Raw genomic sequence first — 56,156 nt, 5'->3', positions numbered from 1 at the left:
CCACCGGTCTCATCGGTCACCGTCACCTTGTCACCGTCGACCTTCAGGGTCAGCTCACAGCCGCCCACGGTCTTCACCTTGTGCATGCCGCCATCGGCCTTCACCATTGCCATCACATCGGCAGCCATCGCCTTGGCGCCAACCACATGGCAGGTCAGGATCTTGACCAGCTTGTCCTTGTTCTCAGGCTTCAGCAACGTGTCGACCGTGCCAGCAGGAAGTGCAGCAAAGGCTTCATTGGTAGGAGCAAACACGGTGAACGGGCCAGCGCCCTTCAGCGTATCAACCAGGCCTGCAGCGGCCACAGCGGCCACGAGCGTGGTGTGATCCTTCGAGTTCATCGCGTTCTCAACGATGTTCTTGGTGGGGAACATTTCCGAGCCCCCCACCATCGGGTTGGCAGCGAAAGCAGCTGCGGACATGAAAGTGGCGGCTGCGAGGCCGAGAATGATCTTACGCATGTTTGAGGTTCCTCACCTTGATCGTGCTTGATTGCCGATGCTGCTGAAAGAACGGATCGCAGATTAAAACAGATCAATGTTTCGCGATCACAAGAAGGTGATGATTCTCGTCACGCACCCGTCACATGAAAATGGCCCGGATACCTACCGTAAGGCATCCGGGCCACCCGCGTCAGGAGAAACGCTGTAGAACTTTACTTCGGCAGCAGAACCTTATCGACGACGTGGATCACGCCGTTGGACTGAATCACGTCAGCGATGGTCACATTGGCAACGCCGCCGGTTTCATCGGTCACGGTGACCTTCTTGCCATCAACCTTCAGGGTCAGCTCGCAGCCGCCCACGGTCTTCACCTTGTGCTGGCCGCCATCAGCTTTCACCATCGACATCACGTCCTTGGCCAAAGCCTTGGCACCGATCACGTGGCAGGTGAGGATCTTGGTGAGCTGCGCCTTGTTTTCCGGCTTCAGCAGGGTTTCCACCGTGCCAGCAGGAAGCGCGGCAAAGGCTTCATTGGTGGGCGCGAACACGGTGAACGGGCCCTTGCTCTGCAGCGTGTCAACCAGGCCAGCGGCCTTCACGGCAGCAACCAGCGTGGTGTGGTCCTTGGATTTGAGCGCATTCTGGATAATGTTCTTTTTTGGATACATCGCAGCACCACCGACCATCGGGTTGGCAGCGAGAGCGGCAGTTGAAATCAGGCCAAGTATGACCGTGGCAGCAAGAAGCTTGCGCATGTTGAACGTCCTCAGGATTTTTTGGATCAGGCCTTATTGCGTGATCTTGCCAATACAACGGGCAGCAACGTTTGGCGGATCACCGAGGCTGATCACGAGACCGTGAACGCCGAACAGCCCATGACTTGGCCGGTCTCTACACTCTGCAAAATTGCGATAAATTGTCCGGGATCTCCCGATGCTTGGCCAGCAGTGAAAACCTTCGCTGTACCGTCCCACTCACCGAGCACATCCAACTTGCGAGCTACATTATGATAGGTCACAGTTGCGCCGGCATTTTCGCCGCGCCCGATTTTCACGGCCACCTCCGGCGTCAATGTCAGAAGCCCAACCTGGGCCTTGCCCGCCCCCGGCCCCACGCTGATGCTGATTTCATTGCCATTCTGCCGCAGCGACACCGGCACAAGTGCTGCCTTCTTGCGCGCGCTGGCAATGGCGGCATCAACCGCGCCGCGGTTGGATCCCACGGCATGTTCCATGCCATTGATCACCATTTGCGGCGTATAGACTTCGCCATCGCCGCGCTGCTTTGCATATGTTTCCTGCCGCCTGGACCATTCTGCTTTGCCCAGCGTGTCTTTCCAGCCCAGATAATCCCAGTAATCGACATTCATCGAGACAACGAAAACACCGGGCTCTTTCATCAGTTGCGCGGCCAGCTTGTCGGCCGGCGGACAATCGGAACAGCCCTGGCTGGTGAACAGTTCAACCAGCACCGGGCTTTGCGCAGCACGGGCCATCGAAGAAAACAGCGGCCCGGCGGCAACGCCACCGAGCCCGAGTTGAAGTGCCTTACGGCGTGAATAGATCTTTTCCATGCCGGTATAATCGCGCGCAGGCTGAACACATGCCAATCACTTGTGAGTGAGTCTGGCGTGTGCGCGGACGGCGATAATCTCTAAAATTTAATCAGCGTCTTGAAGCCGCCGTAATACATGCGCTTGCCGTCGAAGGGCGAATTCTTCCAATCAAAGCCCGCCATGAATGGGTCCTTCATGATCGCCTTCCAGGCCTTGTTGCGATGCGCCTTGGATTCAAACACGAGGTAAGCCGCAGCCACCATCTCATCCTTCTTCAGCTTCACGCTTTGCGGAAATGAAGTGACCTTGCCAGGCTTCACGTCATCCTGGATCACTTCGTGATATTCCAGCGCACCAGCGCGCTTCCACGCCTCGGCACTTTTCTTCACCAGCTTCTTGTAAGCACCGAGCTTGCTGCTCGTGACCGGCAAAACCATCAGATCAATATAAGCCATGTAAGCCTCCCTTGTTGGAAGGCTTAGCTTACGCTCATAAAGCTGTGGCGCAATGATTGGTGGAGATCAGGCCACTTTGGCGATGTTCCGGATCACAAATGGCAGAATGCCGCCATTCTTGAAGTAGTCGATCTCGTCCAGCGTATCGATGCGGCAGATCACCTCCACCGAAGTCTTGGTGCCATCTGCGCGGGTGATATCGACCGTCAGCATGGCGCGGGGTTTCAAGCCTTCGGCAAGACCGTTGATGGTGATCTGCTCATTGCCGACCAGATTCAGGCTCTGCCAGGAGTCGCCGTCCTTGAACTGCAGCGGCACAACGCCCATGCCCACCAGGTTTGAGCGATGGATGCGCTCGAAGCTCTGCGCGATCACGGCGCGCACGCCCAGCAGATTGGTGCCTTTGGCTGCCCAGTCACGTGATGAACCGTTGCCATATTCCACGCCCGCAAAAACGACCAGCGGCACGCCTTCCTTCTGGTACTTCATCGCAGCATCATAAATCGGCATTTCAGTGCCATCGGGCTGGTGCAGCGTGACGCCACCTTCCTTGACATTGCCCTGGCTGCCTTCGCGCACCATGAAATTCTTGATGCGGATATTGGCAAAGGTGCCGCGCATCATCACCTCGTGGTTGCCGCGGCGGGTGCCGTACTGATTGAAGTCCAGCGGAGCCACGCCATTCTCGATCAGATATTTGCCGGCGGGTGAAGCTGCCTTGATCGAGCCTGCCGGCGAAATGTGGTCGGTGGTGATCTTGTCACCAAAGAGCCCCAGCACGCGCGCACCCGTCACATTCGACACGGGCTTCGGCGTGGCCTGCATGCCCTGGAAGTAAGGCGGGTTCTGCACATAGGTGCTCTTGTTGTCCCAGTTGTAGGTATCACCCTTGGCGACAGGAACAGCGCGCCAGTTCTTGTCGCCCTTGAACACGTCGGCATAGCGCGTCTTGAACATTTTCGCGGTGATGTTCTTACGCACGAAAGTCTCGATTTCCTTGTTGGACGGCCAGATGTCTTTCAGGAAAACCGGCTTGCCCTTCTTGTCCACACCGAGAGGTTCTTTCGTCAGATCGATCTGCGTCGAGCCGGCAATCGCATAAGCGACCACCAGCGGCGGCGAAGCGAGGTAAGCGGCCTGCACGTCAGGCGACACGCGGCCTTCGAAATTGCGGTTACCGGAGATGACGGCCGAAGCGACGATACCATTGTCGTTGATGGCTTTCGAAATCGAAGGATCGAGCGGGCCGGAATTGCCAATGCAGGTCGTGCAACCATAGCCGACGAGATAGAAGCCGATCTTGTCCAGCTCCTTCTGCAAGCCCGCCTTGGCCATGTATTCCGACACGACCTGTGAGCCCGGCGCAAATGAAGTCTTCACCCAGGGCTTGGCCTGCAGGCCGAGTGCTGCAGCCTTCTTGGCCAGCAGGCCAGCGCCGATCAGCACGTTGGGGTTCGACGTATTGGTGCAGGAGGTGATCGCAGCGATGACCACGTCACCATGGCCAATGTCGAAATTCTTGCCGTCCACATTCACGCGCTTGGCAATTTCACCAGGCTTGGAATAACCGGCCTTGTCCTTCGGTGCTTCCAGCGCGGACTGGAAACCGGACTTGACGGTATCAAGTGGCGCAAACTTTTCCGGACGATTGGGTCCAGCCATGGCCGAAGGCACGGTGCTCACGTCAAGCTCAAGCGTATCAGTGAAAACAGGCTCGGCCTTGTTCGAACCGAACATGCCCTGCGCCTTGCAATACTTTTCAACGAGCGCGATGCGCTCCTTGGCACGGCCCGAGAATTTGAGATAATCCACAGTCACGCCATCGACGGGGAAGAAGCCACAAGTGGCACCATATTCAGGCGCCATGTTGGCAATGGTGGCGCGGTCGGCCAGCGTCAGGCCCTTCATGCCCTCGCCGTAGAACTCAACGAACTTGCCCACCACGCCCTTCTTGCGCAGCATCTGGGTGACCAGCAGCACGAGATCGGTGGCGGTCACGCCTTCGCGCAGCTTGCCCTTCAACCTGAAGCCGATCACTTCCGGCAGCAGCATGCTCTGCGGCTGGCCCAGCATCGCGGCTTCGGCCTCAATGCCGCCCACGCCCCAACCCAGAACGCCAAGGCCGTTCACCATCGTAGTATGAGAGTCAGTGCCCACCAGCGTATCGGGATAAGCCACTTCAACCTTGGTCGCTTTCTTGCCCTTCATCACGGTTTCAGTGCGCGTCCAAACCGTCTGCGACAGATATTCAAGATTGACTTGATGGCAGATGCCAGTGCCCGGCGGCACCACGCGGAAGTTCTCAAATGCGCCCTGCCCCCATTTCAGGAACTTGTAGCGCTCCATGTTCTGCTCATACTCGCGCTTCACATTGGAGGCGAAGGCCTGCTTGTTGCCGAAATAATCGACGACCACTGAATGGTCGATCACCAGGTCCACCGGCACCAGCGGATTGATCTTCTGCACGTCGCCCTTCAGCATCTTCATGCCATCGCGCATGGCGGCGAGATCGACCACGGCGGGAACGCCGGTGAAATCCTGCATCAGCACGCGCGCTGGGCGGAAGCCCACTTCGGCTGCACCTTTGCCCTTGTTGGAGAGCCAGGCCACGAAGGCCTCGATGTCGGTCTTGGTCACCGAGCGCCCGTCTTCATTGCGCAACAGGTTTTCGAGCAGCACTTTCATCGAAAATGGCAGGGCTGAAATGCCCTTCAGTCCATTTTTCTCCGCATCCTTCAGGCTGTAATAGACATAGCTTTTCTTTCCCACCTTGAGCGTTTTGCGGGACTTGAAAGAATCGAAGGACATGCGAAGGGCCTCATATGTGTGGGAGTATCAAAGCTATAAGCCTTATTGCGCCGCAAAACAATGCGGCAGGAGCGCCCGAACGGCTCTCGGTGTGCCTGTTTGGTGCGAAATTCCCGTTGGATTCAGGCTCGCACAAGCCCCCGCTCGCGCGATAGGCAATTTTAAATACCGTAGCAATAAAGTCGGCATTCACAAGATCCGGCGCTGAACACACCTTCCAGAAACTATTGTTTGCCAGGCGGAACATTCTGGCACTTGAACGCCTTACCCTTCTACTGGGCGCGCTGTCTCTCCGATGAAACTGACAGCATGACCCAGATCAATGCAACAATTTGCAAAGCGCGCATGATTTGTCCCTGAAGAGGCAAGCCAAGCATTGGCGTGCCATTCTGGAGGAATCGAAAAATGATCACCCTTAACGCTATCTGTATCGCAGCGCTCGTCGCCATTGCTCCGGCAATTGCCAGCGCGGGGACCACCATCAATGTCAAGCTCAACGACAAGGGCGATGGCATGGACATGAGCAAGATGATGGGCTTGGGAATGGGTATGCACGGCGACATGAAAGCCGCGCCCATGAGCATCACCGTCAGCAACAAGTTTGCGGTGGGTGGCAAGGTCACCTTCAATGTGTCCAACACGTCGAAGTCGATGATCCACGAGATGATCGTTGCTCCGATCAAGGACGAGAACACGGCGCTACCCTATATTGATGCAGAAAATCGTGTCGATGAAGACAAGGCGGGTGACTTGGGCGAAGTCTCCGAACTTGATCCGGGTAAAACTGGATCGCTCACCCTGGACATGAAGCCCGGCAAATACATTCTGTATTGCAACGTGCCTGCCCATTACGCGATGGGCATGTGGGCCGTTCTCGAAGTGAAGTAACACGCGAAAGCGTGTGAAGCAGCCTTCAGGGTGCACTTTACCCGATCACTGCCTACGAACTGCGCTGACCGGGGCCTACTTCAGCTCAATCTCGATAAAAGCATATTCCCCATCATTGGCGTTGATCACATCGTGTTCAACGCCCTTGGGCCTGTAATAAGGCGCACCGGATTTCATCTCGGCGTGGCTCGTTCCCGTAGGCGTTTCCAGCCGCACCTTGCCATCCATCAGCGGCACGACAACATAATCATGCCCGTGAATGTGCCAGCCGGTATTCTCACCCGGCTGAAAGCGCCACTCAGTCACAATCACCCGTTCATTCTCCACATGCACAATGGCCTTGGCCGTACCGGGCTTGTGGTCGCCACTCATTTCAAATGGCCTTCTTCATAGACGATCATTTCCTTGATCAGCAGACGCCATAGCTTCTCCGCTACATCCGGCAGGAAGCCCGCGCGCTCGGCCTCGCCACGCACCCGCACGATCACTTCTTCCACCCGTTCAGGGATCGAGGCCGGAAGCCCATATTGCTTCTTCACCTCAAGCACCTGGTTCACCAGGCCCAGCCGTTTGGCATACAGCGCCACCAAGGCCCCATCCACACCATCAATCGCGTGGCGAAGATCACCCAGTTCGGGCGGCGGGGAGGATTTGCTCTGCGCTGTCATGCTCTTCAGGTCCTTTGGCATTTCCATATGCCTTTATACGCTGCCCGGTCCAGTGTCATCGCCTTCATCCTGAAAAGGCTTCAACAACTCCTGCGCGTCCCGCAGGCCGCTTTGCGGCACGATGATCTTGTAGCCGCCGGTGGCAAAGGCGATATGTCCATTGGTGTTGTTGAAATGCCGGTCCTGCAGCTGCGCGTCGATGCCGTAAGCCTGCAGCATCGCGATAATTACTTCCGCGCGCGACAGGCTGTAGGTCTGGTAGGCAAGCACATATTCCTCGCCCGTACTCAAACCTAGACCCGGCGCTCGACCATCATCTTCTTGATCTCGGCAATCGCCTTGGCCGGAGAAAGCCCCTTGGGGCACGCCTTGGCGCAGTTCATGATCGTGTGGCAACGATAAAGCCGGAATGGGTCTTCCAAATTGTCCAGCCGTTCGCCCGCCGCTTCGTCGCGGCTGTCGATCAGCCAGCGATAGGCCTGCAGCAGAACGGCAGGGCCAAGGTAGCGATCACCATTCCACCAATAGCTCGGGCACGAGGTGGAACAGCAGGCGCAGAGAATGCATTCATAAAGCCCGTCCAGCAGTGCGCGCTCTTCCTTGCTCTGCTTCCATTCGGCTTGCGGCGTGGGTGTAGAAGTTTTCAACCAGGGTTCAACCGACCGATGCTGCGCATAAAAACGAGTCAAGTCAGGCACCAGGTCTTTCACCACCGGCATATGCGGCAGCGGATAGATCCGCACATCACCCTTCACGTCATCGCAGGATTTCAGGCAGGCCAAAGTATTGGTGCCATCAATATTCATGGCACACGAGCCGCAAATGCCCTCGCGGCACGAACGCCTGAAAGTCAGCGTGGCATCCTGCTCATTCTTGATCTTGATGAGCGCATCGAGCACCATCGGCCCGCATTCATCCATGTTGATATGATAGGTATCAACCTGCGGGTTCTTCCCGTCATCCGGATTCCACCGATAAATTTTGAAGGCACGGATATTCGAACCCTTCGGCATGGCATGAACCTTGCCGGGCTGGATCTTGGAATTGCTTGGGAGCGTGAATGCGACCATCTTAGTAAACCCGTGCCTTCGGCTTGATGTAATCTACATCCTTGCTCATCGTGTAGTCATGCACCGGGCGGTAACCCAGCGTGACCTTCTTCTTGGCCCCATCAGTCCAGGCCAGTGTGTGTTTCATCCAGTTCTTGTCGTCGCGCTTGGGGAAATCCTCCCGCGCGTGAGCGCCGCGGCTTTCCTGGCGGGCCAGTGCGCCTTCCACCGTGGCGGCCGCCTGGATGATGAGGTTGTCGAATTCCAGTGTTTCGATGAGATCGGAATTCCAGATCAGCGAACGGTCGGTCACGGCGATGTCTTCCGCGCCCTTCCACACTTCGGCGATGCGCTTCTTGCCGGCTTCCAGCGTCTCACCCGTGCGGAACACGGCCGCATCTTCCTGCATGGCGCGCTGCATCTGGTTGCGAAGCTGTGCCGTGGGCGTGCCGCCCTTGGCATTGCGGAACTTGTCGAGCCGCGCAATCGATTGATCGCCCGCACCTGCAGGCAAGGCTTCATGCGAGGAACCCGCCTTGGTGATTTCAGCGCAACGAAGACCCGCCGCGCGGCCAAACACCACGAGATCGATGAGCGAGTTGGAACCCAAGCGGTTCGCCCCATGTACTGAGACGCAAGCGGCTTCGCCCACGGCGAACAGGCCGGGCACGGTCTTTTCCGGGTTCTTCTTGTCACCGGCCAAAGCCTCGCCGTGATAATTCGTCGGCACGCCGCCCATATTGTAATGCACGGTCGGCAGGATCGGGATCGGTTCCTTGGTCACATCCACGCCAGCGAAAATCTTCGCCGATTCAGAAATGCCCGGCAGCCGCTCATGCAGCACTGCAGGGTCCAAATGTTCGAGATGCAGATGGATGTGATCCTTCTGCGGGCCAACGCCCCGGCCTTCGCGGATTTCCACCGTCATCGAACGCGACACCACATCGCGCGACGCAAGATCCTTGGCAGACGGCGCATAGCGTTCCATGAACCGCTCGCCGGCTGAATTGGTGAGATAGCCGCCCTCGCCGCGCGCACCTTCGGTGATCAGGCAGCCCGCGCCATAAATGCCGGTGGGGTGGAACTGCACGAACTCCATGTCCTGCAGCGGCAGGCCGGCGCGCAGCACCATCGCATTGCCATCGCCGGTGCATGTATGGGCAGAGGTGGCGGAGAAATAGGCGCGGCCATAACCGCCGGTGGCCAGGATCACCTGATGCGCACGGAAACGGTGGATCGTGCCGTCATCCATGCACAAAGCCATCACGCCACGGCAGGCGCCGTTTTCCATAATCAAATCGAGCGCGAAATATTCAATGTAGAAATCCGTGTCGTAGCGCAGGCTCTGTCCATACAGCGTATGCAACATGGCATGGCCGGTGCGGTCAGCGGCGGCGCAGGTGCGCTGCACCGGCGGGCCTTCGCCCATATTCATCATGTGGCCGCCAAACGGGCGCTGGTAGATCTTGCCGTCTTCGGTGCGCGAAAACGGCATGCCAAAATGTTCAAGCTCGTACACAGCAGTCGGCGCATTGCGCACCAGATACTCAATGGCATCCTGGTCGCCCAGCCAGTCAGCACCCTTCACCGTGTCATACATGTGCCACTGCCAGCTGTCGGGGCCCATATTGCCCAGCGAAGCCGCAATGCCGCCCTGTGCCGCCACTGTGTGCGAGCGCGTGGGGAAAACCTTGCTGATGCAGGCCGTCTTCAAGCCCGCTTGCGAGGCAGCCAGTGCGGCCCGCAAGCCGGAGCCGCCAGCGCCGACAACGACGACATCGAATGTATGGTCAGTGATCGGATAGGCGGTCATCAGTTACCCAGAAACATTTTGAGAATGGCAAGAAGCCCTAGGCCCATCAGGCCGAAGGCATAGAGATTGTTCGCAATGAGCGAGCCGAACTTGGTGAAGTGCCCATGCACATAATCTTCGATGATCATCTGCAGGCCAAGCTTCATGTGCCAGCAGGTGGAAACAATGAGTGCACCGAAACCAAAAGCCACCAGCGGATTCTTGAACGAGGCAACAATCGCCGCACGGTCAGCACCGATATGGTCGGCCACATACCAGACGAAGAAAACCACCAGCGGCAGGTTGATCACTGCGGTCAATCTCTGTTGCCAGAAATGCCCCGTGCCTTCATGCGCAGCACCAAGGCCTCGCACCTTGCCGAGTTCAGAACGCATGCTCATCCGCGCACTCCGTAACCAATGACCCAGATCAGCAATGTGATCACGATCGAACCGATCACATTGGCGCGCACCAGCCATTCAACATGATTGAGCGCAAAGCCGCGCCCCGTGTCCCACACGAAATGGCGCAGGCCACCCAGCGCATGATGGATCAGCGCCCAGGTGAAACCGAACAGCACCAGCCGCCCGAACCAGTTATAAAAAAAGCCTTCAATAAGAGCAAAGCAACCATCGGACATGGAGGCCGCCAAAAGCCAGCCGACGAGCACCAGCATACCAAACGCCAGAGCCGTGCCGGTGATGCGGTGGAAGATCGACATCGCGGTCGAAAGCATCGGGCGGTAAATCTGGAGATGCGGGGAGAGGGGCCGGGCGCGGCCCGAGGTCGGTGGTGGCATGGCCTTGTTCGTATCCATACTGTCTTATTAGCGGGTGCAGCATTGGCTTGAAAGCGCAACATGTGCCGCACCCCTCCCCGCACATCAGCCATGCACAAGTTTCCGTTTGATGACAGTACAATAGCCGAGTGCATTTATCGGAAAATTCCGCCTTGATCCGGCCCGCTTGCGCTGCTCAAAACCGGGCCTCGCTGCAAAAGGGGAAAACAACGCGTTGAGAAAGAGACTCAATCCCGCAACGCTGATCATCGCACTGGTCGCCCTCCTGATGCTGGCGCTGATGCTGTCTCGCCTCGGCATCATCACCCTGCCCCCGCGCTACGATCCGCTGGTGGCGCCGGATTTGCGCGAAAAGCCCTACTGGCTCACTGATACAAAACTGAAGCTGCTCGACATTGACGGCGCATCCTGCTCCGGCGCCCTGAGCAAGGCGGGTCTGGAGGCCGTATTGCTGCCGCCCAGCAATCCCACCAAGGCCTGCCACCTGGAAGACACTGTGATAATGAGCCGGCTTTCCACCGCCAGGCTTCACCCGGAACAGACCCGCTGCAACATCGAAGCGCGGCTTTATATGTGGGAGCGTCATGTGGTGCAGCCGGCCGCGCGCCGTTATTTCGGCAAGCCGGTCACCAACATCACCCATTTTGGTTCTTACAATTGCCGCAACATTGCTGGCTCAAGCCATCTGAGCCAGCATGCCACCGCCAATGCGTTTGATATTTCAGGCTTAGTGTTGTCCGGTGGCAAGGCCATCACCGTGAAGCGCAACTGGAATGGCAATTCTCAAGAGGCGCGATTCCTGCACGAGATCCATAGCGGACTATGCCAATATTTCAACATGGTGCTGAGCCCGGATTATAACAGTGATCACGAAGATCACTTCCATGTCGATATGGGCTTCTGGCGCGGGTGTCATTGAAGCGTTTTGACTTTCCTCAGAAAGTCAAAATCGCGCAAGCGTCGAGCGCTCTCAGATCACGATAACCTTCGTGCCCACCTTGGTGTCACCGAAGAGTTCGATCACTTCCGCATTCAGCATGCGGATGCAGCCCGACGATGCGGCATGGCCGATTGATTCCGGATGGATGGTGCCGTGGATGCGGAAACCAGTGTCGCCCTTGTCGGTGTAGAGATACATGGCGCGCGGCCCCAGCGGATTATAGGCCACGCCACCCGGCATGCCGTGCTTCCACTTGGCATATTTCGGCGTGCGGCGGATCATTTCCGGCGGCGGTGTCCAGCGCGGGTTCACGGCCTTGGCGCCCACCCGTGCCGTGCCAGCCCAGGAGAATCCTTCCTTGCCCACGGCCACCAGATAACGCATCGCCTTGCCGTCACCCAGAATGCGGTACAGCGCGCGTTCCTGGGTGCGGATGATCAGCGTGCCGGGCACTTCCGGCGTGACATAGTTCACAATCTCCGCACCCTTATAGGCAGGCACGACATCCTGTGTCGTTGCCACACTGGCAACCTGAACACGCTTGCCATGCTTTTTGATCGAAGCGTGCTTGCGGGCCTTGGCCGGCGCGGGTTTGTAAACCACCTCCGGCTGCTCGCGCCCCTTCAGAAAATCAAAGAAATTGCCGGAAGCCCCAGCAGGCACAGCCAACAGGCTCAACGCCGTGGCCCCAGCCAGAACGGTCAAAAACCCCTTGCGACTCTTCATCTTTGATCTCCCCAAGGTTGTGCAAAAAGCACGGAACTTCAGGCTAAATCAAGCCAAAATTGGCAAAGCGCTAGTCCAGAACGATGAAATGGTCCGCAATCTCGTTGGGATTGGCTTTTGACGGAGGAAAATGCTGGGCCAGTAGCCCGCCGCAGCGTTCCACCGCCAGGACCAATGCTTCGGCGGTCTTCTTCTCGCGCAGGAGCGGCAGCATTTCATCGACGATTTTCTGCCAGTCCTTCTGCGTCAGTTTCGCGGCGATCTCCCGGTCGCCGATCACTTCCACATAGCGTTCCAGCAGCGAGACAAAAATCAGCACACCGGTGCGCCCGCGCGTGGCGCTCATGTTGCGCGCCAGGAACTGCGCTGTGGCATTGCGATGCGCATATTTATGCATCAGCTTTTTCGGCGTCACCGTGTAGCGCAGCACCGGCAGGCTCAGCAGCAAAGCAACCACGATGAAGATGCCCAGCTGGAACAGGAAAAACTGATGCACCGAAATCGCTGACCACGGCGTGAGGCGCTCCAACAGGGGAATGGCCAGTGGCGAGGCCAGCGCGAGTGCGGTAGCAATGTGGATCGGCACATGCACATAGTCATCGCTCTGCCGCGCCGCGACCACCACGATTTCGCCCGATGTATGCTTCTCCGCCGCGGTGATCGCCTCAGAAACCTTGAGGTGCTCACTCGCCGACAGATCATGTCCCAGAAATCTCAAACCACGGATCATGGCTACCAGCTCCCCGAGGAGCCGCCGCCGCCCGAGCTGCCGCCGCCACCTGAAAATCCGCCGCCCCCGCCGCTGCTGAAGCCACCGCCGCCACTGCTCCACGAGCCGCCACCGCTCGACGTGGTAATATTGATGCCGCGCCCGCCGCGCATAGCGTTGTAGATGATGATGCCCACAAACAGAAAAACGATGATGAAGAAGAAAAGGTTGTCGATATCAGTTTCGCTTAGCGTCTGGTTCTGCGCGGCCTGCTGAACCTGCTCGCCTTGGCCCGACACCACTTTCTCAATGTCGTCCACGCCCGAATAAAGCCCGCTGAAATAATCCCCCGCCTTGAAGCGCGGCACCATCGTGTGATTGATGATGACGGATGACATGGCGTCAGTGAGATCGCCTTCCAGTCCATAGCCCACTTCGATCCGCACCTTGCGCTCGGTGACAGAGAGCAGAATGAGCACGCCATCATTCTTCTCTTTGGAGCCCAGTTGCCAATTGCGGAACAGGGTGTTGGCATAGGGCGCAATGTCGTTGCCCTCCAGCGAGCTGATGATCGCCACCGCCATCTGGTGCCCGGTATTGGTTTCAAAATCGCGCAGGCGATTGGTGAGGATCGTGTTCTGGTCTGAAGTGAGAATGCCCGCCTGATCCACTACGCGGCCGGTGAGGGCCGGATAGTTGGTGGCCGCGAACGCAAACGCCGCCATGGCAAAAGCCATGACGGCAAAGAGCGCAGCCCTCAAGCCGTGCATGTGTTTAGCCGCCTGTGCTGGACTTGGTCTTGTCGGTGCCGAAATCAACTTTCGGCGGTGCCTCGGAACCTGCGGTCGCAGAGAATGTTGCGGCCGGCTTGTACTGGCCGCCATAATACTGGCTGGCCCAGATGCTGCCAGGGAATGTGACGAGCTCGGTATTATAGGTCTGCACCGCGTCGATATAATCCTTGCGGGCCACGGCAATGCGGTTTTCCGTCCCTTCCAGCTGGCTCTGCAGCGCCAGGAAGTTCGCGTTGGATTTCAGATCCGGATAGTTTTCAGTGATCGACAGCAGCTTGCCCAGCGCTTGGGAAAGCTGGCCTTGCGCGGCCTGGTATTTGGCAAACTCTTCGGGGTTGTTGATGATATCGGGCGACAGCTGGATTGACGTGGCTTTGGCGCGCGCCTCGACAACAGCGGTCAGCACATCCTTTTCTTGCGCGGCATAGCCCTTCACCGTTTCCACCAGATTGGGCACCAGATCAGCACGGCGTTGATATTGGTTTTCCACCTCGCCCCACCGGCCCTTCATCGCCTGGTCATAGGTCGGAATATTGTTGATGCCGCAACCGGCCAGAAACACCGCCATCAAAGCCACGGCAGCCAAATTCAAAATGCGCATAACGGGTGTCTCCCTTTTGACCGGCGCAATATGATGATGCCGTGTCACAAAATCAAGAAGCCGTGTTAGGCTGGCAAACAGGAGAATGAAATGGCAAAAATCCGGGTGGGCATTGGCGGCTGGAATTTTGAAGAATGGCGCGGCACGTTTTATCCCAAAGGACTCAGCCAGAAGCTGGAGCTGAAATATGCCTCCGAGCATGTCACGTCGATCGAGATCAACTCGACCTATTACGGCTCGCAAAAGCCCGACACATTCCAGAAATGGCATGACGAGACGCCGGATGATTTCGTTTTCTCGGTAAAAGCCCCGCGTTTTGCAACCAACCGCAAGATTTTGGCGGAAGCTGCACCTTCCATCGAGAAGTTTTTCGAAAGCGGCGTGGCCAAGCTCGGAAAGAAGCTGGGCCCGATCAATTACCAATTTTCCGAATACAAGAAATTCGAGCCGGATGATTTCGCCAAGTTCTTGGGCCTGCTGCCCAAGTCGGTCGACGGCGTCACCCTGCGCCACGCATTGGAAGTGCGCAACGCCGCCTTCGCCGACAAGGATTTCATCGCGATGGCCAAAGACCACAACATGGCCATCGTCACCTCCATCGATTCAGATTTCCCGCAGATCAATGATGTGACGGCAGACTTCGTCTATGTCCGCATCATGGGCACCAAGGAGAAGGAACCGCTCGGCTACTCAAAGCCCATGCTGAGGAAATGGGCCACCCGCGCCACCGACTGGCACGAAGGCAAAATCCCCGAAGGCTACGAAAACCTAGCCGCCAAACCCGACGGCAAAAAGCGTGACGTGTTCTTCTATGTGATCAGCGGCGACAAGGTCAGAAACCCGCAAGCCGCGATGGAGATCATCAAGCAGCTCTGATCCTCAAGCAAAGCCCGGGAAGAAATCGGTTCTGATTTTGGAGCGGCTGACGCCCAGTTCCGCAAGGATCTTCTGGAAACTGAGAACCATCTTGCGCGGACCGGAAATATAAAACACCCGCTCCATGTAGTCGGGCATTTCGCGCGCAATCAGGGCCGCATCGATAAAGCCGCGGTGGAATGGCCCGTGGGATGCAGAACTGTCCGCAACGGCATAGACGGTCTTGAAGTTCAGCATATCCGTGGCGGCGTCGAACAATTCCGAATAAGAAATCTCGTCGGCCGAATTGTTCCCATAGAACAGTGTGACATCCCGCTTGTCCTGTTCTTCGAGCATATGCCCAACCATAGACCGGAACGGCGTAATGCCGATCCCGCCTGCAATGAAAGCGAGTTTTTCCTCAGTATCCGGAAGCACAAATTCTCCCGCCAGTTGCGCGCCATAGACCACCTGCCCGGGCCGCATGTTCAGCATGGCCTGCTTGTAGGCCGATGGCTGCGGATAGAATTTGACACCCAGCCGCACCACTCGTTCCCCGGGTGAAGAGGCAATGGTGAAAGTGCGGCGGTTGCCACGGCTGTCCGCCTTGGCCACATTCATGGTCCAGTCGATATATTGCCCAGGCCTGTGGCGCAGCGGCCTGTCGGACTGAAATACATAGTCATAGCAACCTGCGGCAGTCCTCTCGATCCGCTGCAGCACAAGCCGGTAACGGTGCTTGGAATTGGTCGCCCAGGCCAACACATTGCCCACCATCAGGGCCAATTCGGGCGAGAAATAAAAATCGCCAATATGCAGGGGTGGCGCCGATAGCACGCCGACAAGCGCCCCGAATGCGAGTGCCGGCCATTTACCGGTCGGTGCCGTCAGCGGCTCGGTCAGCATGGCAAATCCGAGGAACAGCAGCGGCGACGAGAGGAATGTCTCGTTCAACAGCATCGAATATTGGCTGGGATCCGAAGTCATTGCGATCACCAGCAACTGCGCAACCATATAGGCTGCAAACATGCCAAAACGCTGCAGCTTTCTCAGGATCAGCAGGCCGCCCAGAAGCACGGCAGGCAGCAGATAGACCGAACCACCGACCCACCAGGTGGCGGGGCTGTCAATGACATAGGCCGAAAACACCACGCCCACCGCCACCGGATTGAAGATGTGCTTGCGGTTGAGTGCCAAAAGGAATTTCGAGGCAATGCCTACCGCTGATGCGCCAGCCAGCCCGGCCATGCCCGCCCAGTCTTGGCTTCCCACGGGGGCCATGATGACGGCAATGATGAGGGCAGTGATCCAGATTGACTCGGCATTGGCCGGAATCCTGAGCAGTGCTGCAAGCGCCTTGTTGGTCACCCAACTGCTGATGCAGATGATGGCCAGTGAAAATGTGAGCTGCGCCGGATCGTGAGGGCTCAAACCGCCAAGACCAAGGCCAAAATCAAGGGCCAGCAACACGCCCACATAATAAACCACCAGCCTGTACATGGTGGTGTGGTTCAGGAAATCATCGATGAAACGGAACATGGGGAAACTCATGAAATCACATATGTGTCGAAAGCGCTTGTCTGTATGGCGCCGCCGGATGCGTCAATCTGATAAGCCTCCACACCGGGAAGCCCTTCAATGAAATAGATGCCGTCTTTGCCCATGGCGAAGGCAGCGGTGGCGAAGCGATCGGCTTCGAGAATATCGCGGCCGACAACTGTGATGCTCACAATGTCGCTCAGTTTCGCGGCGGGCGCATGCGGGTTCCAGATGTGGTGGCCCCTCACATAGCTGCCCGATGTGGCCACGCCTGCGCCCCGGGGCGCAAGAATCTTGATGATTTGCCCGGACTGAAAGGGGCTGCTGATCCCCACGCGCCATGGCTCACCGTCACCATTGACCCCTTGGGACTGGATGTCGCCGCCCGCATTGATGCAATAATGCATGACTCCCATGGCATCGAAGAGCTGTGCTGCCTTTTTGATCGCCCAGCCTTTGACGATACCCGTTGGGTCACAACCACCCGAAGGCCGTGCTGCATCGAAATAGCCGTGGCTTTCCTGGCGCGTCCGTTCCGCCAAATCGAGAACGTCACGCAAGTCCGCGCTCAACGCACTGGCGCTGGTCTTTCCGGCATTGAACCGGCTAATCTCGCTGTCCGCCTTGTACAGCGAAAACCGCTGATCCACGTCACCGAACCAGTCGAAAATCCTGTCAATGTCGCCTTGTCCTCCGTCAACGGTAGAAACCGCTACGGGCATGCCCATCACAATGCGCGTGTCTTCATTCATTGCGAAGCTTGCCGGAGCGCATCCGCCACCGAACTGGCATAGGCACGGCTTGTCAGGGTTGCACCCGATACGGCATTGACACGCCCGCTTTGCGCCTGGATCACTTCCTGCCGCAAATACGGCAGTGCCTGTTTATTGATGGCAACGCTCGTCCTGCGGTGGTCGGGAGATTGCAGGGCCGTGGCGTTCACGATGCGCCCACCATTGATCACAAGCTCAACCTGCACCGGCCCATAATACGCGTCATAGGCAGCGCCATCGAAGGTGCCGTCCTTCACGGCGAGTTGCGCGGCCTTCGACTGGCTTCCAAAAAGAGCGGCGATGCTTCCCGCCAAAACGGCAATTTGCTTCACAAGTTTCATTGTTCATCCTGTTCTGATGCACGGGGATATGGCGGCACTCGTGGCCGTTTCTGTGGCGCACAAATTACCGATTGGAAATGTCCCGGCATGTCTTGGGCACACCACACTCGCAAATCTGCGGCGGAGCAATTGAACTGAGGTTTAGTTGAACCAAAGTTTAGGGCCGCGGCGGCTCATCAACCGAAGAGTTAAGAATCTTAACGTCCGCTGCCTCACCAAGCCACTCATGGCTGGAACTGCCGAGCAGCAGGTTTAGATTGATGCGGATGGCTTTTTCACATTGACTCGCGTCAGCAGCATCGCCGCAATCACCGGCAGGTAACACGCCGCCATTACGTAAGGCAGAACCCAATTGCCGGCATGGTCAATGGCAAAGCCGGCAACTGGCGGGCCCACCACGCCACCCACGCCCCATAGGATCGAAACCACCGCAGCAGCAGTGATCAGTTCCGCGCCCTTGAACGTGTCGCCCAGCATGGCAAAACTGTTGAGATAAGTGCCAAACGCCCCTGCCCGCAAAACCGGGATCAGCGGCCAGATGGCCAGCGTGCTGATCAGCGAAGCCTGAAGCAATGAACCCACAATCGCCACCACTACGCACAGCCAGATCGTGCCACGGCGTGACCAGTGATCGGCCAGCCAGCCGATCGGATAGAAGAACACCAGCCCCGCCGCGATGCCGAAGCTGAGCAGCAGCGCCGCCTGATCCAGCGAGCGGCCATTGGCAATCGCATAGAGCGTAAAGAAGCTCAGCATGATTGATTCAAAAATCGTGGTGGCCCCCACGCAGATGAAGATGAGTGGTGCTTTCAATGCCGTTGCAATGAAGCCGGATGAGGCCTCGGCATGCACTTCCTTTTCCACCTTGAGGGTGGACATGAAGCCCAATCCGATCAGCAGTGGTACCATGCCGGCAAGCCACGGCCACGGGCCGGCAAAGCCGGTGAGCGGAATGAGCAGCGGCCCCACACCGAAGCTCAGCGTCATGATGCTGATGTAAAGCCCCATCACCCGGGCCCGCGTGCGGTCATCGGCCGCCGCCTGTATCCAGGTTTCGCTGATGGTAAACATCACTGAAATCGCGAGGCCCATGACAAAGCGGATCACGAACCATTCCCATTTCGGCGCGGTAAAGGCAAAGCAGGCCAACGTGGCGATCATGGTGATCAGGGCCGTCAACACCAGCTTGTGCGTCGAGAAATGCCGCGACAAAAGCGGCAGGATCAGCCCCATCAGAACGGGTCCGCTCTGGCCCACAGTGGTGTTGAAGCCGATCAGTGTCTTGCTGTCGCCCTGCGCGTCCATCACCAGCGGGATCAGCTGGATCGACATGCCGAGCGTGATATTGCAGCAGGCCAGCGCCACGATGGCGCCGAAGATCAGCGAATTATTGCGCGTCAAACGATCCGCCACTCATGTTCGATGGTGGTGCCGGATTTTTCAAACATGATAGATGCAGAGCAATATTTTTCGGACGACAAGTTGATGGCGCGCTCCACCGCGGCAGGCTTCAGGTTCTCGCCTTTCAGCGTGTAGATGATCTTTACCTTGGTGAAAACCTTGGGGTCTTCTGAGGCGCGTTCGCCCTCCAGCTCCACTTCGCAGCCCGTCACTTTCTCACGCGCCTTTTCGAGGATCATCACCACGTCAAACGCCGTGCAGCCGCCCAGGCCCATCAGCAGCATTTCCATCGGACGAATGCCCAGATTGCGCCCGCCATGTTCTGGCGCGCCATCCAGCACAACGGCATGGCCGGAACCTGATTCGGCCACGAATGTGCGTTGGTTCATCCAGGTGATTTTGGCCTTCATGCGCTGTTCCTCAAAGTGATGCTGCTGGATAGCAAGCCTGGGCCTGCCTGTTCAATCGGCAGATTCCTCATGGCTGGCCTGTGCGGCCTCGTCCGAAGTGTCTTCAGACGGCATTTCCTTGCGCCGCCGCAAATTGGCTTTCAGAGCGGCAGCCTGGCGCTTTTTGCGGTGAAGTGCGCGTTGGGTTTCAGCCGTTTGGCCCATCCGAAAGAACCATTTTTGAAAGGGTTGCCTATTATGGCCAGCTGTGGCATGTGTCCGCCGCGAATTCAAGCATTCGCAAGCATTGCTGCCGTAGCTCAGTGGTAGAGCACTCCCTTGGTAAGGGAGAGGTCGTGGGTTCGATTCCCCCTGGCAGCACCATTCCTCCCTCTGGCATTTGACTAATCGCGGCAAATCACCCCAATGTGCGGGCTGATGCCGGTTGTACACATTGCACCATTCTCCCCGGCCTCACGCATCAGCGTGCAGGCTGGGCTTGTGACCGCCATGGGTCATGGCACCGCAACACCGGCCAAGGCCGGAAGCGGCAAGCCTTACCTCAAGACAACAACAGGTCAGATGCTGGGCCTCTCCGTCACTCATCTGCGCGCGGCCAAGCCACCCCTATCACTGATGGCGGTCTGCCAGCGGGCTGACTTTGCCATTGATGCCGAGGTCTGGCCGGAAGCGCCGGGCGACACCAGCTTTCTCTCTGGCATCATGGCCCGCGAAGACAAGCCCTTCGTCGAAACCCTGAAGCTAAATTTCAAGGACGCAGGCGTGGTGCTTTGGGCTGTCAAGGAAGCCGCCTTGAAAGCCTCCGGCGAAGTGATGATAGATCCGCGCCATCTCGCCATCACACTAGGCCAGCACGGGCGCATCAAGGCCGCGCCGAGTGCCGAAGCCATGGCACCTTTTCCGGCCGCCGAAGTGCAGCTTTTCCGTCTGGACATGCAGAAAGAAAAGCGCACAGCGCTGCTCTCACTTGCCTATGTTGCGCTGTCTTCCGCCAGTCATGACACCGCTCCTGCATCGTTTGAATTCTCTGGTGCAGAAGGCAAAATCGCGCCACTGACATTACGTTAAGTTAAGCAAAATAGCGCGGCGAAGCCATTTCTCGCACACAATCTCGACATCTTGCGCTGGCACTCCAGCCCCATCGAATTTGGGGACTGCACATCATGGCCAAGAACACAAAACCCGCTGCACCGCGTGCTGCGAAGACACCGAAACTCGCCTTCCAGCTGAAGGGCCCCAGCCATCCGGAATTCCTGAAGGAAGAAGTGCTGGCCGATATTTTCCGCCACACCGCAAAGGCTCGTCCCAAGGCCATCGCCATCACCTCCGGCGACAGGCATTTCACTTACGCCGAAGTCGATATGCTCTCCGACCAGATCGCCGCCGAGCTGATGCACCGGGGTGCCTTACCGGGCAAAGTGGTCGGCCTCTATTTCACCCGCGGCGTGAACCTGCTGATTGCGCAAATCGCCATCACCAAGACCGGCGCCACCTGGTTGCCCTTCGACAGCGAAACCCCGAAAGACCGCATGGCCACCTGTCTGGCCGATTGCGATGCCATCGCCCTGCTCGTCGATGAAGACGTAGAAGACCGCGTCGAGGGCCTGGGCCATCCCGTCTGGTCGGTCAGCGACGCAGCCTTCAACCAAAAGCTCGACAAGCCGCTTGCCCGCGCCAAGGGCCACACGCCAGATCACCATGCCTATCTGATCTATACATCTGGCTCCACCGGCACGCCCAAGGGCATCGCCATCACCCACCGCAATATCTGCCACTATCTGCGTGCCTGCAATTCGATCTTCGGCATCAACGCCAAGGATGTGATGTTCCAGGGCTGCTCGGCGGCGTTCGATCTTTCGATGGAAGAAATCTGGGTGCCCTATCTCGCCGGCGCATCGCTGTGGGTGGCCACGCCGCAAATCCTGGCCGACACTGAAAACCTGCCGCGCCGCATGCGCGAAGCCGGCGTAACCGCCATCGACACCGTGCCGACTTTGCTTTCAATGTTTGCCGAAGATGTGGAATCCCTGCGCGTCATCATCGTCGGCGGCGAAGCCTGCCCGCCGTCACTGGTCGAGCGTTTCGCCGACAAGAAAGGCCGCAAGCTCTTCAACTCCTACGGCCCCACCGAAACCACGGTCGTCGCCACCATTGCCGAATTGCGTAAAGGCGATCCCGTGACCATCGGCACCCCGATTGCCAATTACACCGCCTATGTGGTGGACGATAATCTCCAGCCCGTGGCCCCCGGCCAGCAGGGCGAGCTTCTGATCGGCGGCCCCGGCGTGGCCAGTGGCTATCTAGGCCGCAAAGAACTGACCGCACAAAAATTCATCGCCAATCCCTTCGATGCCAAAGCTGAAGACAAGATTTTGTACCGCTCCGGCGATGCCGTGGCGATTGATGCCAAAGGCCGCATTTTGTTCCAGGGCCGCATCGACGACCAGGTGAAGATCCGGGGCTTCCGCGTCGAGCTGGGCGAGATTGAAACCGCCATCCTGCAGGAAGATCAAGCCGCTGAGCATGTGGCCGTCGTCCTGCGCAAGGATCATGGGCTCGATCGCCTCGTCGCCTTCATCGCCCCACGCAAGGGTGCCAGCCCCAACTTGAACGCCCTGCGCGAAACCCTGCGCAAGCGCTTGCCGCCCTATATGGTGCCGGCCGCCTTTGAAATCATCGCCGAAGTACCGCGCCTCACCTCTGGCAAGGTGGACCGCAAGTCACTGCGGGCCATGCCGCTCGCCATCAGCATGGCCGATGAAAGCCAGTCGGACATTGGTGAGAACCCGGTCGAAGACATGCTGATTGAATGCGCGCAGGCCATTTTCCCCGGCCAGCCCATCACCCGCCATGCCGACTTCTTCACTGATCTGGGCGGGCACTCATTGCTCGCCGCGCAATTCATTTCGAAAGTGCGCCTCGACAAGTTCGGCGAAGCCATCACCTTGCAGGACATGTATAACAGCCGCACGGTGGCCAACATCGCAAAGGCGCTGATTGAACGCGGCGCACTCGAAAACGCCAGCGCCAGCGAGCAAATCCTGCTACCCGCACGCCCAACATTCAGCCGCCGTTTCTGGTGCGGTTTGGCGCAAGGCGTTACCCTGCCCTTCTTGCTCATGTTGCAGGCCGCACCCTGGCTGGCTATCTTCATCACCTATTCGGTTATCAGTCCCGATGAGGCGACCTTTGCCCAGGATGTTTGGCAGGTGTTTGTGTCCTTCATGCTGGTCACGCTCTTTGACTACATGATCGTGCCGGTGCTCAAGTTCCTGATTCTGCCCAAGACCAAGCCAGGCGTCTATCCACTGTGGGGATTCTATTATTACCGTGTCTGGCTGGTGCAGCGTCTGTTGCCCATCGTGCATCTGAAGTGGATGCAGGGCACGCCGATCATCCGTTTCTATTTGCGCCTTCTCGGTGCCAAGGTGGGCAAGGACGCCCTGATCGATAATATCCAGGCTGGTGCCATCGATCTTGTGACGATCGGCGATCACGCCTCCTTGGGCGGCAAGCTCATCGTCAACAATACGCGTGCCGTGGGCGACAAGTTCATCATTGGCACGGTTGAAATCGGCAATGATGTTCTCATTGGTTCATCTTGCGTCATCGAGAATGACGTGGTGATCGGAGCGGGAGCGCAGATCGGTGATCTCACATCGGTGGGCGCTGGTTCGCATATCCCCGCGTGGGAATCGTGGACCGGTTCGCCTGCGCAGAAGATCGCAGATGTCGATCCCTTGAGCCTGCCTCCGCCTGCAGATGCCCCGCGCTGGGTGCGCAACTGGCAAACGGCGTTCTACGCCCTGTTGCTGGTTATATTGCCGCCGCTCAGCATTGTTCCCATCGTCCCGACCTTCCGCATGATCGAAGCGCTGGATGCCTGGTCATCCGATTGGCTCGCGCCCATCCTGGGGGTGTCCGAAGTCAATTCGGATTGGTTCTATTTCCTGCTCGCCTTGCCAGCGTCCTTCGCCATGGTGATCCTCTCGTGCATTCTGATCGTCGCGATCCGCTGGACGGTGTTGCCCAGCCTGAAAGCCGGCCGCTATTCGGTGTTCAGCAATGTCTATATCCGCAAATGGATCGTGGCGCTGACCATCGAAGTGATGCTCGACAGCGTCTATACGATCTTCGCGACCATCTATATGCGCACCTGGTATCGCCTGCTCGGCACCAAGATCGGTCCTGGCACGGAAGTGTCCACCAATCTGGGCGGCCGTTATGACCTGGTTGAGCTCGGCTCTGGCAATTTTATTGCCGACGACGTTCAACTCGGCGGTGAAGATCTGCACCGTAACTGGATGACACTTGGCACCATCAAGACCGGTGACAAGGTCTTCATCGGCAACGAAGCCGTGATACCCATGAACTATATCGTGGAATCCGGGGCGCTGATTGGGGTCAAGTCCCGTCCGCCGGAAGGTGGCGGAGTGGGCGCGTCCGAAATCTGGTTCGGGTCACCCGCCATCAAGCTGCCAGTGCGGCAGACATTCGCCGGCACCGACGCAACAACCTTCAAGCCCAAATGGTACATGCTGGTCGGGCGCGCCTTGTTTGAAGCCTTCAATATTGCGATCCCCACCGCCATGTTCATCACGCTTGTGACCTACGGTATGGAACTGGTTTCGGACGAGTTGCTCGAAGGTTCCTGGACAGACGCCATTTTCATGTGCTTTGTCGTGATGCTCGGTATCGATGCGGCTCAGATTGCGCTGGCTGTCGTGGTGAAATGGCTGTTGATGGGACGCTATCGCCCTACCATCAAGCCGATGTGGTCTTGGTGGGCGATGCGCACCGAAGCCGTTTCCGTCATGTTCTGGGGCATGGCCGGCAAGTCCATCCTTGATGAAATGCGCGGCACGCCATTCCTGCCCATGCTGCTGCGCCTGTTCGGCACCAAGATCGGCAAGGGTGTGTATATGGACACTGACGACATCACTGAATTCGACTGCGTAACCATCGGCGACTATACCTGCCTGAACATGGGCGCCAGCCTGCAGACGCACCTGTATGAGGACCGTCTGATGAAGGTGGGCCGCATCAAGGTCGGCAATGACGTGACTGTGGGTGCGGGTTCCATTGTGCTTTACGACACGCGCATTGGCGACAATGCGCAGATCGGCCCTCTGACGCTGGTGATGAAGGGCGAAGCCTTGCCCGCGCGTTCGTCCTGGGTGGGCTCACCAGCACAACCGATGAAGCGCAGCAAAGCGAAACCTGTTTCGCTTGAAGTCGCGGCCGCTGCTGCCGCGTGATTTCCGAGCAAGCCATTCCACCCACAACCAGGGATAACAAAACTAAACCTTAGATTGACGTTTAGTCGAAATAAAGAGCGAATTCCGCAACATCGGATTGAACTGCTAACCCGCTTGTAATAATAGGGCGTGGGCAGTCATGGCGAAAACATCTCCGAAATCATCGGCTAATTCCGATCAGGTCGCCAGACTTGAACGCGAAAACGCACAATTGCGGGCTGCCCTTCAGTTGCGGCTCGACCGAGGCAATGGCGCCGATCCGGCTTTCGTTGCAGCATTGCCGGAAGAGTCGCGGTCCCGGTTGGCATTGCGGGACTGGCCGCAATTTGCCTATTCCGGCGAAGACCCGCAACTCGCTTTCAACGCCACCCCCGATACACGTTACGCCCATATTCATCCGGCCTTCGACACGGTGCTGCACATTTTCGCGCAAGACTGGAAGGGCATTCGCGCTGCCGCAGGCTCTCTGCCTGGCCAGAAGCTGGCGGTCACCATGGCCAATGATCTGAGCCGATCAGAACTGGCACAAATACTGGGCTACATTTCACATAAGCGCATTTCGCGCATCATCGTGCACGGCTTCTCTTCCTCCACGGTGCAACTGATCGAACATCTGGCGAAATCGGGCCTCTCCGGCCAGACCTACGTGGTCTATCACGGCAACGTAGCCCAATGGTCGAGCCCGAATGAGCGGAGCTTCTCGCTCGCTGCCATCTCGGTAGCCGAGAGAAAACTCGTCCACAAAATTCATTTCATGCGGCGCGACTATCCGCTGGGCAACGGCAGGTCACATGTGCCCATGCTGCTCAACTCCACGCCAAATAATACCGGAATCGTCAAGACCGCACGCAGATCGGAAAGCGTGTTGCTGCCGGGCACCGAAAGCTGGCGGAAGAACATTCACGCGAATGCCATGGGTGCCGCCATGAGCAGCAAGGTCAAGTCGGTACTGCATTATTGCGACGATGTTGTCCTGCCGCAAGAACTTGCCAAAAAGCTGAAGCATGCCCGTTTCTCCGACCGGCGCGGCACCATGCAGCTGATGGCAAACGTAGATTGCACGCTCAACGTCTCGCTGGTCGAATGCCATCCCATGGTAGCGCTGGAAAGCGAAGGGTTGGGCACACCATGCCTGCGCGGCCCCCTGCATCTCGATCACGGCGAAGACCACCCTTATGTGAAGCTGGTTGAAGTGAAAGACCCGATCAGCCCCTTCGAAATCAGAGATGCCCTGAACCGTGTCCTTTCCGTCGGCCACGCCGAACTGCAGGACATGCTGGGTGACTATACCCGCATGATGAACGCCAAATCGATCAGCCGGTACGTGGAATTTCTTGATCTATGAATTCTGATGGTCTGATCGTTCTCGTCACCACCGAGCTTTTCCCCTTCACACATGGCGGCATCGGCCGCGTAATGTACAACATCCTCAAGACCATGAAGCCCGCTGATGCTTCGCGCACCGTCGTGCTGCTCACTCACGGCCAGATCGACCAGCATGGTTTCGCAGCGCAATTCCCCGGCGTGCGCTTGATGGTACTTGAGAGCCATGACTTCACGACTGCTCCCAAGGGCTTGGCTTGGGCCACGCACCGGGGCGACTGGTTTGCGCACTCAGTCCGCGTCCTGATCATGTTGCAAAGCCTGGCGCGCGTCGAACAGATCGCCTTCGTGGAGTTTCCCGACTGGAGCGGCCTGGGCCACGCCACCATCCAACACAAGCGGCTGAGCGGCTTCCTCCAGAATGCAACGCTGGCCGTGCGCTTGCACTCGTCCGAAGCCATGCTTGACCTGCATGAATCCCGCTTGCTCCAGGCGTCTGATCTTGCACGCTATGACCTCGAACGCCTGGCTTTGCAGGATTGCGACATGGTGATCGGGCATCTTGCTCCGGTAGCTGAGTACACCCGCCGCCTCCTGGGGCTTGATCCCGCCGAGTGGAAAAAACGGCTCTTGATCTCACGGCCACCCATCACCTTGAATGGCGCTAAGCCGGCGACAAAATCTGCGCTTCCTGGCTTGACGGCCAATCTCGTCTTTTCGAGCTACCTGCGTGAATTCAAAAGGCCGGAAGTCTTCGTGCGCGGCACCGGGCAATTTCTGGCGCGTAACAAGGAATTCAAAGGCAAAGTTCATTTGGCCTGCCGCTATGATGACTCGGCCTATGCCCGCGCTGTGCTCGGTGTGATGCCGGATGGGATGGAAAGCCGTTATGTCAGGCACAAAAAGCTGAGTACGGCGGCACGCGATGCCATCATCACCGACAGCATCACCATCTTCGCCAGTTGTTTTGAATCCTATTGCATGGCGGCCTATGAGGCCACGGCAATCGGCGCAATCGTTGTGTTGAATGAGGCCAATCCGGGATTTGGACCAGGCACTCCCTGGGTCGACGGGGTGAACTGCATCAAGTTTGACGGCAGCCCCACGGGCCTGGCCGAAGCGTTGGAACGCTGCATGGCGTTGCGCCAACCCCTCGAGGCGGTTGATCTCGATCACGGCCCCATGCCCTGGCTGGCCGCAGTGCCTGGCGGGAAAAAGCCCAGCCCCAAGGCCTCAAAATCCGAAACCGCTGTCGTCATCGTCAACCAGGATGAAGGCGCGTTGCTCATTGAAACCCTCGCAAGCGCGATGGAAGCCGGGCCCGCCTTCAAGGAAATCATCATCGTCGATGATGGCTCCACCGATGCGGAATCCACACTTTCTCTGGCGGGCATCGAGGCCGCCAAGATCAAGGGCCTCAGCATCCTGCGCAATGCAGTGCATTGCGGTTATCCGGCGGCTTTCAATCTTGGTCTCAAATCAGTGACGGCAGACAAGGTGCTGTTGCTGCGCAGTGGTAACATTGTTTTCGCTGACTATGTTCGCGCCGCTGCCCACTGCCTCGAAATGCACCGAGAGATTGACATCGTTGGCGGCCAGCAATTGATTTACGCTGACGGAGACAAACTGCGCGATGGCATCGGTGAGCTCTCACCCAAGCTCGGCGCGGCCATTGTTTCTGGCACCAGCGGCAACACCATCGGTTGTTTCGGCATGATGGCGCGCACAGATTTGGCAAAGCGCGTCGGCTTCCGGCACGAGGCGGGCTATCTCTGCGACTGGGCTTTCCTCCAGGATGCCTTGCGCGCCGGTGCGCGCATGGTAAGCTCGCCTGCCCTGTCAGTCGGCAAACGCGCCCAGGCCGAGCGCGACTTCGGAACTCCCATCGATGAATATTCCAGACTGCAACATCTGGTGATCGCCTCAGCCCGGAACCAGATGCCCACGGCCCCGGTCATGCAACTGGCCCTGGCCGTGTTCCGCCATTCCAGCCCTGAGGCTCTGGTCCACATGCCACCATGGTACCGCCGCATGATGGAAAACAACTACGAGCCAGAAGTGAAATTCATGGCGGAATTCTTCGGAACCACCAATCTGGGCCGCTTGATCAGATCTAATCGAAAAGTCAGTGATTTCTTGGAACGCACGGTCAAATCGCTGTCTAGGTTTGGGCGGCGGGCATGAACGAGGCGGATCCTCTGTGGGTCCGATGAAACGAAGCCCGGAAAACGATTTGACCAAGCCATGAACAATCCCGCAATTGTATCGGAAGACCATATGGTAAGGCTTCGGTTCTGAACAGCAGCAGGATGTGATCCAGGGATTTTTCAGTCGCAATTGGACGGCGATGCAAAACGCCACGGCACGGTGCCGGCGTGGCTTTGAACGTTGGCTGAACGAGCATTTCTCCGTCACCGTCTGCAATCTGGAATCCGGGCAGAGACGCACCATCCCGTCTCCGCGCTATTCATACCTGGCCGATCCATTCGTATGGACAAAAGATGGAAGAACCTGGCTGTTCGTTGAGGAATATCAGTACGCGCGCGATCAAGGTCGTTTGGCTGTGATGGAGCTTGCAGCGCCGGCTTCTGTCCGGCCTGAATGCCGCCGATAGTATTGTTTTCAAAAAAGACAAACTGTGGTGGCTGCTCACATCAGTAAAGGCCGGCCAGTGGCAGCGCAGTCTGGCACTCTATAGCATGGCCGACTTCCTGAAATCCGAACCCGTGCCCCATCCAGTGAACGCCAACACTCTCTACGCCGATGCCAAGGCCGGAACCGGGCGCAACGCCGGCGGGATCTGGCAGGCAGCGGATGGCGCCCTGCTGCGCCTGCTGCAGTCCACAACGCGCCACTATGGCGAGGCCAGCACCTGGCACCGCATCCAAACACTGGACAAGGCCAAATTCGCAGAAGTCCCCGATGATGGCCCAGCCACGCTCAAAGCCCACCCTGAGATTCTGGCCGGCCATCATTACAGCGTCAGTGGAAAAATCCTGGCCTTTGACCGCCGCACCCGCTTGCCCTGGCAGCCAAGGCTTGCAGAATTTCTCAGGCGGCTCTCCGGGCGACCGGCACCGGACGCCTCTTGACGCGCTTGCGCCGCCGCTGCACCGGCCTGGCCTGTTCCCAGCCCACACGGGCATAACCCGCTCTCAAAATCAGCACGCCAAACACCGAGAAGGCCGCCAGCAGGATGCCCACATAGAGGCGCGCATCGAGATGCAGCCCGTCACTGATCAACTCGCCATAGGCGTTCAGTTGGTGAAAGCCGGCCAGAAAAAACAGCAAGGCCAGAGCCCAGATCAGCCGCGAGTGCCGCAGTGCCAGCAATATCCCAAAACCCACAGCCGCGATGGAGAAAATGACGGGCGCGATGATCATGCCCAGCTTCCAGGAAAGCTCCGCCTTCATTTCACTGGCCCGCGTCCCGGCAGGAGGCTCGTCAGCCTGCACCACAAGTTCCGGAATGGTGAATTCCTGTTCGTCGGCACCGATCGGCCGCAGGCCCGTTTCAAGATCAAGCAGGTCAAATTGCAATTGGTCAAAGGTTGAATTGACCATGATGTTGGTATCGGCATCCGGCACCCGCGTCGTCTTCACCCCGTTTTCCACCATCAGGAAGGCCTTGCTGCCGCCCACTTGCAGCTGGGCTTTTTGGGCGGAGATCACGCTCCACTTGTCGCCGTCCTCACCGTAGATGAAGACGTTGTTGAATGTGTGGGGCTCTTTGGCAAAGCTCTCCACCCACACAGTGCTATTGCCGATCGGGCTGAACTTGCCGGGCTGCAGCAATTCCAGACTGGCCGCCAGTTTGATATTGCCGCGCGTCATCCGGAAGTCATACCGGCTCCAGGGCTCAAGCCAGCCCAACAAGACAGTGGCGATGGCGCTCATGACCAAGGCCAGGATAATAGGTGTGATGAGAAAACCGCGGGGCGAAATGCCGATTTGCACCATCGCCACCAATTCGCCCTGCTGCTCCATTCGGCGCACTGTCTCGAACACGCCGAAGAAAATCGCGAAGGCCAGAATATGCCCGATATAATGCGGCATGAAATAGACGACCAGCATGATCGCCTGCCCCCATGGCGCGCGGCCTTCAACCACCAGGTTGAAAACAATCAGCAGGCGCGCCATCAGCAGAATGAAAACGCCGGTCACCAGAAAGCCTGTGGCCAATACGCTCACGCGGCCTGCAAAATAGGTGGCCATGGTCCAGTTGGCACCACGCCCGCTGATCTTCCTGCGGCGCCTAGCCATGCGGAGCCAATTCAAATAGCCAGCGCCCGCTGAAATATCTCAGCATCACACTGTTATTGCGTTTTTCATTGCCGCCCGGCCCCCGGTTGATGCGGCCCAGGCTGTTGCCACTATAGAAGGGGCGCAGCGCCTTCGCCTGGTAATTGCTACGGCGGGCGCGCACCGACGGGCGTGCTCTCATCAGCAGGTTGGTGAGGATGGTGGTATGTTTGTCAGTCAGATCATCCGGCACGATCCAGCCGCTCAGCTCCAAACCCGTATCCTGCATCGCGCGCGAAGGCGTGGAGGTCAGGGAAATGATGACGCCTGATTTGCTGCCATTTGCCGCCCACCGTCGGTCAAGCCCCTGCAGGCTGGTGCGCGAGAGCCACCACTCGTCCAGCAGATCCGAAACCAGCGTCTCTCCCTCTAAGAAATGCAGCTGCGCCCCAATCAACACCAGGGCCAAGGCAACCGAGAAACTGATCAGCATGCGGGTCCACAGTGCCGGTCAAACCGTATCCAGCACTCCCCCATTGCCCGTCGTCCCATCTTGCCTTGCGCCTCACACCATGCGAGTGACCCCGCTATGACTATGCCACATTGGTCCGAATTGAAAAACCCTCATTGCTTCATTGCGTTGAGTTTTGGGGCAGGCCTTGCACCCTTCTCGCCGGGCACGGCCGGTGCAATCATCGCCCTGCCGATAGCATGGGCCCTGTGGCATGCAGGCCTGAGCGTAATCGGATGCCTGATCGTTGTGTTCCTGCTCTTCTTGCTTGGCGTGGCCTGCTGCAGCAAGGCGGAGGAACGCCTGGGCCAAGCCGATCACCCCAATGTCGTCTGGGATGAAACCGTGGCCATGCTATTCATTCTGTGTTTTCTGCCGCCGGACTGGTCACGCTGGCTGGTGGCGCTCGTAGCCTTCCGCTTTTTTGACATCCTGAAACCCTGGCCCATTCGCCTTGCTGATACCTGGTTCCGGCACGGCTGGGCCATTATGATAGATGATGTTTTTGCGGCTGTTCCGGCGCTTGCATTGGCGCTGCTTTGGCCTTGGTAGCCACATCAAAAGTCGACAGCATATTGCGCGCGCGCGAAAAGCGCTGCAACGCCGTGGCGTGACAGAGACCAGCAAGAATCCACAGACATAAGCTCATCATTTGGCCCTCGGTTTTGCCAAATGCAAAGGCTAGCCAGGGCAGCACCAAAAGCATCACGATCACGAAAATCAGCCGCTCCTGCCGCTCGAAGAAATCCGGCCAGTCTTCGTTGGAAATGGACATTTCAATTGCAGTGCGCGCCTTTGCATAGCTGGTGATCAGCGCTCCGGTGCAAGCCAGGAAGGCCGGCAGATAAGCACCGCTGACAAAACCCAGAACAACGAACAAGATCACTTCCTGATAACGATCAATCATCGCATCAAGGTAGCCACCATAATGCGAGGCCTCGCCGCGCAGCCGCGCCACCGCGCCATCCAGAGAATCCGCTGCGAAGGAAACCAGCAAACAAAGTCCGAACAACGGCGTGGAGCCGTGCCAGAGGAAGGCTGCGCAGCTGGCCACCACGAGGCCAAGCCCGGAGTAAGTCACTTGGTTGGCTGTCAGAACCCGGGCCACAGGCCGCGCCAGCACATTCCAAATCGTGTCGAGTTTGCTTTTGTAGAGTCCGTCAATCATGCAGCATCTGGCTGGCGTAAGTCCTCAACCATGGCGCCAGACGGCGATAAGCGGCTTCGAACAGTTTAAATCGTTTCGCATAGTAAGCAGATTTTGCGGGGTCCGCAATGAAACGCCGCTCGCCTTTGCTGGACAAGGCCTTTGCAGCTTCGAAGGCAGATGCCTGCCAGCCCAGGCTTTCCGCCGCCATCAGCGCAGCACCGCGCATGCCCGCAAAGCGCGGATTGGGTGCGCGCAGCAGGTCTTGGCCCAGGCAATCAGCGATGATCTGGCACAAGCCATCATTCAGCGCCGCGCCTCCGACAACCGTCAGTGCAGCACCCTTGACCACGCCCCTCTGCTTTTTGACCGAGTTCATCGCCCAGCGCAGATTGAGGGCAATGCCCTCTGCCACCGAAGCCATCATGTCATCTGAATCATGCTCGAGCGAAAGCCCCAGAAAGGCTGCGCGAAGGCGATTGTCATCCACCGGCACGCGCTCACCCGCCAGCCAGGGCAAGAACATCGGCATCGAAGCACGCGGGCTGAACCCCAGCGCATCCGCCTTCCTGCCCCGAACTTTGGAAAACCAGTCGAGGCATGCGCCCGCGCATTCCTGTGTGGCAATGAGCAAGGGGCGGTTGTTCACCGCACCGGCAATGGTGGCATAGGAGGCAGCCACGTTGAACCGGCGGCCCGGGAAAAATCCGCCGATCCAGGCGCTTGTGCCAAGTGAAATATGCAGCATACCGTCATCGACGGCTCCGCTGCCCAGTGCTGCGGCAAACACATCACCGGAACCCGCGACCACCGGAAGCCCAACGTTGAGACCGAGCGCGCGCGCCGCAATTTCCGTGAGCTCGCCCGCAATCGCGGAGCCCGGCACAATATCGGGCAGCATCTGGCGCGGCACGCCATAGAGCTTGAGCAGTTGTGGCGACCATTCGGCCCCACCCCTGCGTGAATCCATCATCCAGGTGAGATTGGCGCTATCAGCCGTGGTGATGAACTTGCCCGTGGCCCGGTGCACAACCCAATCGCGCACATCAAGCAGCTTGTGGGTCTTGGCCCAAACGTCCGGCTCATGCGCTTGCAGCCAAATCATCTTGGCCACCGGGTCCATGCCATTGAGTGAAGGTGCACCATTGGTCAGCCGAAGGGAGCGCAGCAGTTTGAACAGGCCATAACCGGCAATGCGCGGAACACCCGCCATCCGCGCGCGGATCATGGAACCTGCCCGTTTGTCGAGCCAGGTGAGGCAGGGGCGCAAAGGCTTGCCCTTTTTATCCACCGCCACCACACCGCACATCTGCGCAACAAACACCAAAGCGGCAGCTTTGGTTTTTAAAGAGGGAACGGATTTCTGCACCAGCTTCATGGCGGCCGCAACCGCTTGCCACCAATCTTCTGGATCCTGTTCAGCCCAGAGTGGTTGGGGATGCGAAAGTTTAAGCGGCACCGCCGCTTCCGCCAGGCAATCAAATTCACGGTTGAGAACGGCCAGCTTGATTGCGGTGGTCCCCACATCAACCGCAACGATGAGCTCAGCAGGTTTCAATACTTCTGTTCCTCAACGCGTAGGTAACTGATAATCTGGCTATTATTCTATTTGTATGACTAGCAGGAGCGACCCGTTTGGCCAAGACTGAAACAGTCGATATCGTTTACACGTGGGTGGACGATGCCTGGCCGGGCCACCACGCAGAACTTTTGCAGCATGCCCAAAAGCCCGCCGACACAAATCCAAATCGCACCCGCGATAATCTCGGCCTGCTCCGTTACAGCCTGCGCAGCCTTGAGCCACTGCCCGCCTGGGTAGGGAAAATTCATCTCTTCACCTGCAGGCCACAGGTGCCGCACTGGCTCAACACAGCACACCCGCAATTGCGCATTGTGCATCATGATGAGATCATCGATCCTGCAAACCTGCCCACCTTCAACTCATTCGCCATCAACAGCCATTTGCATCTGCTGCCGGGCCTCAGTGAGCGTTTCATCTATTTCAATGATGACATGGTGGCGCGTGCACCGCTCAATCTGGCAGATTTTGAAGATGAGGATGGCCGCTTGCGCGTCTTCCCATGGACCCTTTGGGAACCACGCAACGCAGAGATTTCAAATCCGGAAAGAACCAGCCCATGGAATCTGGCGCAGGCCCATACGGGCGCATTGCTGGACAGGCACTTCAACCCCGCGCGCCGCCGCCAGCTTGCCCATTCACCCCGCCTGATCCGCCGCCGGGATTGGAAACGCATGACCGAAACCTTCGCGGAAGAATTCGCAATCACACGGGCTTCAAAATTCCGCGCCGCAAACAATATCGTGCCTTCCATCGTCTATCCCTGGATGCTGCATGCCGAAGGCAAGGCGGTACTGGAGTCGGTGAGCGCCAGCGGCATCAAGACAGCCTATGTTCCGCTGGAAAATTTCTGGCCCGTCACCTGGAACGCTTTGCGCAAGGCCAGGCATCCGGAAGCCCGCTGGTCCACCTTCAACGACAATTTCGGCGCGCATCCGTCACGCGTTACCACTTGGCTGGCCAGCCGCCAGTTGGAAAACTGGTTCCCTCAAGCCTCGCGTTTCGAGCTTTGATGCCGAATGACGGCCTCTCGATAGATCGTTTCGAATTTTTCTATCTGCTGGATTACATCATGGGATGCGGCGATGCGCTGGCCCGCAGCGATTTGCGCATCCCGTGGGGCCTTGTCGGCAAGCAGCGCCATGATCCTGTCTGCAAGTGCCGAAGCATCATGCTTCGCGAACAACATGTCCGCTCCCTCGGCACCCAGCATATCGCTGTAACCCGCATTGTCGGCCGCCAAAATGGGAAGCCCGGATGCCATGGCCTCAGCCAGCACAATGCCAAAGCTTTCTCCATAGGCCGCGGGAAACACCGCCAGCGATGCCTTTGCGATCAGCTCCAGCAATCCTGCAGGATCAGGCGGTGAGACGAAGCTAATCCACTCGTCTCCAAGCTGTTGTTGCAAAGCAAGCACCTTGCCCGCATCCACGCCTGCACCTGCGATCACAAAGTGTGGAGCAAGTTCATCTTGCCCGGCCGCGATCAGCTTGATGGCCTCCGACAGTGTTCCAATGTTTTTGCGCGGTTCCAATCGGCCCCAATACAAAACGACAGGCCGCCCAGCTTTCGCCTTTCGCCGCAGCTTTGTGAAAGGAGCGAGATCCACCGCAGGCGACAGGATAACAGGTTTCACGCCATTCCGGCCTGGCCGCAAATGCGCCAATGGCAGGCGCGAAACCACAATTGCCGCATCCACATTTGCAAGCACCAGCCTGCTCAGAACTTTGAACGCCTGCCGCAACAAAAAGCCTGAAAAAGAAGGCGCCGTCGTATCATGAAAAGTCACAACCCGCGCTGCAGGAACAGTTCGTAATATCTGTATGGGCAAAAAAGGTACCCAGATGCCGTGAACATGGACGACATCCGGTGTCCATGCCGCCATCTCCTTCAGGAATTGCTGCAGGCTGACCCGGCTAACAAAGCTGACTTCAAATCCCGTGCCCGACAGCGAGATGGATTTCGCCGCGCCCAGTCCCTGCTGCCCTGGCCCTACGCATTTCACATCGTGGCCGCGCTGCCGCAGCGCTTCTGCCAGTGAATGAATGTGAGACTGCACACCGCCTGGACGCGACAGGTCATAGGCGGAAACGAGAAGGATGCGCATGTGAGCCTAGGCCGGCACGGCGGCTTCGCGCGGGTGCGTCACGCTGACAATCTTGCCGTCCGCCAACGTCACCAACTGATCGCACGCCTTCGCCCAATTGAGATCATGCGTGGCCAGGATCACGGTCTTTCCTTTGGCCTTGAGTTCCGGCAGCAAAGTCTCAAAAAAGAAAACCCGTTGAGTCTGATCCTGATCAGAAAGGAATTCATCGAGGATCAGGATGTCCCGGTCTTCCAGCAGGCTGACCACCAGGGCAAGCCGGCGCTTCTGGCCTGACGACATTTCCATGCGCGTGATCTGCCCACCGATGCATCCGGTTTCACCACGCAGATTGAGATGGTTCATCATCTCGCTCACTTTGGTGTCGGGCACATGTTCCAGCCCGAAAAGCTTCCGGAAAACGTGATAGCGCGCGAACACCGCCGAAATACGTGCACGATATTCATCGAGTCCGTTCGGCGACAACGTCTCTCCATTCACTTGCCTCTCGCCGGAGACGGGCTCGTGCAGGCCGGCGATCACATTGAGCAAGGTGGTCTTGCCGCTACCATTGGCACCCACGAGGAAAACCACATCGCCACGCTTGATGGTGAGGTCGATCGGTCCAAGATCAAAATTCCTCCCCTGTTGCGCCTTGTAGCGGGCCTTGCATTTGCGCAACTGCAAACTCTCGAACGGCTTCGGCTTCGAGGCATCCTCAATCAAGGGAAGCGGCGGGCCCAATTCCGCGTCCAGCGCTTCGATGCGGCTGAACGACACCAGGCTGGCGATCGTGGACGGATAACTGGAAATGATCTGCTCAAACGGCGTCATGCAGAACAGCACAAGCGTAAGCACGGAAAACGTGACCTGTGCCGCCGTTTCATGGAGCCACGGTGCCAGAAATACAATGCCTGCGAATAGCAGGAATTTGAGCATGCTGACGGCCACTTCGCCAGTTTCATAAACTCTGCTGGTGGAAATAAGCCCCAGCCGAAGCTTGTTCAGATTGGCCGCCACATCAGCCACAAAGCTGTTGCGCCGCGCATGGTTCAGCTTGGTTTCCCGGTAGCCATCGATCATCCCCGACACGCCTTCGAAATATTCAACTTCGAGCCGGCGCACATCCACACCAAGGGCAGCCATGGATTTCTGTTGCACATAATAGGCGAGAACACCGCCCAGCATCACCGCAACTGAAAACAACCCGGCGATCCACGAATAGAAAAACAGCTGCGGAATGGCCACAACGAGAAAAATGAACAGCGGCAGCAGTGTGAGCATCATGTTGGACGTGCTGGCCACAATGTTCACATCAGTGGTCAGGATATGATAAAGAAAACCGCGCTTATGCGATTCAATCACGGTGGGTGCGGCATTCAGCAACCGCCGGATCAGCTTCAGCCGCACATTGTTGACGACTTCCGTATTCGCCGCAGTGACCAGCACATGATAATTATAGGTCGCAACTACAAAGATGCCGAGAAGCGCCACGAACACCGGAAGGTAAATGTGAAAGGCAGTGGCCATATCGCTGCCTGCCGCCTTGTTGACCACCACCATCAGAAAGTCGCGGGAAAAACCGGTGGTGATGGCCAGGACGATCAGCGCATATTTCAGCCGCATCGGCGCGTGCAGCCACAGAAAGCCAATCATGCTGAACAGAAGCCGGCGGTCGAGTTTCATGCGGATCCCGGCCCTGCCTTGGCCCTGCTCACCAATAAAACAAATTTTGTATACCGCCAGAGATACCAGACAAAATATGAAATCAGCAGCACTTCGATACTCGCCGTGAGCAGCCGGCGCCAGAAAAGCAGGGTATCGCCCAACATGTGCCCGCCGAAATAGAGCGCGCCAAACACAATTCCGACAATCACCACCCACCAGGAATGCGGCGGGGCCCACTTCACGCTTGCTACCAGTTCGCGGTCCTCTGGCTGGGAGGCTCCCGCCATTTGCACCACCACACGCCGCGCCAGAATTCCCGACAAGCCAATCCCAACACAATGGCCGAAAAACAGCATGTAGCTTCCAACGTCATGCCATTCTTGCCATGGCGACGTTCGAAATTGCGAAAGCACCACCATACCGGCCACCGCGAAAGCCTCCGCCAGCGCAATGGCGCCGACAACAAAATGCCAGCGCCGCGGCATAAGCAGGCGTGACACCAGCCACGCATAACTCGCAATCGCCATGGCAGCCCCACCACCGATCAACAACGCATCGACAATCATGGCATAGGCAAAAGGAACGCCAATCACTGGATCGACAATGGCGCGGCTGATTGAGGGTGGTCCATTTCTATAGGCGTCAAAATGGATGATGGTATTGGCGGCGTGCGCAGCAAGGATGGACAGGACCGTTGCCACAGGCCCAGATACAAGCAAAAGTTGTATAGACCATGCCCTATACACGCGCTCTGCTTGCATGTCTGGTCTACTTTGACGTGTAACTTGTTGAATCGCCATTCCTGATTGGCTAACAAAGTTTTAACGCCAAAACAACATTGGGGAACGGCTGGGGTGATAAAAACGGCAATCATTGGCTTGGGCAATTGCGCTAGCGCGCTTGTCCAGGGTGTCTACTATTGCCGCAAGGAGGCAGATCCCATTGGGCTGCCTTTTCCAGTGCTCGGCGGCTATGGTGCCGGCGAAATCGAAATCGTTGCAGGCTTCGATATCGACCAACGCAAAGTTGGACATGATCTCAACGAAGCCATTTTCCAGCCGCCCAACTGCACCTATGTCTTTCAGCGTGATCTGCCACCCAGCAATATCAAGGTGGCACGCGGCCCAACACTCGACGGGCTTTCATCCAGCATGCAAACCCATGGCGAAGGCCGCCGTTTCGTGGAAAGCGATGCCCCGGAACTGAGCGAGCAGGATGTGGTTGCCCTGCTCCAGCAGGCCGGGTGCGAAGTCGTCATCAATTTCCTGCCCGTGGGTTCGCAGAAGGCCACTGAATTTTACGCTTCTTGCGCTTTGAAAGCGGGCTGCGCCTTTGTGAATTCCATTCCGGTTTTTCTGGCCAGCAATGCGGGCTGGGCCAAGCGCTTCGACGATGCGGGTTTGCCGCTGCTGGGTGATGATTTCAAGGCGCAGATCGGCGCCACCGTTCTGCACCGCACGCTGGCCAGCCTGTTTGACCTGCGCGATGCCGAGCTTGATCGCACCTATCAGCTGAATATCGGCGGCAACACCGATTTCCTGAATATGGCCAATAGTGCCCGCCTCGACAGCAAGCGCAAATCCAAGACCGAATCCGTGCAGTCCTCGGTCAATGACCGGCTGGCCGATGACAATGTGCGCATCGGCCCCTCCGACTATGTGCCATGGCTCAATGACCAGAAGGTGGGATACATCAGGCTGGAAGGCCGCATATTCGGGGGCGCACCGGTCAGCATTGAGACGCGCTTGACGGTAGAAGATTCTCCCAATGCCGCCGCCATGGCAATCTCCGCCATCCGCTGCGCCCGCATCGCGCGCGACCGTGGATTGAAAGGCGCAATCTGGCAGGCCTCAGCCTTCCTGTTCAAACACCCGCCGCAACAGATGGCCGATACGGTCGCCTATCAAAGCCTGCTGGATTTTGCAGCCACACCTTCTGCTCATGGCTGAGCGCCCGCCGCACGCCATTATTACCGGCGGCAGCAGCGGCATTGGCCTGGCCTGTGCACAGGAACTGGCCAAAAATGGTTTCGCGGTAACGCTGATTGCCCGCAACACACAGCGTTTGGCACAGGCCGCTGACCAGATCAGAGCGGTTGCCCCCGCGGCCTCCATCATCATGGCGTCAGTTGATGTGAATGATTATGCAAAGCTGCAGCAAGCCATCGCTGATGCCGTGGCACAGCACGGCCCCGTGCAATGGGCGATCGCCTGTGCTGGCATTTGCGAGCCGGGCAAATTTCTCGACCAGCCGATTGCCGAACATGCGGCCCAGCTGCAAACCAATACACTGGGCACCCTGAACTTCGCACATCTCGTGGCTCCAGGAATGATCGCAGGCGAAGGCGGGCATTTGATCCTGTTCTCCTCGGTAGCAGGCCTGGTCGGCCTCTATGGCTATGCCTCCTATGGCGCTTCCAAATTTGCCATTCACGGATTAGCCGAAGCCCTGATGGTGGAACTCGCGCCGAAGATTTGCGTCTCGCTTGTTTGCCCGGATGATACCGACACGCCGCAACTGGCCTATGAGCGCGCACGCCGGCCGGCCGTCACCAGCGAGATTGCCGGCCACACCTCACAGAGTGCGGAACATGTGGCGCGCGTCACGATAGCCGGCGCCAAAGCCGGAAAATTTCTCATCACCATGGGCGGACGCTCCCTTTTGATCTCAGTGTTGCGCGGCATTCTTGCGCCCGTTTCGCGGCGCTACCACAAGAGCATCATCTCGCGCCTGGATGCAAAATCTTGATCCCTGCGGCAGCGCTTCAGCCTCTGTTGATTGCAATGCTCTGCGCCTGGATCGGCGGCATGGCGCTTCTGCATGTGCTGCTTCTGTCACCGCAGCTTGCACCACGTCTGGCCGGCGCGCGACGCATGCTTCTGCAGGAGGCATTCATTCTTGCTTTGCCCGTAGTGCTGGTGTTGCTGCCGCATCCCTGGATCTGGCTGGCCTTCGCGGCCTTTGCTGCCCGCATCATCTGCGAAGCGCTCATCGTGCTGCGCGCGGCCCCAAAGCAACGCCGGTTGCCCGCGCTGGTGGGCTTTTTGATCATGCCCATTCTGCCCCTGATCCTGCTTGGTGTGGAATTGGACAACAAGGCCCACGCCACCACACTCTTGCTGTCACTTTTGCTGGTCGAATTCTTCGACAGTTTCGCCCTGCTCGGCGGAAGGCTGTTCGGCCGCACACCGCTGGCCCCCGCCTTGAGCCCGAACAAAACCTGGGAAGGCTTTGCCACCGGATTTCTGGCGCTCGCTGTCGCCGCACTCCTTCTGACCTTGGCCGGCATCACAACGCCCGCTCAGGCCGCGTGGGCCACAATTTGCACGGCGGCCTTTGCCACGCTCGGCGACCTTGCTGCATCATGGCCCAAGCGCAATGCGGGGCGCAAAGACTATCCCGTTCTCCTTCAAGGCCAAGGTGGAATGCTCGACATTTATGACGCCTGGATCGTCGCGGCTCCGCTCACCGCCATCGTGCTGCAGCGCGTGCTGACTTAGCGAAAACCAACCTCGGCATCGCAAAGGGCCAGCCTCGGAAACACATTTTCCTGCGCATGCTGCCACATCGCCTCATCATCCACTTCTGTCCATACGAGTTCGGGCAAGAAAACACCTTCAACCGGATGGACCGGAAGAAAATGATTTAGGCATTCCTCATACAGCGTGTGCGGATTCCGATCGGCCATCGCCCCGCCCTCTCGTCGCAAATCATCGCTAAGGGCCGCGCTCATCCTGATAATTCCAACATGCTCAGAGTCGGGCGAGCCATCGCGGCTGGATCGCAATTTGGAAATATGGGCCAATCGCCTTGGACCTCGATCGCTCGTCACAGTCCAGGCGAGATTCTCATCCCCCAGCCCGCTGATGCTGGAAAGCGCAATGGCACTGTCCCCAGGCGCATTCACCACCGCCTCCACCGCCCGCGTTTCATAAACAATATCGGCGTCGAGCATAATCACGCTGCCGGAACTGGCCTGCAATCCCACGATGAAACTCTGCACCGCACCTTTGCTGGCAAACTCCGGATTGTAAGCGCAGCGCACGCCAGTTCGCGTGGCAGCGAAGTTTTCGAATTGCCCCGCTTCATGCCCGGTGACGATCACAACATCCTTGACCCCGCTGACTTGCAGAATATCGACGGCGCGTGAAATGAACGTCTTGCCCAAAACCGGGAGAAAGCCCTTGGGCTTGCCGCCGTTCGGTCCGTGCAATCTGGTGCCTCGTCCCGCTGCCAGGATGACGGCTGTGATGTTTTTCATTAGAGTGATCCGGTACTGCCCAACGGATATTGAATTTCTAGCATGACGCGCCCCACCCTCAAGGCCATATCGCAGGACTATTGGCACAACAAGTTCCACGATGAAATCCGGGGCGATTGGGGCTCCGCCATTTTTTACCGGCTGCCCGCCTTTGCCCTGGCGCGGGTGGCGATGGCTTTGCACATATCCCCCACCACACTCACCCTCGCAGGCCTGGTGGCCACGGTGATGATGGCTGTTGTGGCTTGGTTCTGGCCACCCAATACGGCACTGCCGCTCTACGCGCTGTTCGGCGTGTTGTTCTCGTTGTTTGATTGTGCCGATGGCCCGCTCGCCCGTGCCACCGGGAAAACCAGCCCGCAAGGCGCCTATCTCGATGCCGCATGCGATGGGGTAAACCGTATCACTGGCCTTGCAGCACTTGGATTGATCACGGATGGCATTTCGCCTGGCCCTGCACCAAGTTGGCTGGCGCTGGGATTGTTCTGCGCCGTCTGCGCCACCTTCGGCAAACTCACGCGCAGCGATTTGAAACTACGCATTCAGCGCACAAAGCCAAACACAAAGGCAAGGCCAAATGTTTTCGAACTGATCCATAGCGGGTTTTCCGGGTTGGATACGTTGCTGCCCTTGCTCGCTTTGCTGGCCTGGTCCGTAGGGCAATTGCCCACCTTGATGATCGCCTTGTGCCTCTATCATGGGGCCGACACCGCGATCGCGGTTGCGTCCGGCTATTTCACTTTGACGAAGCGCTGAACTGCGTCTCGATGGCTGTCCAATCATTGCTGAACAGCACACGCGCTGGCTCATTTACATCGCGGGTCCAGCAATAGATCGCGAGGAAAGGCACATCGCCCGTCATCGTGGCATGCGGCTGGTTCGGCGGGTTCCAAACCGGAACATCCGCATCAAGCCATTGCAGCGGATCACCCGGCTTGAAGCGCCAACCATGCGGCCCGGTCAGCGGCGCATAAAGCTCGGGCGCAGCATGGCAATGATCGCGGTAAAAAGTATGCGGCCCGACAACGAAAAACCCGAGATCGAAATCTTCTGCCGGATAAGGCGAGCCCTCACCCACCAATGATGCAAAAGCATTGTTACGCAGAAATTTGGCGCCGATTTCATCAGCCGGGTACTGCGTGAAAGCGCTCCAACCCAGCACCGGCACCGCAGAAGCCAAGGCGGATGCCAGCCGCGTATCCGTCATCGCAGCCAATGCCTCCCGCGCATGGCTGCGCGCCGGAACATGGCCGGGCTTCACCGCCTGCGGAGCCCCGCGCATCCACCGCGCCAGGCCGTCCATCACATCGGCTTTACCGGGAAATTCGAGCCCGCTGATATAGCGCTCAGTCTCCATGGCCAATTGCATGATCGCCTGCCCGGCAGGATTATCCGCCGTGCCATCCACCTTGCTCAGGGCGCGATAAGCCTCAAGGTCACGCGCATGCAGCATGCCGCGTTGGAAGAAATACATCGCCGCCGCGTAACGCACCGCGCCCGAACCTCTCTCTCCCGGCGGAGAACGAAGATACGTGAGTTGTTCTTTGTCTTCGTCGTTTTGCGGAATAATCTCCGGCATCTTTATTGGTTGGCCGCAATCGCCAGCTGAATGTCACGCTCGCGCCGGCGCTCTGCGCTGGTCAGCAGGAAGGCCGCGATGCCCACGCCCAAAGCCACCACCAGCACAATGATGCTGGCCAGCGCATTGATGTCCGGCGTCACCCCCAGCTTCACTTTGCTCCAGATGATCATCGGCAGCGTGTTATAGCCGGGGCCAGTGGTGAAGCTGGTGATCACCACGTCATCCAGCGAAATGGTGAAGGCCAGAAGCCAGCCCGAAATGATCGCCGGCGAAATGATCGGCAGCGTCACATCCTTGAGCACTTGCCAGGGCTTTGAGCCCAGATCCATCGCCGCTTCCTCAATCGAATTATCCATCGAGGCCAGGCGCGACTGGATGATGGTGGTCACATAAGTCATTGAGAAAGTGATATGCGCGATCAGGATCGTGGTGAAGCCGCGCTGCCCCGGCCAGCCGATCCATTGCGCCATCATGATGAACAGCATCAAAGATGAAATGCCGGTGATCACTTCCGGCATGATCAGCGGTGCGGTGATCAGGCCCGACAGCAATGTGCGCCCGCGGAAGCGGCGGAAGCGCGCCAGCGCTATCCCCGCCATGGTGCCCAGAATGGTGGCCATGGTGGCGCTCAGCAATGCGATCTGCAGCGACAGCCATGCTGCATTGAGAATCTGCGGATTGCTGAACAGCTTGCCATACCATTCCACCGAGAAGCCGCCCCACAATGTGGCCAGCCGCGACTTGTTGAAGGAAAAGAAAATCATCGACAGGATCGGCACATAGAAAAACGCAAAGCCGAAACACATCATCGAAATCAGAAATGTGGAGGTGCGTTTCATTTGTCCGGCCCCGTCTGTGCGCGCGCTTCGAAATGATTATAGGCCATCAGCGGCACCACCAGCAGAAGCAGCAGCGCCACCGCGATGGAAGACGCCATCGGCCAATCATGATTGGAGCCAAATTCTTGACTGATCACATATCCGATCATCGGGTCAGACACATTGCCAACGAGGCTGGGGATTACCAACTCACCAGAGGCCGGAATGAACACCAGCAGGCCACCCGCCACGATACCCGGAATGGAAAGCGGCAGCGTCACATCAAGGAACACTTGCCAGGGCTTCGAGCCCAGATCCATCGCCGCCTCATCCAGCGTGCGGTCCAGCTTTTCGAGGTTGGCATAGAGCGGCAGCACCATGAAGGGCAGATAGGAATAGACCATCACCAGCACCACGGCAAAATTGGTGTTCATCATCTGTATGCCGTCCCAGTGCCAGGATTCAGGCGTGACCAGATTATGGATTTCGGTGAGCAGCCGGTTGAACCAGCTGTTGCGGCCCATCAGTCCCATCCAGGCATAAACGCGCAGCAGGAACGACGTCCAGAATGGCAACACCACCAGCATCAGCAGCAGGCGCTGCGCAGCTTTGGGCACGCGCGTGAGTCCAAGCGCCATCGGATAGCCGACAAGCAGGCAGAGAACGGTGGCGATGCCGGCATTGGTCAGCGAGATGAAGAAAGCGCGCACATAAAGCCACTTCGTCCACAGCCGCGCATAATTGCCGAACCAGGCAAAGGGAAAATCCGCCAGGAACGCGAAGGGCGGCGATTGCGCCGCCGACTTGGCGATGCTCATCACTACCACAATCAAAAACGGCAGCAGGAAAAACAGGATCAGCCAGAGATAGGGCGAGGCGATGATGATATCGCGCCAGCCCCGCCGGTTGAACCAGCCAGCGCTGCTCATGCTTGATCCGCAAATAGCATGACGGAGCGCGGGTCCAGCGTGAGGAAAACCTCATCTTCCCACGTCGCCACGTTTTCCTTCTCGCCGCGCCGTTGCGCATTCACCGTATTGACGGAGACTACCGCACCCGAGGCCAGCTTGATGCGATAGAGCGAGTCCTTGCCAAAATAGCCAAAGTCCTGCACCACACCCTTGATCGTGTTGGCCGCCCCCGAAACTTGCTCGCGCGACAGCAGCACTTTTTCTGGGCGGAACGCACAGGCAATTTTTTCGCCCTGCTTCCAGCCTTGTGATGTGGCGGCGGAAAGCTTGGTGCCCAACTGTGGCACCGAAACTTCCGTCACGCCGCCATCAGCCGCCGTGACTTCCGCTTCAAACATATTGGCCGAGCCGATGAAGGACGCCACAAATTTGCTGTTGGGAAATTCATGGACATCGGTCGGTGTGCCGATCTGGCGCACAATACCACGGTCCATCACCGCGATGCGCGAAGCCAGCGTCATCGCCTCTTCCTGATCATGCGTGACGACCACAAAGGTCACGCCGGTCTTGTATTGAATATTGGCAATTTCAAACTGCGTATGCTCACGCAATTTCTTGTCCAATGCTCCGAGCGGTTCATCCAGCAGCAGCAATTTAGGCTGCCGCGCCAGCGAGCGTGCCAAGGCCACACGCTGCCGCTGGCCGCCGGAAAGCTGATGCGGTTTGCGCCCCGCCAGATGCGTGAGCTTCACCAGGTCCAGCATTTCCTTCACCCGGTCCTTGCGCTGGGCCGCGGTCATCTTTTCGTGCTTCAGGCCGTAGCCCACATTCTTTTCCACGCTCATATGCGGAAACAGCGCGTAGGACTGGAACATCATGTTAACCGGGCGCTCGTAAGGCGGCACCCCCGCCATGTCCTGGCCATCAATGAAAATCTGGCCCGCAGTCGGCGCTTCAAATCCCGCCAGCATGCGCAGCAGTGTGGTCTTGCCGCAGCCTGAACCTCCCAAAAGGGCAAAAAGCTCGCCCTTCCCGATATCGAGTGACACATCATTGACCGCAGCGAAATCAGCAAACTTCTTGGTGACGCTGCGGATGGAAATGAATTGACTGGAAGGCTCCGGCACGGTTGCGCTCAGCCGCCAGACTTGATGGCGTTGAGCGTATCCGTCAGCAAGCGGTCGTCATCCTCGGTCAGCGCCTTGGGCGTATAGAGCGCCGCCATCACTTCCTTGGTCGGATAAACCGCCGGATCTTCCAAGACTTCCTTGTTCACGAATTTCTTCGCGGCCAGATTGGCATTGGCATAATTGGTGAAGTTGGTGCAATCGGCAATCACCTTCGGGTCCATCATGTAGTTGATGAAGGCCAGCGCGTTTTCCTTGTTCTTTGCATCGGCAGGCGAGGCATAGAAATCTACCCAGGCTGGAGCACCCGTCTTGGGCACAAAGTACCCCAGATTGATATCCACCTTGGCATCCGCCGCGCGCGACTTTGCCGTGGCATAATCGCCCGACCAATCATTGATCGCGCAGAGTTCCTTGTTCGGAATGGCATTGAGATAATTCGACGAGTCAAAGGTGCGGATGTTCTTGCGGATCGGCTTGAACAGCTCGATCACTTTGTCCATGTCTTCTTTTTTGTAAGTATCATGCGGCACGCCGAGATAACCCAAAGCCAGCATGATCAGATCGGTCGGCTCATCCAGCATTGAAATGCCGCAATCGGCCAGCTTGTCGGAATTCTCCGGCTTGAACACCGTGTCCAGCGAGGTGAGATCGGCGTTGGGCAAACGCTCTTTCACCATGTCCAGATTATAGGTCATGCCGACCGAGCCCCACATATAGGGGAACGCGTAAAGGTGGCCGGGGTCAAAGCCCTCGGCGATGCGTAGCACGTCGGGGTCCAGATTTTTCCAGTTAGGAAGTTTTGTCAGTTCCATCTTGCCATACACACCTGCCTTTACGAAACGCTGCAGCGTGAGGCCGGAATGATTGACGATGTCATAGCCGGTGGAACCGGCCAGCATCTTGGCCTCCATTTCGTTGGTGGAGGTGTAGGTGTCATAGGTCACCTTGATGCCGGTCTTCTTGGTGAATTCCTCAATGGTCTTTTCACCGATGTAATCTGTCCAGCTATAGACATTGAGAACCTTGTCGGCAGCACCGGCGCGCTGCACGTAGGGCATGGCCAATGCGGGCACGGCAGCGCCGGCCAGTTTCAAGGCGTTTCTGCGGGTGAGTTTCATGTTTCCTCCTGGGATTTATTTTTGAGCAGAGTTTGATTGAGTTCGGCCAATTCGCCAGATGGCGGGCGTTTCAGGTTCATCACTGGAAAAAGCTCACGCAGCTCATCATGCTGCAAGCGCACGCCACGCTCGTGGTCGGACAGATAAAAACCATCAAAGCCGGACGATTTCATGGACTCATTGGACCAGATCGAAAGCTGCATGTCTTCCGCGAATGTTTCACGATCTATGCGGTAGGTCAAATACCTTGCGAGTTTTTCTTCCCGGCTTTCGTCAGGATAATGATAGACAATGCCGCGCACCACGGCGTGGCCCACATCCACCGGCAGTTCCTGGTAGAATTGCACGGATTCGGGCGTCAAAATGAAAACATTGTTAGGAAAGGCGCCATAATACGCCCACAGATTCCGGCGCTCTGGCGGCAGCGCCTCACGGCCCTTGGAGAATTTCAGATAATTCTTCACGCTCCACAGTTTGCCGCCATCCGGCAGATAGGTGCCCTTGGACACCCGCAAACCCGGCGCATAGAATTCATCACGATAAGTGTAGCCGTAAAGATCGTGCAACGCCGGATGCGCCATGGCCACGTGATAACCTTCATTATCCACGTCGCGCACCGATTTCCAATTCACGGATAGGGTGCTTTGTGTCGCTCCTCCAGCGGGTACCACGCTTTCGGTGCGGTGCATGGCGAATTCAGCTTCATAGGGCTTCAGGAATTGCGCCACCGAACCTTGCGGCCCGGATTTGAAACGCACAAAGATGAAGCCCATCCATACTTCCATCTCGACAGGCTTCAGGCCGAACTGGTTCTTGTCCAGCGGCGGATAGGATTTCGGCTGGGCTGGCCCGCGCAGCGTGCCATCAAGATTATACACCCAGCCATGAAACGGGCAGACCAAAGCATTCTTGCAAGTGCCGCGCTCGGTGGTCACCACGCGCGAGCCACGGTGCCGGCACAGATTGTGAAAGGCACGCAACACGCCGTCTTGCCCGCGAATGATCACGGCGCGTTCATTGGCCAGATCGAAAGTGATGAAATTGCCAGGCTTCGGCACATCACTCACATGCCCGGCAATCTGCCAATGGGTGAGGAACAGCCCGTTCATCTCCAGATCGAACATTTCCTCGCTGTGATAGGTCCAGCCCGGCAAGCCGGAACGATCCCAATCATTGCTCGCAGAAGCGCTCACATGTTCAACACTCATGCCGCAACCTCCCTTTTCATTTCATCGATCACCCAGTTGTGGAATTTGTAGATATCGAATTCCTGCGGCATCAAACGACCGCGCTTGAAGGCGGGAGAGCGCAAACCGCGCTGATTCATTTCGGCAGCATCACCATCCTGCCCCATCACGATCTTGGCAAAAGCCGCCACATGAGCCGCATCAAAGCCCGGCTGGTTCAGCGTGGCCTGCGGGAAATACCATTCGGCGGTGAGCCGTGCCGTGTCAGGCCCCGTCGGCATCAGCCGCACGGCGCGCACATAATCCACATGTCCCACCACATACATGGTGGGATAGATCGTCACGAAATTATAGCCATTCTCCCGCTCACGCGCCGTCAGGCCTTCAAACACTGGCCCGCAAGGTGCGCCCGTCATCGTCCAGCTTTCTGCGCCCTCTTTCAGGTTTCGCGTCTCACCATGATCAGGCGACCAATCCGGCGCTTCCTGCGCACTCATGATGCCGCGCCTGTAGAGTGGAACCATGTCGCACAGCTCCGGGTGAATGCCGGGGCAATGCAGGCATTCATTGTAATTATCCCAGAAGCCCTTCCAGTTGCATTCCATGTCCTTCACCCAGCGATGGCCGGTGACAAGTTCATCCATCGGCCAATTGGCCAGCGCCTCAAGCCCCAGATCAGGTGCCAGCGGGCGCGCATCATTGCCGAGTTTCACAAAAATGAACCCGCGCCAGATTTGCAGCTGCACCTTGTAAAGGCTGTGCTCTTCTTTCTTGAAATCATCGGTCGGCGTGGCATGCGCCACCGAAACCAGCCGCCCATCGGCAGCGCTATAGCTCCACGCATGATAGGGGCAAGTGATCAGCTTGCCCAAAGGCTGGCTGGGCTGCAGGCAAAGCTCGGAGCCACGATGCCGGCAGGTATTGTGATAGGCGGTGAGATCGCCATTCGCTGCGCGGCACAGAATGATGCTGGCCCCGGCAATGTCCTCGCGCCGCATCGTGCCGCACTCCAGATCATTCAGCCGCCCCACGCACACCCAATTGTTCAGCCACAACGAACGTTGCTCGCGCTGATACCAATCAGCCGAATAATACGCATCCGGCGGCAAGGCCTCCGGACAATGGTCAAGCAGCGGAGATTGCGGGTGCCGGATGAATGTCATGGCCTACACCTTTAAAACCTTCCCGGTGGGTTGGCGCGGCGGCGCGGCGGATTGAAGAACGGCCGGGGCACCACTTTCGCCTTCACCATCAGCTTTACATATTGCAGCTCACGCAGCGCATAGATTTCGACCCACAGGTCAGAAGCCTTCGCATCGTGATAGGGCCGCTCCAGCATGGCAAGCGCAATGTTGGACTTCAAGACCGGCGACCACACAGCCCCGGTAATATGCCCCACTTCATGCTGCTTGTTGTGATAGATCAGAGAATGCTCGCCGGAAATATTGCCTTCCAGCTCCAGCCCCACCAGAGCCCATTTCGTTGATTTGCTTTCGCGTTCGCGCAGCAGCGCGCGCCGGCCATTGAAGTGCCCCTTGTCGAAATCAATCATCCATTCAAGACCAACTTCGAAGGGCGAGCGCGTACGATCGGCCCGCACGGCTTGGTCCGCCGGGGTGAATTCATAATTGGTGATGATGAAGCCCGCTTCCAGCCGCGCCATGTTCAGCGCTGTGGTGCCGATGGCGCGGATGCCGAACAGCGCGCCCGCGTCGAACAGCAGGTCCCATAATTCGAGCGCTCTGTCGGGCGTGGTCCAGAGTTCATAGCCCAGATCACCGGTGAAGCCGGTGCGCGAAATCGTCAGCATGCCCTTGCCGCCGAATTTCACGCTCATCATCTGGAACGGCTTCAACTCTGCCGCCTTGGCAAAACCCGCCTTTTCCAGAACCGCAAATGCGCACGGGCCCTGCAAGGAAAGCGCCGCGATATAGGTCGTCACATCTTCGACCGTCACATCGTAGCCAATGGCCGCATCGCGGAACCACGGCAGATGCCGCTCCTGGCAGCAAATCCAGTATTCAGTCTCGGCGAAATGGAACAGCGTGCCATCATCCAGCAGCTTGCCTGCATCGTCGCACCAGGCGGTGTAATGCACCTGCCCCACTTTCAGCTTCGAAACATTGCGGATCATCACGCGGTTCAGATACGCCTCGGCATCCTTGCCCATGACGCGGTATTTCACCATCGGCGAAAGATCGTAAACGCTCACCTGATTGCGGATCGCGGTATATTCCATGCTCTCATCGTCAAGCGAGAGTGCGGTCGTGTAGCCACCCCAAGGCGCCCATGAATTGATGCGGTTCAGCGCTGCAACGCGCGGATGAAACGGCGAATGCAGAAGCGGCCGCTGGAAGTGCAGAAGATCAGCCTTCATGCGCGGCCTCCCTTCAAAATCTTGGTCGCCGCGCTCCATCCAGCAGCACCCGAAATGCCGCCGCCCGGATGCGAGCCTGCGCCCGCGAGATAAAGCCCGCTGATCGGGGTTTCATACTGCGCCACACCCGCAAACGGCCGCAGGAACATCATCCGCTCCACCGCCAATTCGCCGTGATGCCAATTGCCACCTACCAGGCCATATTCGCGCTCAATATCTTCCGGCGTCAAAAGCTCGGTGGCGACAACTTGCTTGGAAATGCCCGGCGCATAATGTTCCAGCTGTTTCATGATGGCTTTCAGGAAGGCCGGCTTGGCCTTGGCCCAGCCGCCTTCGGGCGAAGTCGGCGCAAACTGCACATTGGCCGAAAGCACATGATGCCCAGCGGGCGCATATCCGTCCTCAAAGGCTGAAGGCAACACCATCTCCATCACCGGCTCTGGCGAGAATTGATTGTACTTCACCGGATTGAACTGGTTCTCCACCGCGCGGGCCGACGGGGCAATGACCAGACGCGTGCGCAAATTGGCTTCGCGGAAATTAGGTGCACCGGAAAGCGCGAGATGTAGCTTCGCCACCGTGCCGCGCATGCGGATGGATTGCGCCTGCCGCACAAATCCCACATCCAATTGCCGCGGCCCCACCAAGTGCATGAATGTTGTCTGCGGATTGATGGCTGAGATCACCCGCCGCGCCTCAATGCGCTCCCCGGATTTCAGGATTACGCCTATGGCCTTGTCGCCCTCGACAATGATCGAACTGACGGTAGCATCCACGCGCGTCTTCACGCCCAGGGCCACGATAGCCTTGGCCATGCTCTGCGCCACACTGGCCATGCCTCCCTGCGGCAGCGCCAGAGCACCCGCCTTGCCGCGCACATCGCCAGACAGGCGGTTGAGCAAAAGCAAAAGCGAATTCGGCGAACGAGGCCCCATGAAGGCCCCCATCACCGCATCATGCGCGATGAGGCCCTTCAACCGGTCATCGCTCAACTCATCTTCCAGCACATCAAAAACATTGATCAGCAACAGCCGCAGAAAATCCTGCAGCGCTTCCCTGCCCCGCAAGCGCAAACCCAGCGCCAGTTTGCCCAACGCCAGCATGTCATTGCCAGCCTTCGCCTGCAGGCGCGGCGGCACCATCTGCTTGAACGGTTTCAGCGTAGCGGCATGCGCCAGAAGCCGCGCGCGCAGCTCCAACCAAGCTCTGCTTTCAGCTACGGACACGTCGCCTTCCAGCTGCTCGCCAAACGCGCCACCGAACAATAAATGGTCGCCGCTCGCCGAAAGCGCCGTCGTCGCAACATTGCTTTCGACGTAGCTCAAACCATGCTTCGCAAGCTCAAGCTCTTTCTCAACACGGCTATCTAAAACATTGATAAGATGGGCAAGTCCACTCACCTGGTATCCCTTGGCGAAGCTGCGCATATCGGCCCCGCCGCCCAGCACCAAACGTTGCTCCAGCAGCAGAACGCTCTGCCCGCCTTTCGCAAGTTTCCCCGCAGCAGCCAACCCATTGATTCCACCACCAATGATAATCGCATCAAAGGACGGCATAGGGTTCACTCATTGGCAAAGGTGTTTTCAGATCACGTAAAATTTCAGCAGCCGCATTGCGCCCCGGTGCACCCATCACGCCACCGCCCGGATGGGTGGAGGAGCCACACATCCACAAATCCTTGATCGGCGAACGATATTGCGCGGCCCCCGGCACGGGCCGGTTGAACAGCAATTGATCGAAGGTCAATTCGCCCTGGAAGATGTTGCCCTCTGTCAAGCCCACTTCGGCTTCCAGCTCACGCGGCGTGCGCACTTCCACATGCAGCACCAATTTCTTGAATCCGGGTGCGTAGGATTCAATTTGATCAAGACACGTTTTGCCAAACGCATCACGGTCGGCATCCGTCCATTCGCGGCCTTCGATTTTCGGTGGCGCATATTGCACGAAGCAGCTCATGAAATGCTTGCCGGGCGGCGCCATAGTCGGATCAATCGTGGTGGGGATCATCACATCCTGGAACGGGTCGCGCGAGAAATGCCCATCCTTCCAGTCATCATAGGCGCGCTCCATCCGCTCGATGGAGTCAGTAAAATGCAAGTCACCCCGAATGTTCGGCGCTTCCTTTGGCAAAGCCGTGAACCGCGGCAACCCATCGAGCGCAATGTTAAGCTTGCCGGATGAACCGCGGATTTTGAAATTCTTCACCTGCTTCACGAACGAAGCCGGCAGCTCCTTCGCATCCACGCATTTCAGGAACGTGCGCTTCACATCCATGTTGGACACCACGCGCTTGGCGAAAACCTCTTCGCCGCCGCTGAGCGCTACGCCCACCGCGCGGCCATTCTTCACCAGCACGCGGTCAATCGCCTTGCCCGCACAAATTTCACCGCCCGCCGCCTGAAAGCTCGCCGCCAGCGCCTTGGTGATCGCGCCCATCCCGCCACGCGCAAAACCCCAGGCACCCACATTGCCGTCCACATCGCCCATATAATGATGCAGCAGAACGTAAGCCGAGCCTGGCGACATTGGCCCCAGAGCCGTGCCAATGATGGCGGATACTGCGAGATAGGCCTTGATCACCGGGCTCTCGAAATATTCATCGAGAAAATCCGAAATGCTCATCGTCCAGAAGCGCACCATCTCATTGCGCTCATGCTCGGTGAGCCCCATGAACTTCTTGCCGATGAACAACAGCTCCTGCAGATCACGCGGCTTCAGCGACGCCGGGTCCGGCGGCGTGCGCATAAGCAGCGGCCGGATAAAGCGGCAATGCCGCAAGATATCCCGCGAATACCGGTCATAAGCTTCCGCATCGCGAGGGGAGTGACGCGCAAATTCGCGGCGGTTGGCATCATGGTCGCGGAACATGCCGAGATAGCCGCCATCGCGTTTCAGAACCGCGCCGCCTTCATAGGGCAGAATCTGCAAGCCATGTTTCGACAGCTCCAGATCCCGCATGATCTCCGGGCGGAACAGCGAAGAGACATAGGAGCAATTGGAATAGGTGAAACCCGGATGCAGCGAACGCGAAACAGCGGCCCCGCCCACCCAGTCATTCTTCTCGATCACCAGCGTTTTGAGACCGGCGCGCGCCAGATAGCAGGCGGCCACAAGGCCGTTGTGGCCCCCGCCTGCAATGATGGCGTCATACTGGCTCATGCGCGCTTCTCGGTTTCCAGCTGCTCAAGCGTCAGGTCCACCGCACTCTCCACCGCCTTCAGCGTATCCGCCAGGCAAGATTGATCATGCGCTTCGCACATGAACCATGGCTCACGTGAATCCGGCTCGACAATGATGTTCATGTCCTGCAGGTGCCGCGCCATCTTGTCATAGAATGTGTAATCGGATTTCTTCCAGGCGCGGTAGTCCACCGGTGGCTTGGCTGCAAAGAACAGCCCGAACATCGATGAATGCCCTGTGAAGGAATGCACGATGCCGCGCCGGTCGAGGATTTCCTTGATGCCCGCTTTCAGCTTTTCGCCATAGGCCGCTAGCGTTTCCAGCGCAGGTGTTTCATCGAGGATTTGCAGGCAGCGCTCGGCCGCCGCGAGCGAAACCGAATGCGCGGTATAAGTCCCGCCATGTGCAGCGCCACCATAGCGGAATGTACGCATCACATCTTCGCGCCCGCCGATCGCCGCAATCGGATAGCCATTGGCCATTGCCTTGGCGAAAGTGGAAATATCTGGCCGCACCCCGTGCAGCGATTGCACCCCGCCGCGCGCCACGCGGAAGCCGGTTTTCACTTCGTCGATGATCAGCAGCACACCATATTTGTCGCACAGCGCGCGCGCCAGCTTCACAAATTCGGTCGTCGCCGAAATGCCACAGCAATTGCCCAGGATCGGCTCCATCAGCATGGCCGCCAGCTTGTGGCCATATTGCTTGAACACATCTTCCAGCCGTTGCGCATCATTCATCGGCGTGAGATGCACCAGGTCCTTCAGCGTAACCGGAATGCCTTTCGAATAAGGCACCACTGATGGATCCTCGCCGCTCTTCGGATCCCACGCATCCATATTGGCCATCCACATGGCCGCATCGTAAAGCCCGTGATAGCCGCCTTCGATCAGTACATATTGGTCGCGGCCGGTGAAGGCACGCGACACGCGAAGCGCCGCCATCGTGGCTTCGGTGCCGCTGTTCGAATAACGAACCAGATCAACCGAAGGCACCATCTTGGCGATGCGGTCAGCAACGATCAGCTCACGTTCGGTGGAAAGCGCAAACACGCCGCCCACTTCCATGCCCTTCTTTGCCGCTTCGTCCACGCGGTCATCGGCATAGCCAAGGATCGCGGGGCCATAGCCCAGCCGGTAATCGACATAGCAATTGTCGTCGATGTCCCAGGTGCGCCCACCCTTGCCGCGCTTCACATAGATCGTGCGGTCATCGCCCCAATAACGGAAGGTTGAAGCCACGCCGAGCGGCAGGCGCTTCAATGCTTTCTGGAAATGCGCATTGGATTTGGAAAGGTCTCTGCTGTTGCGAATGCTCATTGGGTCCTCACCATTGGCCTTCTCTTGAGGCCCTTCAATCACTTGACCAAAGGCTAGCGGAATTCTGACTGAAATGTCAATCAGTCACAAATAAATGTTGTATTTCATGTATCTATAATTTATAGATTCGGATATGTTGGCTCAACAATCACCGACACGCGTGCCGATTGCCCGCAAGATCAGCCGTGATGCACGGCAGATGCAGCTCATCCGCGCGACGATGCGCGTGCTGGCCCGCAAGGGTTTTGCCTCGACGATGATTTCCGATGTGGCGGCGGAAGCCGGCGTTTCGCATGGCTTGGTGATCTTCCATTTTGAAACCAAGGAAAAGCTGCTCACCGCCACCCTGCTCCACATGGCGGAAGAGTACCGCGCCAACTGGACAAATGCCCTGGCCAAATCAGGCCCGCATCCGGCCGAACAGCTTGATGCCTTGATCCGCGCGGATTTTGACAAGGCCATTTGCACGCCAGAACATCTGGCCTGCTGGTGCGCTTTCTGGGGCGAAGCGCAAAGCCGCCCGATCTACCAGCAGGAATGCGCCCCGAATGACAGGAAGTATATTCGCAATCTGGAATCCATTTGCGCCGCATTGATCAAGCAGGGCGGATACAGCCACGATGCCACCCGCACCGCGCGCATCATTCGCCTGGTCAGCGATGGCCTGTGGCTTGATATTCTCTCGATGAAGAATGCCTATAACCGCAATGAGGCTTTGCGCACGCTGTACACCTGTGCTGCCGTGCATTTCCCCAAACACTTCACGCCGGATGGCCTGATCAGCCTCTAGGCTTTCGGCCCCTGATATGGGTGGGCGTGTGTTCGCCCGAATCCAGAACGGGGATCATGTTGCGCCAGACTTTGATATTACCGTCCACAAAGTCACGTCCGAGTTCAGCAACTAAATCTGCAA

Annotated in this window: 57 protein-coding genes and 1 tRNA gene (2 of these 58 cut by a window edge); 16 read left to right on the top strand and 42 right to left on the bottom strand. The window is 57.9% G+C overall.

The genetic code is table 11. The features are described 5' to 3' along the window. From F8B91_RS00560 to acnA, 5 genes are all read right to left on the bottom strand, one after another. Positions 1 to 461, bottom strand: partial view of a fasciclin domain-containing protein gene (locus F8B91_RS00560; RefSeq protein ID WP_196501776.1) — the 5' portion only. 82 nt of this gene lie to the left of the window's left edge; 461 of the gene's 543 nt are visible here — the first part of the coding sequence; its start codon is at positions 459 to 461; its stop codon lies beyond the left edge, outside the window. Positions 462 to 655: 194 nt separating this feature from the next. Then, positions 656 to 1,198 carry a fasciclin domain-containing protein gene (locus tag F8B91_RS00555; RefSeq protein ID WP_196501775.1) on the bottom strand — a complete coding sequence of 181 codons (543 nt, stop codon included), beginning with the start codon at positions 1,196 to 1,198 and terminating at the stop codon, positions 656 to 658. Positions 1,199 to 1,290: 92 nt separating this feature from the next. Continuing rightward, a complete protein-coding gene (locus F8B91_RS00550) occupies positions 1,291 to 2,016 on the bottom strand; it encodes a DUF1223 domain-containing protein (protein WP_196501774.1) in 726 nt (241 codons plus the stop codon). An 80-nt stretch (positions 2,017 to 2,096) separates the two neighbouring features. Then, positions 2,097 to 2,453, bottom strand: coding sequence for a DUF1428 domain-containing protein (locus F8B91_RS00545; protein ID WP_196501773.1), 357 nt, complete (start codon positions 2,451 to 2,453; stop codon positions 2,097 to 2,099). 66 nt (positions 2,454 to 2,519) lie between these two features. Beyond that, on the bottom strand, positions 2,520 to 5,261 hold the full coding sequence (gene acnA, locus F8B91_RS00540; RefSeq protein ID WP_196501772.1) for an aconitate hydratase AcnA: 2,742 nt from the start codon (positions 5,259 to 5,261) through the stop codon (positions 2,520 to 2,522). A gap of 405 nt (positions 5,262 to 5,666) precedes the next feature. Between acnA and F8B91_RS00535 the strand changes: the two genes are divergently transcribed. Next, complete coding sequence (locus F8B91_RS00535) at positions 5,667 to 6,149, top strand: plastocyanin/azurin family copper-binding protein (RefSeq protein WP_196501771.1); 483 nt, start codon at positions 5,667 to 5,669, stop codon at positions 6,147 to 6,149. 75 nt (positions 6,150 to 6,224) lie between these two features. Here the strand turns inward: F8B91_RS00535 and F8B91_RS00530 are convergent, their stop codons facing one another. The 7 genes from F8B91_RS00530 to sdhC are packed head-to-tail and all read right to left on the bottom strand — an operon-like array spanning position 6,225 to position 10,457. Beyond that, on the bottom strand, positions 6,225 to 6,521 hold the full coding sequence (locus F8B91_RS00530; protein ID WP_196501770.1) for a cupin domain-containing protein: 297 nt from the start codon (positions 6,519 to 6,521) through the stop codon (positions 6,225 to 6,227). Further along, entirely contained in the window at positions 6,518 to 6,838 is a 321-nt protein-coding gene (locus F8B91_RS00525) for a chorismate mutase (RefSeq protein WP_246714929.1), read from the bottom strand. The genes F8B91_RS00530 and F8B91_RS00525 overlap by 4 nt, the downstream gene beginning before the upstream one ends. 12 nt (positions 6,839 to 6,850) lie before the next feature. Then, positions 6,851 to 7,108 (bottom strand): hypothetical protein, encoded by a 258-nt coding sequence (locus F8B91_RS00520; RefSeq protein ID WP_196501769.1) that lies wholly within the window; start codon positions 7,106 to 7,108, stop codon positions 6,851 to 6,853. Positions 7,109 to 7,110: 2 nt separating this feature from the next. After that, positions 7,111 to 7,887 (bottom strand): succinate dehydrogenase iron-sulfur subunit, encoded by a 777-nt coding sequence (locus F8B91_RS00515; protein ID WP_196501768.1) that lies wholly within the window; start codon positions 7,885 to 7,887, stop codon positions 7,111 to 7,113. Between the two features lies 1 nt (position 7,888). Then, positions 7,889 to 9,679, bottom strand: coding sequence for a succinate dehydrogenase flavoprotein subunit (sdhA, locus tag F8B91_RS00510; protein ID WP_196501767.1), 1,791 nt, complete (start codon positions 9,677 to 9,679; stop codon positions 7,889 to 7,891). Beyond that, the gene (gene sdhD, locus F8B91_RS00505; protein ID WP_196501766.1) at positions 9,679 to 10,059 is read right to left on the bottom strand and encodes a succinate dehydrogenase, hydrophobic membrane anchor protein; all 381 of its coding nucleotides are present in this window, start codon (positions 10,057 to 10,059) and stop codon (positions 9,679 to 9,681) included. Before sdhD ends, sdhA begins: the two co-directional genes overlap by 1 nt. Beyond that, a complete protein-coding gene (sdhC, locus tag F8B91_RS00500) occupies positions 10,056 to 10,457 on the bottom strand; it encodes a succinate dehydrogenase, cytochrome b556 subunit (RefSeq protein ID WP_196503845.1) in 402 nt (133 codons plus the stop codon). The genes sdhD and sdhC overlap by 4 nt, the downstream gene beginning before the upstream one ends. Before the next feature lie 214 nt (positions 10,458 to 10,671). Between sdhC and F8B91_RS00495 the strand changes: the two genes are divergently transcribed. Next, on the top strand, positions 10,672 to 11,376 hold the full coding sequence (locus F8B91_RS00495; protein WP_196501765.1) for an extensin-like domain-containing protein: 705 nt from the start codon (positions 10,672 to 10,674) through the stop codon (positions 11,374 to 11,376). Positions 11,377 to 11,427: 51 nt separating this feature from the next. Here F8B91_RS00495 and F8B91_RS00490 read toward each other — a convergent pair whose 3' ends face one another. The 4 genes from F8B91_RS00490 to F8B91_RS00475 all read right to left on the bottom strand — a co-directional run bounded on the left by F8B91_RS00490 (position 11,428) and on the right by F8B91_RS00475 (position 14,227). After that, positions 11,428 to 12,123, bottom strand: coding sequence for a L,D-transpeptidase (locus tag F8B91_RS00490; RefSeq protein ID WP_196501764.1), 696 nt, complete (start codon positions 12,121 to 12,123; stop codon positions 11,428 to 11,430). 70 nt (positions 12,124 to 12,193) lie between these two features. Beyond that, positions 12,194 to 12,853 carry a TPM domain-containing protein gene (locus F8B91_RS00485; protein WP_196501762.1) on the bottom strand — a complete coding sequence of 220 codons (660 nt, stop codon included), beginning with the start codon at positions 12,851 to 12,853 and terminating at the stop codon, positions 12,194 to 12,196. 2 nt (positions 12,854 to 12,855) lie between these two features. Then, the gene (locus F8B91_RS00480; protein WP_196501760.1) at positions 12,856 to 13,602 is read right to left on the bottom strand and encodes a TPM domain-containing protein; all 747 of its coding nucleotides are present in this window, start codon (positions 13,600 to 13,602) and stop codon (positions 12,856 to 12,858) included. A gap of 4 nt (positions 13,603 to 13,606) precedes the next feature. Beyond that, positions 13,607 to 14,227 carry a LemA family protein gene (locus F8B91_RS00475; protein ID WP_196501759.1) on the bottom strand — a complete coding sequence of 207 codons (621 nt, stop codon included), beginning with the start codon at positions 14,225 to 14,227 and terminating at the stop codon, positions 13,607 to 13,609. A 90-nt stretch (positions 14,228 to 14,317) separates the two neighbouring features. Here F8B91_RS00475 and F8B91_RS00470 point away from each other — a divergent pair, with 90 nt between their 5' ends. Further along, positions 14,318 to 15,103 carry a DUF72 domain-containing protein gene (locus F8B91_RS00470; RefSeq protein ID WP_196501757.1) on the top strand — a complete coding sequence of 262 codons (786 nt, stop codon included), beginning with the start codon at positions 14,318 to 14,320 and terminating at the stop codon, positions 15,101 to 15,103. Between the two features lie 3 nt (positions 15,104 to 15,106). On the opposite strand, the gene F8B91_RS00465 is transcribed toward F8B91_RS00470, so the two are convergent. The 6 genes from F8B91_RS00465 to F8B91_RS00440 all read right to left on the bottom strand — a co-directional run bounded on the left by F8B91_RS00465 (position 15,107) and on the right by F8B91_RS00440 (position 19,750). After that, positions 15,107 to 16,621: a hypothetical protein gene (locus F8B91_RS00465; protein WP_196501755.1), complete on the bottom strand. Its 1,515-nt coding sequence runs from the start codon at positions 16,619 to 16,621 to the stop codon at positions 15,107 to 15,109. An 8-nt stretch (positions 16,622 to 16,629) separates the two neighbouring features. After that, complete coding sequence (locus F8B91_RS00460) at positions 16,630 to 17,373, bottom strand: FAD:protein FMN transferase (RefSeq protein WP_196501753.1); 744 nt, start codon at positions 17,371 to 17,373, stop codon at positions 16,630 to 16,632. Continuing rightward, the gene (locus F8B91_RS00455) at positions 17,370 to 17,735 is read right to left on the bottom strand and encodes an FMN-binding protein (protein ID WP_196501751.1); all 366 of its coding nucleotides are present in this window, start codon (positions 17,733 to 17,735) and stop codon (positions 17,370 to 17,372) included. The genes F8B91_RS00460 and F8B91_RS00455 overlap by 4 nt, the downstream gene beginning before the upstream one ends. Before the next feature lie 252 nt (positions 17,736 to 17,987). Beyond that, positions 17,988 to 19,136: an MFS transporter gene (locus tag F8B91_RS00450; RefSeq protein WP_196501750.1), complete on the bottom strand. Its 1,149-nt coding sequence runs from the start codon at positions 19,134 to 19,136 to the stop codon at positions 17,988 to 17,990. Further along, positions 19,133 to 19,546 carry an OsmC family protein gene (locus F8B91_RS00445; protein WP_196501748.1) on the bottom strand — a complete coding sequence of 138 codons (414 nt, stop codon included), beginning with the start codon at positions 19,544 to 19,546 and terminating at the stop codon, positions 19,133 to 19,135. The genes F8B91_RS00450 and F8B91_RS00445 overlap by 4 nt, the downstream gene beginning before the upstream one ends. A gap of 51 nt (positions 19,547 to 19,597) precedes the next feature. Beyond that, a complete protein-coding gene (locus tag F8B91_RS00440; RefSeq protein ID WP_196501747.1) occupies positions 19,598 to 19,750 on the bottom strand; it encodes a hypothetical protein in 153 nt (50 codons plus the stop codon). Between the two features lie 84 nt (positions 19,751 to 19,834). Here F8B91_RS00440 and F8B91_RS00435 point away from each other — a divergent pair. From F8B91_RS00435 to F8B91_RS00410, 6 genes are all read left to right on the top strand, one after another. Then, positions 19,835 to 19,909, top strand: a tRNA-Thr gene (locus tag F8B91_RS00435). A gap of 54 nt (positions 19,910 to 19,963) precedes the next feature. Continuing rightward, complete coding sequence (locus F8B91_RS00430; RefSeq protein ID WP_196501745.1) at positions 19,964 to 20,614, top strand: hypothetical protein; 651 nt, start codon at positions 19,964 to 19,966, stop codon at positions 20,612 to 20,614. A 95-nt stretch (positions 20,615 to 20,709) separates the two neighbouring features. Next, complete coding sequence (locus F8B91_RS00425; protein ID WP_196501744.1) at positions 20,710 to 24,804, top strand: Pls/PosA family non-ribosomal peptide synthetase; 4,095 nt, start codon at positions 20,710 to 20,712, stop codon at positions 24,802 to 24,804. 139 nt (positions 24,805 to 24,943) lie between these two features. Beyond that, positions 24,944 to 26,149 (top strand): hypothetical protein, encoded by a 1,206-nt coding sequence (locus F8B91_RS00420; protein WP_196501742.1) that lies wholly within the window; start codon positions 24,944 to 24,946, stop codon positions 26,147 to 26,149. Beyond that, positions 26,146 to 28,311, top strand: coding sequence for a glycosyltransferase (locus tag F8B91_RS00415; RefSeq protein WP_196501740.1), 2,166 nt, complete (start codon positions 26,146 to 26,148; stop codon positions 28,309 to 28,311). Before F8B91_RS00420 ends, F8B91_RS00415 begins: the two co-directional genes overlap by 4 nt. A 389-nt stretch (positions 28,312 to 28,700) precedes the next feature. Continuing rightward, the gene (locus tag F8B91_RS00410; RefSeq protein WP_196501738.1) at positions 28,701 to 29,219 is read left to right on the top strand and encodes a hypothetical protein; all 519 of its coding nucleotides are present in this window, start codon (positions 28,701 to 28,703) and stop codon (positions 29,217 to 29,219) included. Here F8B91_RS00410 and F8B91_RS00405 read toward each other — a convergent pair. Further along, on the bottom strand, positions 29,179 to 30,390 hold the full coding sequence (locus F8B91_RS00405) for an LptF/LptG family permease (RefSeq protein ID WP_196501737.1): 1,212 nt from the start codon (positions 30,388 to 30,390) through the stop codon (positions 29,179 to 29,181). The genes F8B91_RS00410 and F8B91_RS00405 overlap by 41 nt on opposite strands. Further along, positions 30,383 to 30,862 carry a hypothetical protein gene (locus tag F8B91_RS00400; protein ID WP_196501735.1) on the bottom strand — a complete coding sequence of 160 codons (480 nt, stop codon included), beginning with the start codon at positions 30,860 to 30,862 and terminating at the stop codon, positions 30,383 to 30,385. The genes F8B91_RS00405 and F8B91_RS00400 overlap by 8 nt, the downstream gene beginning before the upstream one ends. 147 nt (positions 30,863 to 31,009) lie before the next feature. Between F8B91_RS00400 and F8B91_RS00395 the strand changes: the two genes are divergently transcribed. Further along, a complete protein-coding gene (locus F8B91_RS00395; protein WP_196501733.1) occupies positions 31,010 to 31,432 on the top strand; it encodes a phosphatidylglycerophosphatase A family protein in 423 nt (140 codons plus the stop codon). Here F8B91_RS00395 and F8B91_RS00390 read toward each other — a convergent pair. After that, complete coding sequence (locus tag F8B91_RS00390; RefSeq protein WP_196501731.1) at positions 31,368 to 32,048, bottom strand: CDP-alcohol phosphatidyltransferase family protein; 681 nt, start codon at positions 32,046 to 32,048, stop codon at positions 31,368 to 31,370. The two genes, F8B91_RS00395 and F8B91_RS00390, sit on opposite strands and share 65 nt — an antisense overlap. Continuing rightward, positions 32,041 to 33,585 (bottom strand): xylulokinase, encoded by a 1,545-nt coding sequence (locus tag F8B91_RS00385; protein ID WP_196501729.1) that lies wholly within the window; start codon positions 33,583 to 33,585, stop codon positions 32,041 to 32,043. Before F8B91_RS00385 ends, F8B91_RS00390 begins: the two co-directional genes overlap by 8 nt. A gap of 77 nt (positions 33,586 to 33,662) precedes the next feature. On the opposite strand from F8B91_RS00385, the gene F8B91_RS00380 reads away from it, so the two are divergent. Beyond that, entirely contained in the window at positions 33,663 to 34,619 is a 957-nt protein-coding gene (locus F8B91_RS00380; protein ID WP_196501728.1) for a stealth conserved region 3 domain-containing protein, read from the top strand. Here the strand turns inward: F8B91_RS00380 and F8B91_RS00375 are convergent. The 3 genes from F8B91_RS00375 to F8B91_RS00365 are packed head-to-tail and all read right to left on the bottom strand — an operon-like array spanning position 34,595 to position 38,121. Further along, complete coding sequence (locus tag F8B91_RS00375) at positions 34,595 to 35,713, bottom strand: glycosyltransferase family 4 protein (RefSeq protein WP_196501726.1); 1,119 nt, start codon at positions 35,711 to 35,713, stop codon at positions 34,595 to 34,597. The genes F8B91_RS00380 and F8B91_RS00375 overlap by 25 nt on opposite strands. 6 nt (positions 35,714 to 35,719) lie before the next feature. Beyond that, positions 35,720 to 37,378 carry an ATP-binding cassette domain-containing protein gene (locus tag F8B91_RS00370; RefSeq protein WP_196501724.1) on the bottom strand — a complete coding sequence of 553 codons (1,659 nt, stop codon included), beginning with the start codon at positions 37,376 to 37,378 and terminating at the stop codon, positions 35,720 to 35,722. Further along, positions 37,375 to 38,121: a hypothetical protein gene (locus tag F8B91_RS00365; RefSeq protein WP_196501718.1), complete on the bottom strand. Its 747-nt coding sequence runs from the start codon at positions 38,119 to 38,121 to the stop codon at positions 37,375 to 37,377. The genes F8B91_RS00370 and F8B91_RS00365 overlap by 4 nt, the downstream gene beginning before the upstream one ends. A 93-nt stretch (positions 38,122 to 38,214) precedes the next feature. Here F8B91_RS00365 and F8B91_RS00360 point away from each other — a divergent pair, with 93 nt between their 5' ends. The 3 genes from F8B91_RS00360 to F8B91_RS00350 are packed head-to-tail and all read left to right on the top strand — an operon-like array spanning position 38,215 to position 40,860. Continuing rightward, positions 38,215 to 39,309 carry an inositol-3-phosphate synthase gene (locus F8B91_RS00360; protein WP_196501716.1) on the top strand — a complete coding sequence of 365 codons (1,095 nt, stop codon included), beginning with the start codon at positions 38,215 to 38,217 and terminating at the stop codon, positions 39,307 to 39,309. Then, on the top strand, positions 39,302 to 40,108 hold the full coding sequence (locus F8B91_RS00355; protein ID WP_196501715.1) for an SDR family NAD(P)-dependent oxidoreductase: 807 nt from the start codon (positions 39,302 to 39,304) through the stop codon (positions 40,106 to 40,108). Before F8B91_RS00360 ends, F8B91_RS00355 begins: the two co-directional genes overlap by 8 nt. Next, complete coding sequence (locus F8B91_RS00350; protein ID WP_196501706.1) at positions 40,105 to 40,860, top strand: phosphatidate cytidylyltransferase; 756 nt, start codon at positions 40,105 to 40,107, stop codon at positions 40,858 to 40,860. Before F8B91_RS00355 ends, F8B91_RS00350 begins: the two co-directional genes overlap by 4 nt. Here the strand turns inward: F8B91_RS00350 and F8B91_RS00345 are convergent. After that, positions 40,857 to 41,621: an NTP transferase domain-containing protein gene (locus F8B91_RS00345; RefSeq protein WP_246715044.1), complete on the bottom strand. Its 765-nt coding sequence runs from the start codon at positions 41,619 to 41,621 to the stop codon at positions 40,857 to 40,859. The genes F8B91_RS00350 and F8B91_RS00345 overlap by 4 nt on opposite strands. Positions 41,622 to 41,663: 42 nt before the next feature. Between F8B91_RS00345 and F8B91_RS00340 the strand changes: the two genes are divergently transcribed. Further along, complete coding sequence (locus F8B91_RS00340; RefSeq protein WP_196501702.1) at positions 41,664 to 42,377, top strand: CDP-alcohol phosphatidyltransferase family protein; 714 nt, start codon at positions 41,664 to 41,666, stop codon at positions 42,375 to 42,377. Here the strand turns inward: F8B91_RS00340 and F8B91_RS00335 are convergent. The 11 genes from F8B91_RS00335 to F8B91_RS00285 are packed head-to-tail and all read right to left on the bottom strand — an operon-like array spanning position 42,358 to position 55,243. Then, on the bottom strand, positions 42,358 to 43,200 hold the full coding sequence (locus F8B91_RS00335) for a dimethylsulfonioproprionate lyase family protein (protein ID WP_210324311.1): 843 nt from the start codon (positions 43,198 to 43,200) through the stop codon (positions 42,358 to 42,360). The genes F8B91_RS00340 and F8B91_RS00335 overlap by 20 nt on opposite strands. A 2-nt stretch (positions 43,201 to 43,202) precedes the next feature. Next, positions 43,203 to 44,042, bottom strand: a complete 840-nt coding sequence (locus tag F8B91_RS00330) for an ABC transporter permease subunit (protein ID WP_196501699.1) — start codon at positions 44,040 to 44,042, stop codon at positions 43,203 to 43,205. Continuing rightward, entirely contained in the window at positions 44,039 to 44,950 is a 912-nt protein-coding gene (locus F8B91_RS00325) for an ABC transporter permease (protein WP_196501697.1), read from the bottom strand. Before F8B91_RS00325 ends, F8B91_RS00330 begins: the two co-directional genes overlap by 4 nt. After that, on the bottom strand, positions 44,947 to 46,071 hold the full coding sequence (locus F8B91_RS00320; RefSeq protein ID WP_196503844.1) for an ABC transporter ATP-binding protein: 1,125 nt from the start codon (positions 46,069 to 46,071) through the stop codon (positions 44,947 to 44,949). The genes F8B91_RS00325 and F8B91_RS00320 overlap by 4 nt, the downstream gene beginning before the upstream one ends. After that, a complete protein-coding gene (locus F8B91_RS00315; protein ID WP_196501695.1) occupies positions 46,068 to 47,180 on the bottom strand; it encodes a polyamine ABC transporter substrate-binding protein in 1,113 nt (370 codons plus the stop codon). Before F8B91_RS00315 ends, F8B91_RS00320 begins: the two co-directional genes overlap by 4 nt. Continuing rightward, on the bottom strand, positions 47,177 to 48,388 hold the full coding sequence (locus tag F8B91_RS00310) for an aromatic ring-hydroxylating oxygenase subunit alpha (RefSeq protein ID WP_196501693.1): 1,212 nt from the start codon (positions 48,386 to 48,388) through the stop codon (positions 47,177 to 47,179). The genes F8B91_RS00315 and F8B91_RS00310 overlap by 4 nt, the downstream gene beginning before the upstream one ends. Continuing rightward, a complete protein-coding gene (locus tag F8B91_RS00305; protein ID WP_196501692.1) occupies positions 48,385 to 49,530 on the bottom strand; it encodes an aromatic ring-hydroxylating oxygenase subunit alpha in 1,146 nt (381 codons plus the stop codon). The genes F8B91_RS00310 and F8B91_RS00305 overlap by 4 nt, the downstream gene beginning before the upstream one ends. 11 nt (positions 49,531 to 49,541) lie before the next feature. Continuing rightward, positions 49,542 to 50,744: an aminomethyltransferase family protein gene (locus F8B91_RS00300; protein ID WP_196501691.1), complete on the bottom strand. Its 1,203-nt coding sequence runs from the start codon at positions 50,742 to 50,744 to the stop codon at positions 49,542 to 49,544. Further along, positions 50,741 to 52,300 carry a phytoene desaturase family protein gene (locus tag F8B91_RS00295; RefSeq protein ID WP_196501690.1) on the bottom strand — a complete coding sequence of 520 codons (1,560 nt, stop codon included), beginning with the start codon at positions 52,298 to 52,300 and terminating at the stop codon, positions 50,741 to 50,743. The genes F8B91_RS00300 and F8B91_RS00295 overlap by 4 nt, the downstream gene beginning before the upstream one ends. Beyond that, positions 52,287 to 53,903: a phytoene desaturase family protein gene (locus F8B91_RS00290; RefSeq protein ID WP_196501689.1), complete on the bottom strand. Its 1,617-nt coding sequence runs from the start codon at positions 53,901 to 53,903 to the stop codon at positions 52,287 to 52,289. Before F8B91_RS00290 ends, F8B91_RS00295 begins: the two co-directional genes overlap by 14 nt. Continuing rightward, on the bottom strand, positions 53,900 to 55,243 hold the full coding sequence (locus tag F8B91_RS00285) for an aspartate aminotransferase family protein (RefSeq protein ID WP_196501688.1): 1,344 nt from the start codon (positions 55,241 to 55,243) through the stop codon (positions 53,900 to 53,902). The genes F8B91_RS00290 and F8B91_RS00285 overlap by 4 nt, the downstream gene beginning before the upstream one ends. Before the next feature lie 133 nt (positions 55,244 to 55,376). Here F8B91_RS00285 and F8B91_RS00280 point away from each other — a divergent pair, with 133 nt between their 5' ends. Then, positions 55,377 to 56,033 (top strand): TetR family transcriptional regulator C-terminal domain-containing protein, encoded by a 657-nt coding sequence (locus F8B91_RS00280; protein ID WP_196501687.1) that lies wholly within the window; start codon positions 55,377 to 55,379, stop codon positions 56,031 to 56,033. Here the strand turns inward: F8B91_RS00280 and F8B91_RS00275 are convergent. Beyond that, positions 56,023 to 56,156, bottom strand: the 3' end of a protein-coding gene (locus tag F8B91_RS00275; protein ID WP_196501686.1) for a class I SAM-dependent methyltransferase. The gene runs 646 nt beyond the window's last position; only the last 134 of its 780 coding nucleotides appear in the window; its start codon lies beyond the right edge, outside the window; it ends in the stop codon at positions 56,023 to 56,025. The genes F8B91_RS00280 and F8B91_RS00275 overlap by 11 nt on opposite strands.

It is taken from the genome of Aestuariivirga litoralis (assembly GCF_015714715.1).
GTDB classification, from domain to species: domain Bacteria; phylum Pseudomonadota; class Alphaproteobacteria; order Rhizobiales; family Aestuariivirgaceae; genus Aestuariivirga; species Aestuariivirga litoralis_A.
Note: the sequence above shows the minus strand (reverse complement) of the source record. Positions and strands in the feature narration are given on the sequence as shown.

Bases quoted from the DNA above. Each gene is read 5' to 3' on its own strand.
- F8B91_RS00355 (WP_196501715.1), top strand. From the start codon at position 39,302: ATGGCTGAGCGCCCGCCGCACGCCATTATTACCGGCGGCAGCAGCGGC.
- sdhD (WP_196501766.1), bottom strand. From the start codon at position 10,059: ATGAGCATGCGTTCTGAACTCGGCAAGGTGCGAGGCCTTGGTGCTGCG.
- F8B91_RS00550 (WP_196501774.1), bottom strand. From the start codon at position 2,016: ATGGAAAAGATCTATTCACGCCGTAAGGCACTTCAACTCGGGCTCGGT.
- F8B91_RS00545 (WP_196501773.1), bottom strand. From the start codon at position 2,453: ATGGCTTATATTGATCTGATGGTTTTGCCGGTCACGAGCAGCAAGCTC.
- F8B91_RS00375 (WP_196501726.1), bottom strand. From the start codon at position 35,713: ATGCGCATCCTTCTCGTTTCCGCCTATGACCTGTCGCGTCCAGGCGGT.
- F8B91_RS00295 (WP_196501690.1), bottom strand. From the start codon at position 52,300: ATGCCGTCCTTTGATGCGATTATCATTGGTGGTGGAATCAATGGGTTG.
- F8B91_RS00440 (WP_196501747.1), bottom strand. From the start codon at position 19,750: ATGGGCCAAACGGCTGAAACCCAACGCGCACTTCACCGCAAAAAGCGC.
- F8B91_RS00485 (WP_196501762.1), bottom strand. From the start codon at position 12,853: ATGATCCGTGGTTTGAGATTTCTGGGACATGATCTGTCGGCGAGTGAG.
- F8B91_RS00345 (WP_246715044.1), bottom strand. From the start codon at position 41,621: ATGAAAAACATCACAGCCGTCATCCTGGCAGCGGGACGAGGCACCAGA.
- F8B91_RS00330 (WP_196501699.1), bottom strand. From the start codon at position 44,042: ATGAAACGCACCTCCACATTTCTGATTTCGATGATGTGTTTCGGCTTT.
- F8B91_RS00305 (WP_196501692.1), bottom strand. From the start codon at position 49,530: ATGACATTCATCCGGCACCCGCAATCTCCGCTGCTTGACCATTGTCCG.
- F8B91_RS00340 (WP_196501702.1), top strand. From the start codon at position 41,664: ATGACGCGCCCCACCCTCAAGGCCATATCGCAGGACTATTGGCACAAC.
- F8B91_RS00425 (WP_196501744.1), top strand. From the start codon at position 20,710: ATGGCCAAGAACACAAAACCCGCTGCACCGCGTGCTGCGAAGACACCG.
- F8B91_RS00290 (WP_196501689.1), bottom strand. From the start codon at position 53,903: ATGAGCCAGTATGACGCCATCATTGCAGGCGGGGGCCACAACGGCCTT.
- F8B91_RS00480 (WP_196501760.1), bottom strand. From the start codon at position 13,602: ATGCACGGCTTGAGGGCTGCGCTCTTTGCCGTCATGGCTTTTGCCATG.
- F8B91_RS00460 (WP_196501753.1), bottom strand. From the start codon at position 17,373: ATGAATGAAGACACGCGCATTGTGATGGGCATGCCCGTAGCGGTTTCT.
- F8B91_RS00555 (WP_196501775.1), bottom strand. From the start codon at position 1,198: ATGCGCAAGCTTCTTGCTGCCACGGTCATACTTGGCCTGATTTCAACT.
- F8B91_RS00470 (WP_196501757.1), top strand. From the start codon at position 14,318: ATGGCAAAAATCCGGGTGGGCATTGGCGGCTGGAATTTTGAAGAATGG.
- F8B91_RS00490 (WP_196501764.1), bottom strand. From the start codon at position 12,123: ATGAAGAGTCGCAAGGGGTTTTTGACCGTTCTGGCTGGGGCCACGGCG.
- F8B91_RS00300 (WP_196501691.1), bottom strand. From the start codon at position 50,744: ATGAAGGCTGATCTTCTGCACTTCCAGCGGCCGCTTCTGCATTCGCCG.
- F8B91_RS00535 (WP_196501771.1), top strand. From the start codon at position 5,667: ATGATCACCCTTAACGCTATCTGTATCGCAGCGCTCGTCGCCATTGCT.
- F8B91_RS00420 (WP_196501742.1), top strand. From the start codon at position 24,944: ATGGCGAAAACATCTCCGAAATCATCGGCTAATTCCGATCAGGTCGCC.
- F8B91_RS00455 (WP_196501751.1), bottom strand. From the start codon at position 17,735: ATGAAACTTGTGAAGCAAATTGCCGTTTTGGCGGGAAGCATCGCCGCT.
- F8B91_RS00325 (WP_196501697.1), bottom strand. From the start codon at position 44,950: ATGAGCAGCGCTGGCTGGTTCAACCGGCGGGGCTGGCGCGATATCATC.
- F8B91_RS00530 (WP_196501770.1), bottom strand. From the start codon at position 6,521: ATGAGTGGCGACCACAAGCCCGGTACGGCCAAGGCCATTGTGCATGTG.
- F8B91_RS00280 (WP_196501687.1), top strand. From the start codon at position 55,377: ATGTTGGCTCAACAATCACCGACACGCGTGCCGATTGCCCGCAAGATC.
- F8B91_RS00365 (WP_196501718.1), bottom strand. From the start codon at position 38,121: ATGCAAGCAGAGCGCGTGTATAGGGCATGGTCTATACAACTTTTGCTT.
- acnA (WP_196501772.1), bottom strand. From the start codon at position 5,261: ATGTCCTTCGATTCTTTCAAGTCCCGCAAAACGCTCAAGGTGGGAAAG.
- F8B91_RS00515 (WP_196501768.1), bottom strand. From the start codon at position 7,887: ATGGTCGCATTCACGCTCCCAAGCAATTCCAAGATCCAGCCCGGCAAG.
- sdhC (WP_196503845.1), bottom strand. From the start codon at position 10,457: ATGCCACCACCGACCTCGGGCCGCGCCCGGCCCCTCTCCCCGCATCTC.
- F8B91_RS00315 (WP_196501695.1), bottom strand. From the start codon at position 47,180: ATGAAACTCACCCGCAGAAACGCCTTGAAACTGGCCGGCGCTGCCGTG.
- F8B91_RS00465 (WP_196501755.1), bottom strand. From the start codon at position 16,621: ATGTTCCGTTTCATCGATGATTTCCTGAACCACACCACCATGTACAGG.
- F8B91_RS00335 (WP_210324311.1), bottom strand. From the start codon at position 43,200: ATGCCGGAGATTATTCCGCAAAACGACGAAGACAAAGAACAACTCACG.
- sdhA (WP_196501767.1), bottom strand. From the start codon at position 9,679: ATGACCGCCTATCCGATCACTGACCATACATTCGATGTCGTCGTTGTC.
- F8B91_RS00370 (WP_196501724.1), bottom strand. From the start codon at position 37,378: ATGAAACTCGACCGCCGGCTTCTGTTCAGCATGATTGGCTTTCTGTGG.
- F8B91_RS00285 (WP_196501688.1), bottom strand. From the start codon at position 55,243: ATGAGCATTCGCAACAGCAGAGACCTTTCCAAATCCAATGCGCATTTC.
- F8B91_RS00445 (WP_196501748.1), bottom strand. From the start codon at position 19,546: ATGAAGGCCAAAATCACCTGGATGAACCAACGCACATTCGTGGCCGAA.
- F8B91_RS00310 (WP_196501693.1), bottom strand. From the start codon at position 48,388: ATGAGTGTTGAACATGTGAGCGCTTCTGCGAGCAATGATTGGGATCGT.
- F8B91_RS00525 (WP_246714929.1), bottom strand. From the start codon at position 6,838: ATGCCAAAGGACCTGAAGAGCATGACAGCGCAGAGCAAATCCTCCCCG.
- F8B91_RS00390 (WP_196501731.1), bottom strand. From the start codon at position 32,048: ATGATTGACGGACTCTACAAAAGCAAACTCGACACGATTTGGAATGTG.
- F8B91_RS00475 (WP_196501759.1), bottom strand. From the start codon at position 14,227: ATGCGCATTTTGAATTTGGCTGCCGTGGCTTTGATGGCGGTGTTTCTG.
- F8B91_RS00405 (WP_196501737.1), bottom strand. From the start codon at position 30,390: ATGGCTAGGCGCCGCAGGAAGATCAGCGGGCGTGGTGCCAACTGGACC.
- F8B91_RS00400 (WP_196501735.1), bottom strand. From the start codon at position 30,862: ATGCTGATCAGTTTCTCGGTTGCCTTGGCCCTGGTGTTGATTGGGGCG.
- F8B91_RS00415 (WP_196501740.1), top strand. From the start codon at position 26,146: ATGAATTCTGATGGTCTGATCGTTCTCGTCACCACCGAGCTTTTCCCC.
- F8B91_RS00430 (WP_196501745.1), top strand. From the start codon at position 19,964: ATGCCGGTTGTACACATTGCACCATTCTCCCCGGCCTCACGCATCAGC.